Origin of the sequence: Motilimonas cestriensis (genome assembly GCF_021295315.1) — a bacterium.
Taxonomy (GTDB): Bacteria; Pseudomonadota; Gammaproteobacteria; order Enterobacterales; family CBDFNC01; genus Motilimonas; species Motilimonas cestriensis.
The window spans coordinates 230,402-285,273 of the sequence record NZ_JAIMJA010000003.1; the positions used below are offsets into that span (position 1 = coordinate 230,402).

Consider the following 54,872-nt stretch of genomic DNA (forward strand, 5'->3'; position numbering starts at 1 on the left):
CACCGTTGGGTACCGGTGGTGCTCTTGGCTTGCTGCCGGATTGTTTGCCTAAAGATTTACCGCTTATTATGATCAACGGGGATGTGCTTACTAAAGTTGATTTTCAACGTTTACTTGCTTTTCATGAAGAAAATCAGGCTGATGCAACTATGTGTGTGCGCGAGTATGACTATCAAGTGCCATATGGTGTCATAAATGGAGAAGGCAATAAAATCACGAGTATGGTTGAAAAACCGATTCAACGTTTTTTTGTAAATGCTGGCATATATGTGGTCTCGCCGAAAGTCATCAAGTCCGTTCCAGAGAATCACAAAATAGATATGCCGACATTACTTGAGCAGCACATGCAAGAAAGTGACAACATTCTTATGTTCCCAATTCATGAATACTGGTTGGATATAGGGCGAATGGATGACTTCAATAGAGCACAGGCAGATATTCACACATTGGGGTTAGATTGATGGAAAGGGTTGCTGTTGTAGGCCTTGGAAACATCGCTGCGCGCCATCGTAAAAATTTGAAACACCTATTTCCTCAAGCTTCTTTGTATGCTATGTCGGCCAGTGGTCGAATGCCTGATGAAAAAGTAAGTGATGCAAATCATTTGGTATCTTCAATTGAAGCCTTGATCGAGCAAAAGGTTCAATTCGTGATTGTTGCATCTCCTGCACCTTTTCATACTTGTCACGCTATTCCTTTAATCCGAGCAGGGATCCCTGTTCTTATTGAGAAACCCGTGACAGCTTCTAAAGAAGATGCTTTAGCCTTACAAGATGCGGCTGCTCGTTATCAAACCCCGGTTACTGTAGGTTATTGTCTGCGTTACTTGTCTTCTGCCTTAGAGATGAAAAAAATTATGGCCTCGAACCTACTTGGCCATTTGTATCACGCCAATATAGAGATTGGTCAGTACTTGCCAGATTGGCGGCCTAGTAAAAACTATCGTGAATGTGTTTCGGCAAGAGCTGAGTTAGGCGGCGGTGTGTTGCTAGAGTTGAGTCATGAGCTGGATTACACACAGTGGCTGTTGGGTGATTTAACTCTTGAACATGGAGTTTTGCGCAGTACGCAAGAGCTTGGCTTAGAAGTAGAGGACAGTGCTGATCTTCTACTAAGTACTGCTGAAAAAGCTGTGGTACATGTTCACCTTGATTTTTTACAACGTAAGGCTTACCGAAAATGCCGCTTTGTTGGCAGTAAAGGTACATTAGAGTGGGACTTAATTGGTAATGAAATTAGGTTTATCACCGTTGAGAGAGAAGACGTTTTGTATAGTGCTCCCGAATGGGATAAAAACAACATGTATATAGAGATGGTTAAGGATTTTGTCTCTCAAATTCAACAGCAATCCAATCAATGTATTTCCTTAGTGGAAGCTACGAAAAGTATCGAATTAATTGAACAGATTAAACAGAATTGCACTACTTTACCCATTACGGGCGATTTGAAAGGTTAATACTCAATGAAAAATTTTGCATTTGTTTTTGCTCGTGGTGGCTCAAAAGGTCTCCCTGGGAAAAATATAAAACCATTAGCAGGGAAACCATTATTACAGTATTCCATAGACACAGCTTTGGCTGCGCCATCGATTGATAAAGTGTTTGTTTCAACCGACGATGTACAGATCGCGGGTATCGCGCGAGCTTGCGGCGCTATTGTGATTGATCGTCCAGCTGATTTAGCGAGCGATACAAGCCCTGAATGGCTATCATGGCGGCATGGTGTAGAATGGGCTCGGGAACATTACGGTGACTTTGATGGCTTTGTCAGTCTGCCAGCAACAAGCCCACTAAGAAGTGTTCAAGATGTGGAAGGTGCGATTACCCAGTGTAAAAACGTTGCTGCTGATATTTGTATTTCGGTCACTCCTGCTAGCCGCAGCCCTTATTTTAATATGATTAAACTCACATCAGATGGTTTCGTGGAATTAGTTAATAAGCCGGAAGGAGAAGTGATTCGTCGGCAGGATGCGCCTGCTGTATTTGATATAACCACTGTCGTTTACGCCACCACACCTAGCTTCGTTATAAATCATTACGGAATATTTTCAGGAAAAGTAACAAGTATTGAAGTGCCGAAAGAGCGAGCGGTGGATATCGATGATATTTATGATTTCAAATTAGCAGAAACGATACTTCAGGACCTTCAATAATGGAAAAACTTCTAGATAATAAAACCATTCTGATCGCCGGTGCCGGCGGGCTTCTCGGGACTCGATTAGTTCCAGCTTTGCTAAAGCAAGGTGCTAGGGTGATAGCCGCGGATATTAGTCTTAATGTTATGCTTGAGCGTTTATCATCATTAGGCGTTGATGTTAAAAATGAAAGATTGATTAGTTGCCAGTTAGATGTAACTAAAGAAGATAGCGTTAAAGCTTTTTTTGCCGAGCAAGTTAATATAGATGGCGCTGTGAACGCTACTTACCCACGAAATAAAACTTACGGTAAGCACTTTTTTGATGTTAGCCCAGATAGCTTTAACGAAAATTTGTCTCTTCATTTAGGTAGTGCATTTTTGTTCACTCAGCAATTCGCTGCTTATTTTAAGCAACATCAACGGCCATTATCATTAGTCAATATATCTTCTATATATGGAGTAATTGCGCCTAAATTTGAAATTTACGATAACACATCTATGACGATGCCCGTTGAGTACGCGGCGATTAAATCCGCTATTCAACATTTAAATAAATATGTGGTGGCATATGTCAATGATAGCCGTTTTCGTATTAACTGTGTAAGCCCCGGTGGTATTTTTGATCATCAACCAGAGGCTTTCTTGGCGGCTTACAAAGAAAAAACACATGGAGCAGGCATGCTTGATGTTGAAGATATAGTTGGGGCTGTTCTGTTTTTATTGTCCGAACAATCTCGTTTTGTTACAGGGCAAAATATAGTTGTGGATGATGGTTTCTCGTTATGAATTTAAGTGGGATTGTAAAAAAAATATTTTCACCATATGTTTTGTCTAATGAAGAAAAAGAATTTATTAAGTTAAACAGAATAGTATGGAATACTAAATGTAAGGGGAGTGTAGGTGTTTTAGTCGAAGGTTTTTTAGACTCGCCTACAAGTGTCGTTGAAAAATCAAGGTTAGCTAATGCTGCAAGGGAGGTTACGGGATTAGATGTTGAAGTCATAGTGCGGGGGGTCTTTGGTAAAGCAAGCAATGTTATACCAATTTATAAGTCATTTGGATTTGATAGGTTTCGGCTTTGGTGGAGGAATTACTTCAATCCATTTGTTGTTATTCCCGCGTTTTCTTCATTTTTCCACCTTCTTTTTATGATTAGAACTGGTGATGCGTTAGTTGATTATAAAAAAGATGATATTGTTATTGGAGACCTGATTTATGATTCTTTGATAAGGAATATTCCGAATAGTTACACGGTGAAAAATATTTGTATTTTTAAACATGGGCGGATTTTGCTTCGTTCAATGTTTTTCTTTTACGGAAATAAAAGAATATTAAAAAATAAGAACGTAAAGTTTTTTGTAACTAGCCATAACGTCTATGCGGAATATGGAATGTTGTGTCGCCAAGCTCACAACCAAGGTGCTATTGTTTTATTGAAAGATATGGATGTTTATAAAATTTATTCCAAATCGAAAAATGTAAATGAACATTTCTTAAAAGTTGAACAATCTATTGTAGATGAATGTGTTAGAACATCTGACCTAAAGAAAGAAAAAGAATATTACCGCTCTAGAGTTTTAGGCTTATCAGAGCAGGTGGATATAAAAAATGCTTATAAAAATAAAAAGATATATAGTAAGTCTGAAACGTTAGCATTGCATACGAATTTTAGCTTAAGCAAAAAAAATGTATTTGTCATGGCGCATGCTTTTTCTGATGCCCCCCATGTAGGAGAAGGGCTTCTTTTTAGAGATTATTACGATTTTTTAGAAAAAACGCTTATAAAGCTAAATGGTAATAGTAATATTAATTGCTTTGTTAAAGCTCATCCCAGCTCCTACATGTGGGGGGAGAAGGGCGGGGTTGAAGAAATAGTTGAGACTAATTGCTTAACTAATGTTTGTATAGTGCCTAGTGACTACAATACGAGTTCAATAATAGATGTGGCCGATGTTATTGTTACAGCTAAGGGAACCGCAGGGCTCGAATTTAGCTGTGCAGGGATTCCTGCAATAACTGCCGGTATAGGTTATTATCATGGATTTGGTATTTGTTATGAACCAAATACGGTAGCAGATTACTATTCATTCCTCATGAACAGTCACCAATTAAATAAGCTTGATGACAGTGTTATAAATAAGTCTCTGATCGTTCTCTATCAAAGTTTTAATCGATTATTTCATTCGCCAGTTTTACCTGCTGTTCAAATTCGGCCTGGGGATGATTATCAATCATTATACCGTTCTAAGTATTCTGAAATGGTTACTAATTTGAATGCGAATATATTAATGAAAGATGAATTTTATGATTTGGTTAAGTCTGATATAAGTCGAGTTGTTGATGAAGAGTAAGTTCCTCTATGTAGGGTTAAGCTACTCGATTCAATTTTTAAATATTGTATTGAATCTGATTTTTATGCAACGTTTACCACCGATTATACTTGGTGATCTAGCGATCGCTAAGATTTGGCTTCAGGCTTTTGACTATACTCATTTGGGAACGCGTTTTGCTCTGGACCGCTATTTGCCTGTAACAAAACGAGATAGTCATCGTCGACCTTATTTGATCTTCTCGCTTTGTGTTGTGTTGGTAGGTTCGTCGATTGTTTTTATTTCATCAATGATTTTGGAGCGCGCTAATCCAATAGTTTTTTCTTTTTGTATTGTAGGTATCACATTAGCACTTTTTAATGTTATTAAAGCATATTTTCGAGCTGTTGGCGGGATAGAAACGGTCAATAAGTTAATGGCGCTTTTGTATGTATTACCACTTACATTATCTGTAAGTGTAGCGCTTTATTCATTTTCACTATTTATCTGGGTGTACCCTTTAAGTTTTAGTTTTTTCTTGTTGTTTTTTTCAATTAAATACTACTCGTTGTTGCTAGATAATTACAATTTAAAACACTTTTCTGTCATTAAGCGTAAGGTTAGTTCTGTTTCATTTTTATTGTTTTTTAACTCAGTGTGTGTGTATGCCAGTTTTGTTGTTGACCGCTTCTTTGTAGATTGGTATTTGGGGCGAGTGGAATTAGGACTTTACAGTGTTGTAATGTTCGTTTTTGCCTCGTTGTTTACTATACCTTCTATTTTGACTGAGCTTGTATTTCCCAAGGTTGTATATCGTGTTGTCAATGAACGACAGTTGTTTTTTATTCGAGAGATGTTATTTGTCTTTTTGGGGACTGCAATTGCCGTATTAATAGCAAATTGTGCTTTGTATTTTTTAGTACAACGTTTCACTGATTATGGTGAGCTACTTCCTTTGATGCAACTTGCTTCATTAGGAGTTTTACCATATTCCTTTATTGCGATATTCCATCATGTATTTAATGCTTTGGATAAAAGGAGGTTGTTGTTTTTTTCTAATGCAAGTTTATTGCTAATATATGTACTTTCGTTATCTTTTTATTATGATGGTGGGTTGGCCTATTTTGTATATTTAAAGGTGGCTTTTTGTTTTTTCCTATGTTTATTTCTTTTTTTAATGTTGTTTTTTTCTAATGATTAGTCTCCTATATATCTTACTAGGTGGTTGTGGGTATACAGTTATCGCTAAATTAGCTAAAGACTATTATCATCCGAGTGCTATATTGGTTTTGTTGTGGTTCCTATCTTCATCTTTAGCTAGTTTTGAACCTTTTTATAACAAGCAACTTCAGAACTCTTTGTCTTTCGATGCTCATGTTAGTATTGTTGTGGCTGGGGCTTCTTTGTTTTTTCCTGCCTTTTTCTTATCATTTGTTTCAAAGCCAAGAAATAGATATTCATTTTTTAAACCAAATGGTCTATATAGTTACTGCCTTAATGGCTCCATGCTTATTGCAATTTTTGTTTTTTTTGTGCGATTTAAGTCTCAAATTTTCATGCCTACTTTGTTCGTGTCAGGTATAAGTGATGTTAAATCAGCTGTCCCTGATGGCATTCCGTTTTTGCACTATTTTGATTTGTTGACTCCCTTTTTAGCTGTGTCGGCTCTACACAGATTACTTTTTTGCAATAAGACTAACAGTCTTAATTTTGTGTTGCTCTTATCTTTTATATTTTTTTCAATTTTAACTATTGTTTTATATAAGGTATCAAGGGGAGAGTTGTTAGTAATAATTTTGGGTTCGCTATACCTTTTTTATGCAAAATATCAGTTCTCTATATTAAAGGTGTTTACTTTGTTTCTTTTCGTGGTATCCATATTTCTATTTTTTACCTATTTAAGGGTTTCGGAGGCTGGGATGGTTGCCGGTTACCTAGGTGATGGCGCATGGATGATTTTTAGCCCCGTTTACACGTATGTTGCGATAAATTTCGAAAACTTTAATAAGCTAACCTTGGTCGATAATTTTCAGTACACACACTATGTAGCAACGTTGAAGTTTGCTATTAACCCATTTTATCCAGATCTATATGACCCTAATACCGGTGTTGTTAAAGATTTTAGTACCCTTTTTTTTAATGCTCGGCCATTTCTATATTATTTTTACCATGATCTAGGTGTTTTTGGTGTTGGCCTTTTTTCATTTTTTATATCAATTTTTGTTAAGCTCATTTATATTGCAAGCACGCAAGATTCAAAATATTGCTTGATGGTTGCATTTATGCAGAAAGCCATTTTCTTTATTTTCTTCGGAAATTACTTTTTTGGGGATTTGGTTCTTGTTTTTCCATATTTGTTTTGTTTTTTTCTCATTATATTGATGTACAGAAGAGTGAGGTTTTTCCATTGAAACTTATTTTTGCAGGTAATCTACATTATGGTGGTGCGGTACAGGTTGCTGTTTCGTTTATTTCTGAACTTGTTTCCCTTGGGCCTTCTGAATTAAAAGATATTGACGTCATAGTTTCTTCTGCTATACACAATCAGCTAGATATCGATTTATCCATGTTTAATAATTACAGTGTCATAGATTTTTTTGGAGCGAAATTTTTTAGTGGAAAAAATAATTTAGAGTTTTTCTATGATGTTTGTTTTGTTGTGTTTGGTCCGATTTACTATTCATTAAATGCCCGGAATTATGTGGTCGGGTTTGCTCAACCTTGGATCGCATATTCGGATAATGATGTATATCCAAAACTCTCATTGCATGAAAAAATAAAAAATAAGATGAGGTTTTTTATTCAGGATAAGTTGTTTCGCCGTTATCAGCATTTAGTTGTTGAGCATAAGCATGTTAAGGATGCGTTATTGGCGAAAGGTTATCACAATAATATTACTGTTGTTTCAAATTCTTATGCTAGTGTGTTTGATTATCCCGATATGTGGAAAAAGGTTAATTCGCCAATAAATACCAGTCAACGTCTTGCTCTCGGTTTTATTGGGTGTGCTTATCCTCATAAAAATTTAGCTATATTAAATCAAGTTGACAGTATATTGACCGAAAAATATGGTGTGGAGGTAGATTTCTTATTTACTCTGACTAAAGAAGAAATGCAACATTTAAACTTTGATAAAAAAAATAATTTTTATACTGTTGGTAGAGTTTCACTTGCCCAGTGCCCTTCTTTTTATCAGCTTGTTGATGCTTTGATTTTTCCTAGTCAGTTGGAGTGTTTTTCTGCTACACCACTCGAAGCCATGAAAATGCGAAAAACTGTTTTTGCATCTAACTATCCTTTTATTTCTGAAGTTTGTATGGACGCGGGCATTTATTTTGATGCAAACGATGCATTTGATATTGCGAGAGTTATTCATGAGGGGTTAAATGATAGCGATACTTTAAAGCATAAAATAGAACTAGGTAGTGATATTGTTAACAATGCCCCGACTGCACGTCAACGTGCTCTATCATATTTAGAAGTATTGTCTAGTTATAATAAATGAGTAAATACTATGTTTAATAATAAAATATTACTGATCACCGGTGGTACAGGATCCTTTGGTAATGCTGTGCTAAATCGTTTTTTAGAAACAGATGTTAAAGAGATACGTATTTTTTCTCGTGATGAGAAAAAACAAGATGACATGCGGAAAAAATTCAATTCAGACAAATTGAAGTTTTATATTGGCGATGTTCGCGATTATCAAAGTGTTTCGAATGCTATTCGTGGTGTTGACTATATCTATCATGCTGCAGCGCTTAAACAAGTACCCTCTTGTGAGTTCTACCCATTAGAAGCGGTTAAAACCAATGTGTTAGGCACAGAAAATGTGCTTGAAGCGGCTATCAACCATGGTGTTGAAAGGGTTGTTTGTTTGAGCACTGATAAAGCGGTTTATCCAATTAATGCGATGGGTATCTCTAAGGCGATGATGGAGAAAGTGATTGTTGCTAAATCACGTAATGTGCCTAAAGGAATGACGATTTGCACAACCCGTTATGGCAATGTTATGGCTTCACGTGGAAGTGTTATCCCTCTTTTTTGTCGCCAAATCATTGAAGGCAAATCTTTAACGGTTACTGACCCTAATATGACACGGTTCATGATGACGTTAGATGATGCCGTTGATTTAGTGTTACATGCTTTTGAACATGGTAGTAATGGTGATATTTTTGTGCAAAAAGCGCCCGGCGCAACCATTGATGTTTTGACTAAAGCCATTTTCAATATTATGGATAAACCTAATCATGAAGTGAATGTGATCGGCACGCGTCATGGTGAAAAATTGTATGAAGCGCTATGTAGCCGTGAAGAAATGTTTGTAGCCGAAGACCAAGGTGGTTATTACCGTATTCCAGCTGATAATCGTGATTTGAATTACGCTCAGTATGTTGAAGAAGGGGAGCAAGACCTGTCAGTGGTTGAAGATTACAACTCGCATAATACCGAGCGTTTAGATGTCGCTGGTATGGAAGCGCTGCTGCTAAAATTAGATTTTATGCGCGAGATTAAAGCTGGAAACTTGACTGTACCTGAGGGCGTTTAAATGAATATTATTGTTACTGGGGCAAATGGTTTTATTGGCAAAAACCTATGTACAATGCTAGCAGAGCAAGGTTATAACGATCTTATTAAGGTTGATATTGAAACCACCCGAGAGCAGTTAGCTGGCTACTTACAAAATGCTGATTTCGTTTATCATCTTGCAGGAGTTAACCGCCCGCAACATGATTCAGAATTTAAGGAAGGCAATGCTGATTTAACCACCTTTATCGTTGATGAGTTGAAAAAATCGGGTAACCGTACACCCATCATGGTCAGCTCTTCTATTCAAGCTGAACGAGATAATGCGTATGGAGTGAGTAAGGCACAGGCTGAGCAAGCATTAGAGCAATACGGTACAGATACCGGTGCTGGCTACTTTATTTATCGTTTCCCAAATGTTTTCGGTAAATGGTGCCGTCCGAATTATAATTCTTTTGTTGCCACTTTTTGCCACAATATTGCCCACGATATTGATATCCGCGTAGATAATCCTTCAGCGCCTGTCACCTTGGTTTATATAGATGATATTTGTGCTGAGTTAATATCTTTACTTTCAAGTAAGAAAAATTCGGGTTTAAATTCTGTTGCCCCCGAATACTCAACAACGGTGGGTGAGGTCGCGGATTTACTTCGCGCGTTCAAATCTAGTCGTGAAAGTCTAGTGACCGAAAATGTTGGAACTGGATTGACTCGCGCCCTCTACTCAACTTATTTAAGTTATCTTTCCCCTTCTCAATTCAGTTATAGCGTACCAAGTTATGGTGATGAGCGTGGTGTTTTTTGTGAAATGCTTAAAACAAAGGAAGCGGGTCAGTTTTCTTTCTTCACTGCTCATCCAGGGATCACTCGAGGTGGCCACTATCACCATTCCAAAAATGAGAAGTTTCTGGTGATTAAAGGTAAGGCATTATTTAAGTTTGAGCATATCATCACCGGCGAACGTTATGAGTTGCTTGTTAATTCAATAAAACCAGAAATAGTGGAGACGGTTCCTGGTTGGTCTCATGATGTTACTAATGTTGGCAATGATGAATTAGTTGTGATGCTTTGGGCAAATGAGGTTTTTGATCGTGAAGCTCCCGATACCATTGCTAAACCACTTTAAGAGCAGAATATAGAAATGAAAAAATTAAAAGTTATGTCGGTGGTCGGAACTCGGCCTGAAATCATTCGGTTGTCGCGCGTTTTAGCAAAATTGGACGAGCATTGTGAGCATATTATCGTTCACACGGGTCAAAACTATGATTATGAATTAAACGAAGTATTTTTCAGTGATTTAGGTGTACGTAAGCCGGACTACTTTTTAAATGCTGCGGGGAAGAACGCGGCAGAAACTATTGGTCAAGTCATTATTAAGGTTGACCAAGTGCTTGAAGAAGTTGAGCCTGAGGCTATGCTTGTTCTCGGGGACACGAACTCATGTCTTTCAGCGTTGCCAGCAAAACGTCGTAGGGTACCAATATTCCACATGGAGGCGGGTAATCGTTGTTTTGATCAACGAGTCCCTGAAGAAACAAACCGCCGCATAGTTGATCATACCTCGGATATTAACCTTACCTATAGCTCTATCGCTCGCGATTATTTGCTGGCTGAAGGGTTACCTGCTGATCGAGTTATTAAAACCGGTAGTCCGATGTTTGAAGTGCTTAATCACTACATGCCTCAGATTGACGATTCTGATGTGCTATCAAGACTTGGGCTTGAAAGAGGTCAGTTTTTTGTTGTTAGTGCACACCGCGAAGAGAATGTGGACTCACCTAAACAGCTAGCGAAGTTGGCTGAAACACTTAATACTGTTGCTGAGCATTATGGATTACCAGTAATAGTGTCAACTCATCCACGAACGCGTAATAGAATTGAGGCTCAGGGTTTAGCTTTTCACCCTAATATCCAATTACTGAAACCGTTAGGGTTCCACGATTATAATCACCTACAAAAGAATGCAAAGGCGGCGCTTTCAGATAGTGGAACGATTAATGAGGAATCTTCGATAATGAATTTCCCTGCGCTTAATTTGCGTGAAGCTCATGAGCGACCAGAAGGCATGGAGGAAGCGTCTGTTATGATGGTCGGCCTTGGCGTTGAGCGAGTTATGCAAGGTCTTGAAATATTGGAATCTCAACCATCTGGCGAAGAACGTCTGTTACGTCAAGTTTATGATTACAGTATGCCAAACGTTTCCGATAAGGTTGTACGGATTCTTCATTCTTACACTGACTATGTTAAGCGTGTTGTTTGGAAAGAGTATTAATGCATTTAGCTCTTGTTATCGATGATTACTTGCCCCACAGTACGCGTGTTGGGGCAAAAATGTTTCATGAACTAGCCATAGAGTTTATCTCTCAAGGGCACAATGTTACAGTAATCACACCTATCGTTGGACAAAAAGCGGCTTTAACTCAGGATTCTATTGATGGTGTCAACATATGGCGTTTTAACTCTGGCCCCATAAAAGATATAGGTAAAGTAAAAAGAGCTTTAAATGAAACATTATTGTCATTTAAGGCTTGGCAAGCCATTAAAAACCAAGTCAAGCATGATTCTTTTGATGGTGTAATTTACTATTCTCCATCTATTTTTTTTGGCGGTCTAGTCGCCAAGATAAAACAACGCTGCTTATGCCCATCCTATTTGGTGTTACGTGATTTGTTCCCTCAATGGGTTATTGATGCTGGTATGATCAAGCAGGGTTCTTTAATTGAAAGATACTTTCGATTATTTGAACATTATTCATATCGTCAAGCCGATACCATCGGTTTGATGTCTGAGAAAAACGTAGAAGTTTTTCAACAAGCTAATGGCCAAAATTATCCCACTCAAATATTGCGCAATTGGGCTGCATTAAAGCCATATGAGCTTGAGGATAATTCTTTATCTATCCGAGGTGAACTTGGATTAGAAGGTAAGGTTATCTACTTCTATGGAGGAAATATTGGTCATGCCCAAGACATGGCTAATCTTATGCGGCTAGCTAAAAGTATGTGCCATTATGAAAATGCACATTTTCTATTTGTCGGGCAAGGCGATGAGGTAGACCTCATTAATAATTTAGCTGTGGAGTGGCAGCTAGACAATTTTACTTATTTACCTTCTGTTAATCAGGATGAATTCAAAGCTATCTTAGCTAATATTGATGTAGGTCTTTTTTCCTTATCTGCTCAGCATACCGCTCATAACTTCCCTGGCAAGCTGCTTGGCTACATGGTTCAATCACTGCCAATTTTGGGCAGTGTTAATGAAGGCAATGATTTGATGGATCTAATGAATTCACATAATGCTGGTTTTATTACTGTTAATGGCAATGATGATGATTTTCTGCATAATGCGATTAGTTTGTACCATGATCATCAATTAAGAAGTTCACTTGGCGTAAATGCGTATTCTCTATTAAAGAATGAATTTGCAGTGGCAACGATAGCGCATAACGTTTTGGAAGCATTACGGAGGTAAACTTGAGAACATTTGGAAGCGACGAGCTAGAGTATTTGTTTCAGCAAGCCGAATTATCGCAAAGAGCAAGAGCTCATTTAAATTTGCACCAAAGCTACGACGATAAAGTTCAACGTTTATACATTGCAATGCTTAAAGGCAGTTATGTTGAACCTCACTTTCATGAATTGCCCCATCAATGGGAAATGTTTATGGTTGTTCAGGGGGTGATAAATCTAAAATTATATCACCTTGATGGCTCTGAAAAGGCAAGCCTATTTCTTGGCGAGGGACATGATATTAAGTCTATGGAGCTACATCCTAATGAAATTCACAGTGTGGAATGTATATCAGATAAAGCACTATTGTTAGAGATTAAGGAAGGCCCATTTGATGTTGAATATGCAAAAAAGTTTCCGTCATGGTGATTTTTGCTTTTTATTAAACAAAAAAGCCCATGCAGATTAAAATGTATTCCAAACTAGAGAGCGAAAGTTGGCAAAAATTTAATTGAAATTATGCCTGCGCTAGCCCAAGTTGTGATTTTAAATTTTAAGGATTTTTCATGCCTATCATTAGGTCCTCTAGTGTTTGTTTATTTCTATATGGTTTTTCGTTTTGCGCTCTTGGAAATGATGTTGTATCAACATCTATGGCCCAAACCGGCTTCTCTGGCTTACTTCGTACCCCTCATGCAGAGGTATTACCTTTCGGTGATGTAAGCTTAAATTACCAAGTTGAAGACAATATCGTTAAAGATGCTTATTACTATCAAGGTGCCCATAAAACGTTATTACTTGGTTTGGGTATTTTTCCCTACACCGAGTTTACTGTACAAAATACCTTTAAGCGCTTTAATGGTGAAACAGGCTGGAACTCAGAGCACTCTAGCGATCTTTCTTTCTCCGCTAAGTACGATTTCGGGCACTTTATACCGCAAGAATGGTTTAGTCTTGTGCTAGGTTTTCAAGATTACGGCGGTGCTGCGACACATCATAAGAATGCCTATGCTGTTGCATCTAAATCATTATTCGGTTTTCGAGCTTCGGCTGGCTGGGGGCAGGGCTCTGATAAAAACCAAATGGGTATTGATTATTTAGATGGTCCATTTGGTGGTATTGAGTACCAAGCGTTTGATTGGTTGCAACTAGTTTCTGACTATGATGGCACAGGGGTTAATGCCGGTGTTAAGTTATTTACGCCAAATGATCTACTGCCTTATGGTTGGCAGGCTAACTTAACTTGGCAAGCTTATTCTAATTCCGATACCGTAAATCGTGATAATCAGTGGGTTGGTTTAGGCCTACGAATGCCGTTATCAGGCAGTAATAAGGCAGAAAGATACAGTGATAATGCCGTACAAGCTTGGGTTGATGAACGTTCAGTGGCAGAACTACAGGCTGCCCATAAAGTCAGTACTTCAAAAGAGCAATCGCAGCAATGGCAAGGCGATGTGCCTAATCGTGATGTGGTTGCGCTTTTGTCTGCTGAGTTGGCTGAGCAAGGCTTTGAAAATATCAGTGTTGCGCTAGAGGACGGCTCTTTAAAGTTAGCCTTTGAAAATAATGTATTCAACTGGAATGAGTTAGATGGCTTAGGCGTCGCTTTAGGTGTATTGTCTACGTTGCATAATGGCAGTTTTGACGTCTATCTATTAAACAATAAGGTTCCAGTATTGCAGGTGAGCGGTAATGCTGAAACCTACCGTGCATTCCTTAACAGCAAGGGGAATTACCCCAGTAAAGATCATGGCTTAACTTTTTCAACGGTAAATTTATCCAGTGCGATGTCTGCAGTGGCTTGGCAGCAGCCTCACTATAATAACGGCGCATATCGCGCGCGGTTAATTTTGGCTCCCAGTTTTTACTCTACCGTCGGTACCGAAATGGGCGTGATGGATTACTCTTTGGCATTGTCGACCAACCTCCAAATGCAACTTTGGCAAGGAGGAGCGTTAGATGTTCGCCATTTGTTGCCATTAATGCACTCTGATGATTATGCTGACGGTGAATATTTTGCCAACTCTCGTCACAAAAGTGAGATTGACCGCGCCTTAGTGCATCAAGCGTTTGGTTTACCCAATAATATCCTGACGCAGTTTAGTGCAGGTTTGGTTCGTCGCCATTTTGTTGGTGCGATGAATGAAACGCGTTGGCAATCAGCCAAGGGTAACCATCGTTTTTCAGCTGAATTAGGTTACCTAGATCACAATGAAAAAAATCTCACAGCAACACCAATGTTAATCAACTATCGTTATTACGTTGAAAAGTTAGATTGGGCGTTGGAAGCGGGCGGTGGTGAGTATTGGTATGGCGATAAAGGCTTTACTTTAGCCTCAAAACACTGGTTTGGCGACACCTCGGTGACGATTAAATATCAAGACACAGATGAAAAATTTGCAGGCTTGTCGTTTTCAGTCCCCATCACCCTAACTAAGGATATGAATCCTTCTTATGTGCAGGTGCGCGGAATTGATGAGTGGTCGCTGAGTTATCGAACTATGGTAGGTAATGATGCATGTAACTGTTTAAATGGTTCAATGGCCACGACCACAGGTTTGCAACATAATTTGGCTAGAGTGTATGACAACCGGGATAGGCTGTCGGATGCTTATGTAAGAACGAATATAATGAGGTTGAAATCTGCTTACTGGCAGTATGCACAGTAGTGTTTATTTCAATCTGGAACGCATTCATTTAATGATCAAGCCTAAAGTTATGAGCTGGTTATTATTTTGAAAATAAAAATGGTCTAATTTTGTTTTTTTTTGGTCATTTTTTTGTCACTATGGTGGCGTTTAATCTAAGCTGTTGTATAGCAGCTTACAACTCCCTGCTATATCTATTTATTAACTAACAATTTGTTAGAGGAAACTATGAAATTAACAAAAATTGCTCTGTTTGTCGGTGCTGCTACTATCGGTTTAGTAGGCTGTGGCGGCGGTGGCGGTAGTGCTGCAACAACTGCACAAGTTACAGCTATTGATAACTACCTTAAATTGGCAACAGTAACCTTAACTTGTGGTGATGATAAAGTTCAATACACATCTACTACTAATGAACTAGGTCAAGCTAACTTCACTGATCCAGCGATTAAAATGGAAGAGTGTACAACTAAAGTAACTCACACCGACCTAACTCGCGATATCGATGAACCAGATACAGCATGGACTGGTACTCTTTGGGCGCCAAAAGGTAAAAGTGTTGCTAACGCATTTACTACTTTATACGTTCAATACCAACTAGCTGGTGTTGATGAAGCAACGATCATTGATCAAATTATCGCTGACTTAGATCCTACTGGTACGCTAGGTTTAACAGCTGACACTATGTTTGCTGACTTTGGTACGAACTCTGGCGCTAAAAAAGTTGAGCTTCTTAAGCTTTCTAACTCACTTTTCCATGCTTTAGATTCAGTTATCAAGCAAGTTGGTGCTAACCCAGCTGCTCTTAAAGCTGCGCTTAAAAACACATCACAAATTGTTGGTAAGCAAGTTTCTGAACAAGTTAACCTAGCTAAAAACCTAGGTACTAACTTAGACAATGTAAAAATTGTTGTTAATGTTATTGTTAATGCTGACGGCTCTTTAAAGTCTTCAACTACGACTACTGTTGACCTACCAGGTAAAGATGGCGGCACTAAGCCTGAGCCATCTACAGGTACAGGTACAGGTACAGGTACTGACGGCGGCGGCGGTACTGGCGCTTAATTTAAACTAGCTTTCTAGTTTATTGTGAAAATGGCCCCTAGTGGGCCATTTTTTATACTCGCTGGAAATTAGTTCGTTGTTTTGTGTGAGATTCGCGCTGGTTTGACAAAAAAAACTGGACTCGTTTATCGCAAATACGTAGACTTCGCAGCGCTAACATTTGCACCCGTAGCTCAGCTGGATAGAGCGTTGCCCTCCGGAGGCAAAGGTCACAGGTTCGACTCCTGTCGGGTGCGCCACGTTAGTAGGTAGTAACATTGCATAATTAATGCAACAGCGGCGGATGTAGCTCAGTTGGTAGAGCCCCGGATTGTGATTCCGGTTGTCGCGGGTTCAATCCCCGTCATTCGCCCCATTTCTTATTAGCCTCCTTTCTTTGACTCTTACCCCTCGTTCCAAGTAAAGAAATGTAAAACCCTGAACCAATTTTGCTAAAAGCCAGTATTATTAGGTATATGCTTTTTGCTGTGAAGTCAGGATGACCCGAAAAACTGCCTACTTATATACATTAACGCTTTCTTTTGGTTTGCTTGGTTGTAGCTTACAAGCTCCGCAGCAAGTTGAGTTACTGCCACCGATTGCGGCTAACTGGTCTGTTGGGCATCAAAATGCACCTGTTGCGGCTCAATTTATGCCGCAGTTAAAAGCCTTGTCGGGACTTCATAAGTTAGTACTGCAGGGGTTAGAAAAAAATCCTGCGCTGTTACAAAGCCAAGCTAAAGTCGATGCCAGCATGGCGCTGTTAAAGCAGCAGCAAGCGCAGCGTTGGCCGCAAATAAGCGCCTATTTGTCAGGTCGTCGCCAAGATAATGGCCAATCTATTACTGACAATACGCAACTAGGGATAGATGCGAGCTGGGAGCTGGATATATGGGGTAAGCTTGACGACGCCAGTCGTGCGGCATTACTTGATGCCAGCTCGCAACTTAACTTATTAAAGCAGCAACAACTTGAGCTAACGGCAACGATTGCGCAGCAGTGGTTTAATTTACTCGCTGCGCAGCGTCAGTATGAGCTGATTCATCAACGCCGCATTAACCTTGCAAACAATTTACTGATCATTGAAGAGGGTTATCAAGCAGGGCTTAATGGCTCGCTAGATGTGTTCTTAGCGCGCGCAGATGTTGCTGGGGCGCAAAGCTCTGAAGCGGCAAAAGCTGACGAAATAAAACAAGCCAGTCGCGCTTTGCAGTTAAGCTTAGGCGAGTATCCAACGGGCACTTTACGGGCAGACGGTACATTCAGCTTGAATTTAGATCAGCTGCCGGCGGGATTGCCATCGCAAATACTACAACGTCGACCCGATATTCAAGGGGCGCAAGATACCTTAAGCGCCGCCAATGCCCGCATTTCCGTGGCTTATAAAGAAAAATTTCCTAGTCTTAAGCTAACATCGGGTGTGGGTAGCAGCTCGCCTGAGCTTAATGAGCTGTTGCGTGCTGACAGTCTGTTATGGAATTTATTTGCTAATTTGAGCACCCCTTTGTTTAACGCCGGTTTACTTGAAGCGAGGCAACAGCAGCAAGAGGCATTAGCCTTAGCGGCAGCGGCGAATTTACAAGTGACGGTGCTGAATGCTTTTCAGCAGGTAGAAGCGGCTTTATCTAAGGAAGTAACCTTAGTTGAGCAACTAGATAAAGTCAGCGTAGCAGCGCAAAACTCACTGCTCGCGGAAGAGCTGGCTTTTGAGCAATACCAAGGTGGCCTAGTGGACTATGTTACTGTGCTAGAGGCGCAGCGACGCTCCTTTGATAGCCAAAGCGCGCGGATCAACATACGTAATCAAAGGCTGCAAAACCGCATTGAACTACTACTCGCCCTTGGCGGCGATCCTGAAACCCTGCCTCGGACAACTTCACCAACAAACCAAGAGAGCGCCAACTGATGCCTACCGCCCCTTTATCTTCGCGTCCGTTGTGGGCAAAAATAGTGCGATTTATCTTACCCGTGTTAGTGCTGTTGGTTGCGGGCTATGTTGCTTGGTACCTTGCCACCCATCGACCGCAGGCGCAAACGCGTCCGCCGGCTAAGCCTCCGGTTGTCAATGTGCAAGTGTTACCTTTAGTGTCACAAGCCTATCAGGTGAATATTAATAGCTTTGGTACGATTCAGCCGCGCAGCCAAGGGGCCTTGGTGAGCCAAGTGTCGGGAAGTATCACTAAGGTGAGCCCTAATTTTGTGGTGGGCGGTTTTTTTGAACAAGATGAAGTGCTGATTGAGGTCGATAATCGAGACTACTTAGCCGCGTTGCAAATAGCTGAAGCCGCATTAATTCAAGCTAGGTTAGAGCTTACTCAAGAGCAAGCCAAGGTCGAGCAGGCGAAGCGTGATTGGCAGCGTTTAGGTAAAGGTAAGCCGACTGAGCTGGTGTTACGCAAACCTCAATTGGCTGCAGCGCAGGCTAATGTTGCGTCTGCTAAAGCAAGGTTGGCACAAGCGCAGCTTGATTTAGAGCGCACCCAAATTAAAGCGCCTTATGCCGGGCGTTTGTTAACCAAGCAGGTGGATCTTGGTCAGTTTGTTGGCGCTGGCGCTAGCTTGGCCGATATTTACGCGGTGGATTATGTTGAGGTGCGCTTACCCCTTAATGAACAGCAGCAAGCGTTGGTGAGTTTGCCAGAGTTGTTTCGTCAACAAAAAAGCTCACCTGAGAGGCCGCAAATTAGCATCAGTGCGCAGTTTGGTCGTAATAGCTATAGCTGGCAAGGTGAAATAGAGCGTACCGAAGGGGCGTTAGATGCAAACAGTCGCCAGCTTTATGCCATTGCGCGCATTGATGATCCATATGGCCGACAAAATCAAGACAAGCCACCCTTGAAAATAGGTCAATTTGTTGATGCCCAAATCCAAGGTAAATCGTTAGAGCAGGTGATGGTATTACCACGCAATGCGGTTTATCAGGGTAACCAAGTGATCGTGTTTCAAGATGGCGTGTTACAGCGCAAAACCGTTGCCGTGATTTGGGCCGACAGTGACTCGTTTATTGTTGATGGAGGTCTAAGCGAAGGTGATCTATTAGTGACTACGCCGCTGGGCAATATCGTGTCAGGCACCCGCGCTAAATTGGCCGAGGAGCAGCCATAATGCACGGATTGATTCGATGGTTTACCCATAACCACGTTGCCGCCAATTTATTGATGGCACTGATCTTACTGCTGGGTCTACACGCTTTAACCCAGCGGATCCCGCTAGAAGTCTTCCCTGAGTTTGAGCTGGACTTAGTCAGTGTTAATGTCGCGCTACCCGGTGCAACGCCTGCTGAAGCGGAAGAGAGCTTAGCGATCCCAATAGAAGAAGCTATTTTAGACATTGAAGGCATTAAGCAAATCACCTCCATGTCAGCGGAAGGCGCGGCGCGCGTGTCGATTGAAGTTGCGTCTGGCTATGATACCTATCGAATCAAAGATGAGATAAAAAACCGTATTGATGCCTTAAATACTCTGCCAAATAGTGCCGAACGCCCTGTTATTAGCCAAACCTTACACCAACGTGAAGTGATCAGTGTCACCCTGTCAGCTCAGCTTAGTGAGCGTGAACTAAAAGTTTTAGGTGAGCGGGTAAGGGATGATATTCAAAACATTGAGGGCATTTCTCATGTCACCTTAGAGTCGGTGCGCCCTTATGAAATATCCATCGAAGTGTCTGAGCAAACCCTACGCCAATATAATTTAACCATGGCACAAGTGAGCAGTGCGGTGCAGCAAAGCTCGCTCGATTTATCTGGTGGTAGCATTAAAACGCTGGGCGGCGAGATCTTACTGCGCACTAAGGGGCAAGCATATCAAGGCCGTGAGTTTGGCGATATCGTCGTGCGCACAGGCGCGGATGGCAGCCGTTTGCTATTGTCAGATATTGCTGTGATCAAAGATGGTTTCGATGAAACGCCAATCCAGGCAAGGTTTAACGGTGAGCCAGCAGTGATTATTGAGGTTTATCGTGTTGGCCAACAAAGTGCCATTGACGTTGCTAATAAGGTTAAAGATTATATCGAGCAAGTAAGGCCTACCTTACCTGTTGGCGTGAGTATTGATTACTGGCGTGACAGTTCTAAGGTAGTGAAGGCCCGCCTGAAAACCCTGACCGATAGCGCCTTACAGGGCTGTATTTTAGTGATTATTTTGCTGGCCTTATTCTTACGACCTTCCATTGCGTTTTGGGTCACGATGGGCATACCGGTTAGTTTTATGGGCGGTTTGTTAGTGATGCCGATGCTGGGTATTACCTTAAACGTTATTTCATTGTTTGCCTTTATTATGGTGCTGGGGATCTTGGTGGATGACGCCATTGTGACCGGTGAAAACGTGTATGCCCATCAACAACGCGGCGCTACGCCACTGCAGGCGGCAATTGTCGGGACTCAAGAAGTATCAGTGCCGGTGACCTTTGGTATTTTAACCACCATAGCCGCATTTGCGCCGCTGGCGATGATTGAGGGCGTTCGCGGGCAAATATTTGCGCAGATCCCTTTGGTAGTGGTGCCGGTGTTATTATTTTCTCTGGTTGAATCTAAGCTTATTTTACCGGCCCATTTAAAGCATGTGCGTTTATATCAGGCTAAACCAAATCGATTTAGTGTTTGGCAGGGTAATTTTGCTGACGGTTTTGAGCGCTTCATTTTACGCTTTTATCGTCCCGTGTTAGCGGCTGTGGTGCATCGCCGTTATCTGTCAATTGCGACCGCTCTGGCGATTGCGTTGGTGGTTTTCACTATGGTCGCCAGTGGTTGGACCCGCTTCGTGTTCTTTCCTCGGGTGCCTTCTGAAACAGTGCGAGCCACGTTAGTGATGCCGGCTGGAACGGCGTTTGCAACAACTGACTTTTATGTCCAAAAAATGCTTGATGGCGTGGCGCAATTACAAGACAAATATCGCGATCCAGTAACAGGCGATAGTGTGATATTAGATGTCTTTGCCACCTCTGGTTCCGATGGCGGCGGAGGCAGTGGCGATACCGCGAAAGGGCGAGTGATGTTTGAATTAGAGCCGCCAGAAACGCGCACCATGGAAATATCTACAAATGAGTTAGTAAAAGAGTGGCGCGCATTAATTGGCCCGGTTCCTGGTGTTGAAAGTTTATCATTTCGGGCTGAAATTGGCCGCGGCGGCGCGCCGTTAGATGTGCAATTGAGTGCCCGAGATTTTAGTACCTTAAAGCCTGCCAGTGACGATCTTAAGCGCAAGTTAGCTGAGTATCCTGGGGTGTTTGATATTGAGGACAGCTTAGCCAAAGGTAAAACCGAGCTGCAGTTAAGCATTAAACCACAGGCGCAGGCACTGGGTTTAACGCTGAGGGATTTAGCCACGCAAGTTAGGCAGGGATTTTTTGGCGATCAAGTGCAGCGCATTCAGCGCGGTCGTGATGATGTAAAAGTGTATGTGCGTTATCCCAAGGCTGAACGAGAGTCGTTATTTCACCTGCAGAATATGTTGATCCGGACTCAATCGGGCACGGCGGTGCCCTTTACTGAGGTGGCCACTGTGACAGTGCTGCAAAGCCCAGCCAGTATTACCCGTAAAGATCGTAAGCGGGTGATTAATATTACTGCTGATGTGAATAAAGAAACCGCTGATATTGAAGCCATTAAGCGAGACTTGTCGGCGTTTTTGCTGGAGTTAAAGCAACAATACCCAGACTTAAGTTATAGCTTAGAAGGGGAAGCGAAAGAGCAAAGCGAATCCTTTACGAGTTTAGCCATAGGTTTAGTGTTTGTACTATTTGCGATTTATGCGCTGCTGGCGATCCCATTTAAATCTTATACTCAGCCATTTGTGGTGATGTCGGTGATCCCTTTCGGCGCTATTGGTGCCATTATGGGGCATTGGATCATGGGCATGCCCCTCACTATTATGTCAATGATGGGCATGCTTGCCTTAACCGGAGTGGTGGTCAATGATTCCTTGGTGCTGGTGGATTATATTAACCGCCAACGCAGCAAAGGCATGGCGGTTAAGACCGCGGTGCGCCGCGCGGGTGTGGCGCGCTTTAGGGCTGTGATTTTAACCTCAATTACTACTTTTGCCGGATTAATGCCGCTGATATTTGATCAATCAACCCAAGCGCAATTTTTAATCCCAATGGCGGTTTCATTGGGCTTTGGTATTATTTTTGCTACCGCCATTACTTTGCTGTTGGTGCCGGTTAATTATTTATTGCTGGAAGACCTTAAATTGGCCGCTCATCGCTTACATAGGAATGTATTGGCTCGCTCAACAGCGTTTAGTTAACTTAGTGGCAAGGTATAACAATGCGAAAACCACAACCTCCTGTTGGTGGTCGGTAGTGGCTTATTTCACCTTTCAGGCCTTGTGTAATCAAGTTATACACTAAGTTAAGGCCGAGCCCTTTACGGCCTTCGCCTCTCGCGCTGGTGAAAAAAGGATCGTAAATACTAGCCACTATAGCGGGGTCAATTCCGCCGCCATTATCTTCAAACTGAATTTCACAGCTGTTTCCGACTAACACCGCAGAGACTTTAATTATCTCTTGATCTTGGTTGTCAAAACCATGCTCCAGTGAGTTTAACACTAAGTCTTCTAGTATTTGCGCCAGCATCCAAGAGTCGGCTTTTATCTCCGCTTTATCGGGAGTAACCTGAATTACTAAACTAACGTGCTGTGGTTTGTTGTAATGGGAGATAGCGAGTTTTAGAGCTTGCTTTAACCAAGTATTCAGCTGTATTGATTCGATATTACTGGCACTATTACTGACCACTGAAAGGCGTTTAAATTGAGTGACAAGGTCAGCCATTTTAGAAATATTGGTATTAATGATGTCGTAGCCTTCCAAGCCATTTTGAATCACTTGAGTAAGGCGAGATTTAGACACTTTACCAGCGGCGAGATCACTATTTAACTCATTGAGTAATTCAGGTTGCAGGCTAGCCGCTGTTTTAATAATGCCGAGTGGTGTGTTGAGCTCATGTGCCATGCCAATAACAAGGTGATTAAGGGCGCGGTGCTTTTCCGCTTCCATCAGATCTTGCTGTGTTTCGGTGAGATCTTGTAATGCTTTCTCTAAGCGTAAGGTTTTTTCGTTGAGGGACGCAGTGCGGTTGAGCACTTTCTCTTCCAACTCACTGTTGATTTTTTCTAAATCAAGCTGTGCTTGGGTGAGTTCCGCGGTACGAATCAGAATGCGATTTTCGAGCTCTTCATTAAGCTGATATAGTGACTGCTCGGCGTGTTTGAGCTTGATAAACTCACCTAGTAAGGAGCCAAATAAGCGTAGTATATGGCTTTGGTAGGTTTGAAATGGTTTATGCTTAAGCAGGTTGTCACAGGCTATCCAGCCAATAACGTCATCTTTATCCCAAATGGCGATAGCTGCATTCCAGCCTTTGCCAACGGTTGCGACTTCCCCGGGAGTGTCAGTAAATTCATATAAATCTTGATCATGCCAAACGCAAACTTTACCGCGCGTTGACATTTCTCGGATCACTTTTTTGACATCCTCCCGCATGGGTGATGCGTAGTCAGCTTCACTGCGGATATTGCCCAAGTCGTCGGTGCCCCAAGTGCCGAACATCCAATCGCGCTCTTTATCGATCATTAGGATGCCCATGCGATCGATTTCAAGTTGTTCAATACAGGCAGTAACTGCTAAACGGTACAGTTCATCAAGGGTTTGCGCTTGGGATAAATTAATGGATATTTCGTGTAATAAAAATAGCTGGTGGTAAAAGGCCTTAGACTGATCAGTATTGTCTAATAATTCGCTAGATGCATCATCTGAGTAGGTGATCAGTCTTGCCATTAATTTTCCTAATGAAATTGCCTTGGGCTAAGTTTAGGCCAAAAAAAATTGCTTGGTATACTCCTAGCCAGTTGGTTTACTTATTTTTTTATCAATATACGCTCGGTATATGCTAATGCGTGATCCAACGGGACGGGTTTACTGAAATAATAACCTTGGCCAAAATTACACTGATTCGCTACTAAGAAATCGCGCTGCTCCGCGGTTTCTACCCCTTCCGCCACGACTTTTAATTGTAGCTTCTGCGCCATCACTAAAATCGCCTCGGTCAGCTCTTTATCTTCTTTGTTATCGGGTAAGTCCATAATAAATGCGCGGTCTACCTTTAAGGTGCTAATTGGCATAACTTTAAGTTTGCTCAGCGACGAGTGGCCAGTGCCAAAGTCATCAACTGAAATTCCCAAACCAAAGTCACGTAAATTTTTCAATGAACTAACAACTTGCTCAATATTCTCAATTAATAGTGTTTCGGTGATCTCAAGGGTGATGCGGTTAGGGGTAGCATGGTATTGATAAATGATCTGTTTCATCCGCGTGGCCAGTTGCGGGTCCATAAACTGGCGAGCGGATACATTGATTGAAATATGAATGTGCGGCGGGAAGTTAGGCAACGCTTTACAGGCAGCTTCTAACACCCAATAGCCTATTTCGGTAATTAGGTTACTTTGTTCCGCGACTGGAATAAAAGCGTCTGGGAAAATCAGGCCTTTTTCAGGATGCTGCCAACGGATCAAGGCTTCAAACCCGATTGGCTTGCTAGTGGTTAAATCGACAATAGGCTGATAAAACAGCACCAGTTCGCCATTTTTGAGTGCCTTGTTCAGTTCCAGTTCGACCGACAAATTAGACTTAACAAGGGCCTCCATGCTGTTGTTGTAAAACATAAAGCGGCGCTTACCCTTTTGCTTTGCATGGGTCATTGCGAGGTTAGCATGTTGAATTAATACTTCGGCGCTGTTGCCGTCTTGCGGCAGTAAGGCAACGCCTGCAGAAATACTAAATTGCAATTGATGGCCATCAATTGAGATAGGCTGCCCTAGTGTTTTTAATAAGGCTTGTAGCCATATTTCGATGCTTTTTAGACTGGACTGAGGCGGTAAAATAATAGCGAATTCATCTCCACCCGCACGTGTAATGATGTCTTTCTTGCTACATACGTCATGTAAACGGCGAGTGACTTCGAGTAACAGCTCATCTCCGATTTTATTGCCAAAGGCATCATTGAGTCGCTTGAAGTCATCAACCCCCAAATACACCAGCGCCGCGATATGATGTGATTGTTCAATCTCGTTTTGTTGACTTAGTAATTGCAACGTATCGGCTAACTCCAGCTGTAATAAAGTACGATTTTTTAATCCGGTTAGGTTGTCAAAGTAAGCGAGCCGAGAAAGTTTTTTGGTCTGCTTTTCGACTTTTTGTGCTAGTCGTAACGGGTAGCTGGCGAGATTGAAGATAAGAAAGCTAAGTAAAATACTAAGGATAATGGCAATGGCCCAGAGTTTAATCGCGATTAAGTGCTGACTTGGGTATTGCTGCGCGAGTTCTAGTCGCCATTGATTATCGGCGATGAACAGTTCGGTGGTAGCAAAGATATCGCCCTGTAGCTCGGTATTGCCTAGGATTTGTGTGACTGGCTCTCCTAAATGTCGCTGAGTAGTTAGCCTAAATTGAATGTGATGATTTTCCAGTATTTTTAGGTTGTCACTGTTTAACAGCTGCTTAATGGGTATAACAACAGAAGCGAAACCCCAAAATGAGGATCGCCCTTGCGTTTCAATAAAAATCGGCTTGCGACCAATCACGGCGTAATAGCCTTGCACTAAGCGAAAAGGACCTGCCAAGGTGAGTTTTTGCTGTTGAATGGCATGTTGCGCTTCTTCTTTGCGTTGATCTTGCTGCAATATGTTGTGACCGATGGCTTTTTCGTTTCCTTTAAGGGGGTAGATGTGTTCAATGATGCCATTGGGCGCGAGCTGCAAGCTATCAATGCCTTTTATGTGGCGAAATAAATAGGAGGCTTGTTGTGCAAAGTCGATAACTTCGCCCTGATCGTGTTCAATCTGCTTACTTAGCAAATAAGTGGCACTGAGCGAATGATTTATCTGTTGCGAAATAATTTCGGCTTGCTGCTTGGCGATAAGGGTTAATGTAGTGTGTTGTTCTTGGCGCCAGTCATGTTGAATTTGGTTAATGCTGACGGAGCTAAGTGCGATCAATATGGCAAAACTAAACAAGGCAAAAAGTAATGCGGGTCGCTTTAATGAGAATGCTCGCGTGTTAAGTCGCGGAGAAGCCATTGGTAATCCTTTAAATGAACTCTGTAGATTATAGAGCATGAGTTTGAAAGCAGAGTACTTGTTAACATTAAGTTATATCGTTGGTAAAGGCCTCAAATAGTAATTTGTGCTAAAACCAGTAAAAAACTATTTTTAACTGTTTTATTAGTTGTTTATCAAAGTGTGATTGTAATTTCACATTAACAGCGATGCGGAATTCAGGATAATTTTAGTGCTGCTTTAATTTAGTTGTGATGTTCACTCTTGCTAGGTGTTGTTTTTGTGATCGCTCCAGTTATTTAGTGTTGCTTAACAGGCAATTTTTTGACTTTTTGTTAGAGTATGCCTTCTGTGATTCAATCGCCCTGCTGTTAGGAATATAGCTACATGACGGATATTGTAAGTACAAGTACTCAACCTGAGCTAATGGCTCAGCTCCAGCATAAGTACGGTCAGAATATCGTGTTTTACTTGGATCAAAAGGGTGGCGTGGTTTATTTAAATGCAACAGCCAAGCAACAGTTGGGTGAAGCGAGGTCGGTGGTTGAGTTTTTACCGCATTTTAAATCGAGCATTGAGTGGGTGAGTTTTTGGAATCAGGTGCGCTCTAAGGGGTTACTTGATATTTGCCATGAAATGCGGTTACGTGACGGCACTAGTCACTTACAAATTCACTGTCGCTTTGTTGATGAAACTAATGGCTTATTCTGTGAGGCGAACACTGTCCCTATTGCTAGCCAAGAATTAGCCGAGTTGAGCTTATATAAGCGTATTGTGGCTTCTTCTACGGATTTGGTGGCCTATGTTAATCAAGGTTTAATACTTGAGCTAGTTAACCCAAGCTTTGCTCGTTTTTTTGGTTTAGCTGATTACGATCAAAGTCTGCCAGTTGCTGAAGTGTTTGATTTTCAAGTTTTTGACGACCATATTCTGCCGCGCTTACAGCTATGCTTAAAAGGCTCTATTTGCACGCATCAATTTTGGGTGTCGAGTTTAAAAGGTCGACGTTGTTTAGAGATTAACTACACTCCGTTTACTTTATCTTCGGGGCAAATTTGTGGTGTGGTGTTAGATGCGCGAGATATTACCGAGCGTGTGTTGGCTGAGCAAGCGCGAGCGCTGGCGAGTAAAGTGTTCGACAATGCAGCGGAAGCGATTTTAATAGAAGACAGCAAGCAAAGGATTGTATCGGTCAATCAAGCATTTTGCCAAATTACTGGGTATCAACGTAATGAAGTGGTGGGGCGTACTGGGTTACTACTGAGTTCACCGAAAAACGATCCTGTGGTGCTGCGCAAAATGTGGCGTGAGCTGAATCGAGATGGCGTTTGGCGCGGCGAAATATGGGGGCAACGTAAGGATGGTAGTGAATTTCCCGGCTGGTTATCTATTGCGGCGATCCGCGATGGTGAGCGCGATAGGGTGACAAAATATGTGTCACTGTTTTCCGATTTAACTCATAAAAAGCGCAGTGAAGAGCGTATTTGGCGCCAAGCCAACTTTGATTCTTTAACCGGTATTGCGAATCGCCAACGGTTTGAAGTGAGCCTTGAGAAGGCGATGGCCAACCAGCAAACGGGAGTATTACTGTTTTTAGAGTTTGATACGTTTAAGGCAACTAACGACCGTTATGGCCATTCTGTGGGCGACCAGTTGCTGCAAGATATTGCGCTGCGTTTATTAGCCTGTGTACAACCTAATGATACGTGCGCTCGTTTTGGTGGGGCAGAATTTGCGATTTTATTATCGGCGCCGGAAAGTATTTCTCAGCAAACCAAAATTTGTCTTGATCTCCTTGAGCGATTATCAGAAGTGTTTGTAGTCGATAATAAAAATCTGTTTTTAAGCTGTCATATTGGCATTGCTCAAGCTCATGCTGATGCTCTGACTGCCAGCGAGTTGGTCGATAAGGCTTACATGGCCATGAATCAAGCCAAGGTACAGAAGCATTCTCGCTTTCTTCGTTACAGCGCCGAGCTTGAACTTAATACTCAGCTTAAATTGAATTTTGAAAACGAATTACGCCGTGGTTTAAAGCAGCAAGAGTTTGAGCTGGCGTTTCAGCCGATTTTATCAATGCGACCACAAAATATCATTGCTACCGAAGTGTTGCTGCGCTGGCGTCACCCAGAAAAAGGTATCATGAATGCCATTGATTTTCTTGCCGCGGTAGAGGATGCTGATATGTTGCATCCGCTCAATGAATGGATGTGTCAGCAAGCGATGGCGCAATACCAACAATGGCAACAAGAAGGACGCAAGCTTGGTCGTTTAGCTTTGAATATTGCGCATTTACAACTGCAAGACTTAGGCTTTTTCCATTTTTTACAATCGTTAATGACGGAGTATCAAGTCACTCCTGATCAGCTTATTCTTGAGGTAACCGAGCAGTTTATTGTTAATTCTAGTGATGAGGTCATTGCTCAGTTTAAGCGTTTGCAAGAGCAAGGGTTACTGCTGGCCCTTGATGACTTTGGTCGAGGTTATGCGTCTTTGTATTACCTCAAACAATTCCCGTTAAATATTATTAAATTAGAGCGGGTGTTTATTAAAGATATTGAGACTTCTGAGGTTGATTTGTTGCTCGCTGAAAGTAGCATTCAGTTGGCGAGTAAGCTTGGTTTAACTGTGGTTGCAGAAGGCGTTGAAACTCAGTCACATTATGATCTGTTAACGAATTTAGGTTGCGATTGGATGCAAGGTTATTTTGTTAGTGCGCCCCTGCCGTTAGTTGAGTTTGAGTCTTGGTTTACAGATTATCTGAACGCATAAAAAGCGGGGGGTGCGGCCTCCGCTTTACCATCATTGATGCGTGGTGCTACCTATATCAAGTTGCCTCAAAATGCTTGTTCAACGAGAATTTGTAGGCTGTTAGGCGCGACGCTGATTTGAGACATGGTTATTCTACGTTGAAAATCAGTATAGACAAAGGTAGCGTTAGTCGAGTAAATCGATCAGCGCTTTACTCTCTTCTAGCATGGCTTCTTTGGCATTCAAGATATTACTGAGAGAAAGATCTAAGCGGATCGCCAAGGCTTTATTGTACTGTTCGGAAATTTCTTCTTCGCTCCAATCTTGTTGCCAAGCATGGTTAAAAAAACTGGCCATGCAAATGAAACCCGCATCTTCATTGAATGTTTCCGCGCTTAAAGGGGTTAGTTGATCTTCGATTGCATGAACAAAGCTATCGGAAAACTTCCAGCGCTTAGCAAGCTCTGCACCGACTTCTGCATAGTTAAACCCAAGCACTTGTGCTTCAGCTTCTTCTCGGCTCAAACCTTGTTCTATTTTGGCGGCGATGCGTTGTTCATCTTCTTCGGTGTCAGCAATTAAAATAATCAGCTCACCTAAGTTGTGTAACATGGCACAAGTGAACGCGGTATCAGGTGCGTGGCTGGTTTGTTTAGCAAGGGATTTGCTGATACTAGCGACGCGAAAGGTATCAGCCCAAAATGCTTTTTGATCAAAATTATCAAAATGTTTAAACGAGGATGAGATACCAGAGGCCATCACTAAGGTGCGCACGGTATTAAAGCCAAGCCGGATCACCGCATCTTCAATACTGCTGACATCTTTACCGCGACTGAAGTGGGCTGAGTTAACTAAGCGCAGCACCTTTGCACTGATTACGGGGTCTAAGGCAATCTTATTGGCGACGCCAACAATATCGGCATCGTCATTATTAAACGTTTGTATTAACTCTTGCACCACTTTAGGAATGGTAGGTAATTTATCTAGCTTGCTAAATAGTGTTTGAATGTCCATATAAGCCTCTGAAAGACAATGAAGAAAACAGAATATAGTACATATTTAACCCCGTTGGGGAATTTGCACAAAATTGGTGTTTTTATTGATGCTTTCAGTCGCTTTCTCGTTGGCTTTTGTGAGAATGCTCACAACTGGAATCTAATAAATCTAAGACGCTAGCTCGCTTGTTTTTTGGGTTTAATCACAACATAAGATATCTGCTTTTGCTTACCGTATTTCACCATATTAGTAAGTTCTGATTGGCTAATGGGCACATAAGCAGAATTAATGATGTCGCGCTGTTGCTCGACATTGGGATCATGGAAGAAAAAATATTGTTCATTCATGCCGCTGAGCACGATCCAATGAGGGCCTTTTTCGCCATTAAAACGATAAGTGCTGATAAGCATTAATACACAGTAGCCGGATTTAATCCATTGGCGCAGCTGGTTCAGCGTGGGCGACTGAGTTTGCGTTGCAATATTTAGCGTTGTTAAACGTTGGCTAAAGTCTTGATGAACTAACTCGATCACGGCTTTTTTATCACTATCACGCACGCTGTCTATAAAGGGCACCGATGCCGATTGGCTAAATAGCTCAACACCGAAGCCGCGCTCATGGGCTGCCAGTGCTAAGCCTTGCGCGCTGCAACCGCCATGGCCACTGGTCATAAACACGGTGGTGGCTTCGCGCCAAATTTTTACTTCATCTAAGCGGTTTGGCTGATAGTTGTTATCTAAATAAGCAAAGCTCATTAATAAACAGGAGGGGCCGCAGGTAAACGGCAAGGTTTGTACATATAAGGGCATGGCTAGCACGCTGCTGGGGCCAGGCGGATCGAGCCGCTTATGCATGCGTACACCATCGGCCAAATCATCGTAATAGTGAACTAAGGTTTTGAGCACCTTATAGCCCATTTTATAATAAAGATTTTTTGCCGCTATATTGTCATTGCGCACCTCTAGGCGTAATGTGATAAAGCCTCGTGCAATGGCTTCTTGCTCGCATTGCTGCACCATTTTGTAAGCTAAGTTTTGCCCCCTATAAGCGCTGGCGACAGCGACAGAATAAAGTCGGGCTAGCTGGGTGCCGCGGTTAAACAGCACTAAGCTATAGCCGGCGATTTGCTGCCTGACTTCGACGACCAACAGGTAAGCTAATGGCGAGGTAATAAAGCGTTTCATTTGACGAGCACTTATGCGATCGCCAGGAAATACCGCTAACTCTAGTTGGTTAAGTGATGCTAAATCAGTAGGAGTAGCTGCGCGCAGTAGCATGGTGAGTCTCGAGGATGAGCAACAATATGTTTAGCTATTTAATCCTTTACCCTGACAAGAGGCAATCACTTTTTTATGGCGCGTTTTTTAATTGTAACTGATGAAGCAGGCGATTGGCGTCCTTACCTACCCAGTGAAAATATGGTGTTGGTAAACGACTATTTAGATATGGGAGCGTATTCCGATAATGGCGCGACGCAAGTAATCAATTTATGTCGCAGTTATGACTACTTGAGTAGTGGTTATTATTGTTCCTTGATGGCAGAAGCGCGTGGTCACCGAGTCTTACCAAGGGTAATGACGATCAACGATCTTTCTCAGGACCGATTCTTTAGCTTACCGCAAACGGGCTTAGATAAGTTGCCCGCTGATACTGACGTGTTAGCGTTTAAAATCTACTTCGGTCACTGTGATATCCCCGCTCTGGAAAAAATGTGTCGCAAAATTTTTGAGCGCTTTACGGTGCCAGTGTTGGACATGAAATTGCAAAAAGTCGCGGGTAAGTGGCAAATCGAAAAAGTGGAGCCTTTTGCCTATCAAGATCTTAGCGACAGTGAGCAAGATTCTTTTGCTCAATACTTAGAGGTGTTTTCGCAAAAAGTGTGGCGTATGCCGAAGCCTTCTAAGCGCTATCGCTATGAAATGGCGATGTTGGTGGATGAGCAAGAAAAAATGCCGCCATCCGATAAAGGCGCGTTAAAACGTTTTGTTAAAGCGGCTAACCGAATTGGGATGGATCTAAAGTTAATTGGTCCCAATGATATGGCTACCTTGGGTGAATATGATGGCTTGTTTATTCGCTCGACTACCAACATCAGTAATTTTACTTATCGTTTTGCCAAAGCGGCGGAAAAGATGGGCTTGGTAGTAATGGATGATACCGAATCTATTATGAAGTGCACCAATAAGGTGTTTCTCACTGAGCTACTCAACCATAATAAAGTGCCGATGCCAAAAAGCATGATAGTGAAAGCTTCTGACCCTGATTGGGCCGATAACCTGATTGCGACGATTGGACTACCGGTGGTGCTTAAAGTACCGGATGGCGCGTTCTCATTGGGCGTGGTGAAGGTAAAAACTCGCGAGTCGTTACTTGAGCAAGCCGAGATTACTTTTGGTCATAGTGCGCTGATTTTAGCGCAAGAGTTTTTGCCAACCGACTTTGACTGGCGCATTGGTATTTTAAATCGTCAGCCAATTTTTGCTTGTCGTTACTACATGAGTCGCGGCCACTGGCAAATTTATCAACATCATCAAAGCGGCCGCGTTAGCAGTGGCAGTTTTGATACCTTAGATTTAAAAACGGTGCCTAAGTCGGTAGTGGATGCGGCATTGAAAGCAGCTAACCTTATTGGTGATGGCTTTTATGGCGTTGATCTCAAAGAGATAGATGGCAAAGCTTGTATTATTGAAGTGAATGATAATCCAAGTGTTGATCACGGCGTGGAAGATTTATTCTTAGGTGATTTACTCTATGACCGGATCATGACTGAGTTTTTAAGACGTATCCAGTTGCGCGGCTTTTAATTTCATAGCGCCAGTTGTTAACCTTGTTGTTAACTGGCGTTTTCATCCTTGAAAACGTCGCTTTGTAAAAACAAACTGTGTCGTTAATCGGAATATAAATTGAGGGCTCTAGTGACCGAGTGACATCGCCAATTCATTGCCTTGATGCTGCAATTCATCAAGTTGTGACGCGAGCGACTCTGGGTTGATGTTTAAATGCTCTGCTAGGGCTTTCGGGAAACGGCCAATAATCGCGGCAGCGGGCACGCCAGCATTCCAAGCAAAGTTTACAAATACCGATAATCGAATCAAGATGGCTTCGGCGGATACCTCTTCGAATGATAGGGGATCCAGCTGTTGTTCAATTGCATTGATGAAGGTTGCCGAGAAATTCCAACGTCTTGCTAATTCAACACCCACTTGGCTGTAATCAAATCCGAGTACTTCGCGCTCAGCTTCAATGCGGCTGGCACCTTGGTTCATTGACATGGTTACGAGTGCCATTTCCTCTGGCAAACTTGATTGCAGTAGTATCTCTCCAATATTGTGCATCATGGCGCAGGTAAACGCTGTTTCAGGCTCAACAGTGGTGTGTTTGGCTAGTGCTTTAGCGATGGTGGCGACGCGAAAGGTGTCGGACCAAAATTTATTTTTGTCAAAGCCTGGCGTTGCTGGGAAGGCACTACTGATGCCAGATGCGATAACGATGCTACGCATGGTGTTAAAGCCCAAGCGGATCACGGCTTGCTCTATTGATGTCACTTCTTTACCGCGGCGATAGGCTACTGAGTTAGCCATTTTTATTACTTTTGCACTTAAAGATTGGTCCATCGCTATTTTTTTAGCGAGTACATCGATACGCGCATTATCGTCACCAAAGCTCTCCATTAGTTCGGCCAATAGCGCGGGCACGACTGGGAGTTGTTTTAGTTTGGAAAATACTTCATTTAATTGCATTGCGCGAATTCCTGCTTGGAAAATAATAATACCAATTAGAATCATAGCAGCATGCTATTGCCCGCGACTATGTTTGCAAGCTTGATCTGTTTCACTAATTCCGCATAATGTGCGTTTAACAGCATAAATAAATCGCTATTATCGATTTATTTATCACTAAGCTGGAAAGTTACCCATAAATTAGACTATTCTTAACGCGTTTGACGACAGGAGTCTTTACCAAGGCATGGTTGCCGTTCTCTATAGCTGGAGTGACCATGATGCTATTTACTCTTTATTCTCAGTGCTTCCCATCTGGTAAGTTTGCTTCAATACAGTTTGGAGCTGTACATGAAGCCTGATCAAGCTCGCGCCATCATAGCTATTGCAGACAAAATCCGACATCAATCTAGCCCTAATTTTGATCCTCAGTCTGCTCAATTAATACAGCATCTTTTTTCCCATAAATCTGACGTGATATACCAATTAGTGCAATTTTCTTTACAGCAACAGCAAGACTTACTGCATCTAAAGAGTGTGAATAATGAACTACAGCGGCAATTGCAGCAGCTTGAAGACGTAAAGCAAGAGCGGAATTGGTTTCGCTGGTTAGAAAAAAGTAGTCCAAATAGCGCTCAAGTTTCAGTAGTAAAAAAAGACCAAGTAAGATAAAGGAGAAATATAAACATTTACGCTATATTGGCTGAGTAATTGGCTTAGCGACAAGTAATAAAACAAGGAGTTAGGGTGCAAGGATACGATGTCATTGGCGATGTTCACGGCCGCGCTAAGCAGTTAGTCGCATTGCTGCAACAGCTCGGCTATGAAATCCAGGGCGAAGCTTATTGCCACTCTTCACGCCAAGCTATTTTTATTGGTGATATTATCGATTATGGCCCCGAGCAGCGAGCAACCTTAGCGATTGTAAAAAATATGGTTAAGGCGGGTAGTGCCCAAGTTATTTTGGGTAATCACGAATTTAATGCGGTAGCCTTTGCTACCCCTGATCCAGAGGACTCCAAGCGTTTTCTACGCCCCCATACCAGTAAAAACCGGGTGCAACATAAGGCTTTTTTAGCTGAGTATGCTAATGATCCTATCGCTTATAAAGAGGCCATTAGTTGGCTTAAAACCTTGCCTTTATTTCTTGAAATTGATGGTGCCGCCTTTATTCATGCGGCATGGTCTAATGATTTGGTTACGCAGATAAAGCCCGAGTTGAATACTGATAACAGCCTACCAGATAGTTTGTATGTGAACGCAGCGAAACGTGGCAGCTGGCAATACCAAGTAGTGGAACAATTACTAAAAGGGCCTGAAATAACCTTACCACAGGGCCATTATTTTAATGATAAACATGGCCATCAGCGCAATGATATTCGTGCCCGCTGGTGGCTGCAAGCGCCGCTCAGTTACCGCGACCTAGCGATTGTGCCTGAAGGAGAGGAAACAAAGATACCGACATTGCCCATTGCTCAGTCGCTCAATAACTTTGCAGTCTCACGCCTGGTGTTTATCGGTCATTATTGGTTAAGAGGTACGCCCAAGCCACAATCGCAGCTGGTCGTTTGTACTGACTATAGTGGCGATGCCAAGTTAACCGCTTATCGCTGGTCATTTGAATCTGAAGCTGATCCGATGAATTTTGTGCAGGTCAGTGAATGCTAAGTCAGCTCGGCTTCAGCCGGTAGTTATTGCGATGACTTTGAGTTAAGGCTAAATAGCTTAAATTGCAGATAAAAAAACGGGACGACACTCGAAAGTGTCGTCCCTTATAGTCAAAACATCATATTCCGTGATGTAAGGTGCTCCCTGCGCTCCCTGACTTATTACCTGATCCCTAGGCTTATCCGTTTCTCACATCCTGTGAGTTGTCCTTTATTTGGCCATCCTAGCCTAACAAACCATCCTGATTTGTTTTCTGTCTCCGTCCTGGAGGTGTCCCTTATGCTACTTCCTGTAGCGTGTCCATTTATCTTCCTGATTGCCAGATTTCCTATCTGACATTGAGACCAAACATCCTGTCCGTGCCTCACTGCGTCCTTGCGGGATTAAATATAAGTGATTTTGCCGGTGACAATACAAGCTAAAAACAAAAAAAATAAGGGAAAACCTATATGTCTTTTTTGTGTGTATGAGTAAGGTGCTGTTAAATAAGGTTTGTTTTGTTATTGCTTCTGTTTTTTAGGGAGTAGATAGTAGGCTTATCTGATGAATAAAAAGAGAATGGCTTACGCTTTCTATGGCTAATGTCTCACAAATATTTTGACTTTTTGAATTGGGGTTACCGTTTATCGGTACTATTTTCAGTTTGTTCGGTTATTTTGACCATTCATCATGACATTATGATGACTTCATCGTTATTTATTATGTGATTTTAATCACGTTGGATGTCACGCTTAATAAGAAACCCGTGTTAAATATTGCCTTAACTGGGATGAGGGCCATCGCTTTAAAAAATGTGTTGTTATATTACAGGCCTGATACAGTGAAACTTGTTTTCGTTAGCTATAGAGTTAGGCAAAAAAAAGGCCGATAATAATCGGCCAAAGAATGGGTGTAGATATATCTTTTAGTGTAGTTTGAAGCTGTTTAAACGCGCCAACAGGGTGTTTAGGGTTGCTGGTGCGATGGTTTTACAAATGTCATCAACGCTTTTGTTTTTGAAAAGTTCACTTAGTAATGTACAAACATAAGTTAAAGGGGCATTTTCAAAAAGTTTAGGGTTGTGTAGGTAGTCACGACCGCGCTCGCGAACCCACTCAGCTGCGTCAACAGGTACGCTAAAGCCGCTGCTTTTCATGGTATTGTGTAGTTCGATTAATTGTGCGCGATAGTGTGTTAAATCAGAGCTTAGAGTGTTCTGGTAAGCGGCTACAGAGGCTAGGGCTTGAGCACCAGGTAAAATCTCTAACTTATGAATGTCGTTCATTGTATCTCCAAAAATTTCGCTTTAATAAGTTAATAGCTAGACGCATTTATTTGCGGCTAAGTTTAAATATGATTTGAGATTCGACCCATCTAATAACCAGTAGGCTATAGAAGATTTATGTCAATATGACGACATCAGGCTCTTTGTATGCTTATTTTGATAAGCTATTTTTGTTAATTAAATGAGCCTCGTTTCAGTTGACGGTTATAGTTTCAGCCGAGAAAGAGAAAAGCGCAATTTAAGAGTGACAATTCGTTGATAGGTAAGATGAGCAGCATAAAAAACGTGACAGACCGCAAAGAAATATCCGCTTTGCTTAGTGGTAGTGGTAAAACGCTCGGTTTGCTTGTTACTGCTCTTTGGCGTCTGAGTGATGTTTTGCCATTTCCACTTCGGTGATAAGCTGAGCAATAGCTTGTTGCTTTAGTGCTTTACGATCAGGCTTAAGGCCTTGCCATTGTGGCCAAGGTAATAAGTGTTTTGGCCTTTGCCAAGGGGCCAATAGCTGTTTGCTGTCTTGCTGTAGTTGCTGACATTGAGTCGTATTTTTCCAATCAACAAAAGCTGCGGCAACTTGGCCAAACTCAGGGTCAGGGATAGGTACTATAATGACGCCTTTGATATATGGCAGGCTCAGTAAAGCTTGCTCTATTTGCTCGGGTTGCACGTTCTCACCACCTGCGATAAACATATTATCTTTGCGGCCATAAACGCAGAGTTTCCTAGAGGCGATTGCACCAAGGTCTTTGCTAGCAAAGCCTAACCGCTGATCGACAGCAACTAACTGGCCTAGTTGCCGATAGCCCATAAACAAGCAGGCCCCCTTTAAAATGATTTCACCTTTGCTTATTTCGACTTCACGATCGGGTAAAACTTGGTACTGCAGTGGTTGCTGGCTTGAAGGGGTTAATTCAACACTGGCCACTTGTGAACTCATTTCGGTTAAGCCGTAACTGGCAAAGCTTTTAAACGGGCCATTAGCTAGTTGCTTGAGCAATTCATTATCTAATGCTGCACCGCCTACTAAGACATAGCGTAATGACTTATGGGTGAGCATATCTGGTTGTTGCAGTAGGCGATAAACCTGAGTGGGTACAAGTGAGGCGTGGGTAACGGGATAGTGTGTTAAGTCTTGAGCTATTTGCTTAGTGCCCAAGGCAATACTACCGCCAGCAAAAAATGCCCGAAACACTAAGGCGATGCCGCCAATATGAAATAGCGGTAGGCTCAGTAGCCAGCAGTCCTGTTGACAAAAAGGAATTAACTGCTGCGAGCCTAGGGCGCTGTAATAATGGTTGCCTAAACTATGTTGTGCCGCTTTGGCGTCGCCGCTGCTGCCAGAGGTAAACACTAAGGTACATGCTTGCGCTAAGGTTAGCTTGCATTCAGCGCGCTGGGTTGGCTGGTGGATGTCGATGGGGGTTACATCAGTTAGCGCAATAGAGCTTGGCCCATAGTAATATCTGATTCCAGCTTGCGTGCAGCGTTGTTGCAGCTGCTGCTGGCTAAAAATTGGATTGAGCGGACAAAAAATGATGCCTTGACGCAAACAAGCGAACATCATGGTTAGCAATGTCAGCGGATCGTTATGGATCACCGCGAGCACTTCCCCTTTGGGGACTTGGCTTAATGAGATGGCTGAAACTTTGCTATTCAGTTTAGCGTAGCTAAGGCTGGCACCATTATGTGAAAGGTAAATGGCCACTGCATCACCTTGGCTGCTCGCGTGTCGCTGTATCGGGCAGGTAATCACGTTGGCCATACTCGCTCCATTGCTGAGGTATCCAGCGTATAGTTTTGAGTGTGGCAAAAATATTTTGCAGTATCGAGCCCGGGCGCTTCATTGGGCGTCCATTTATTCGCCAGGGTTGCTAGTACGCCAAGTCCATAGTGACTTTCAAACGCGCAGCTTAAAATGGCGCGCTGTTGATGTTGATGTTGATTCGCAAAGGTTAATAACTGCTCAATACGTTTAAAGCTACCCACTAGCATCGGCTTGATCACTAAAGCTTTAATGGCCTGATGACTAAAACTGGGTAATGGCCATTGTGGCTGTTGCAGCTGTTCATCCAGCGCCAGCGGCAATTGAAATTGCTCAGCAAGGTACAAACTGTCTTGGAGGGTCGCGCAAGGCTCTTCGATAAATACGATGTTATGGATTGGCAGCTGGCTAGCAAAGGCCGCGCCTTGCTGGTGATCCCAGCCTTGATTGGCATCTAAGCGCAGTTGCAGTTGCGGGTTGAGTGTTACCAGCGTGTGAATAACCTCTAGCTCGATACATGGTGCTAAGCGCGCGACTTTCAGCTTGATTTGTGTAGGGAGGTTAAGGCTAAGGTATTGCGCCTTGATTTGCTCAGCGCAGCCTTGTAATAAAGGAATGTCGGGTTTGACTTGGCTTGGCGCAATGCCAAAGCGCAGGCAATCCCAAGCAAAAGCGCTACTGGGGCCGATAAACTCATGTTTGTGTGGCTGTGTTTTTGCCGCTTTTATCACCTCTGCAATAGCTTGCGCTAAGCTTTCACGGCTAAAGCCGGGGAGTGGCGCAAGTTCAGCTACCACTTCACGGTTTAACGCTATATTAAACGCCTTAATGAAGGCAAACTCTCGGCGCTTGAGTGTGTGCTGCGCAAATTTCATCGGCTGCTTAAAGGCCAATGAAGTGCGGTAAATTTTAATGTCGCGCAGCATACTCATCTGCGCTTATGGATTACGGCCAAATTTTTCAAAGTTTGGCGGACGTTTTTCGTTAAACGCATTGCGACCTTCTTGCCCCTCTTCGGTCATGTAAAACAACATGGTGGCATTACCGGCTAACTCTTGTAAGCCAGCTTGGCCGTCACAATCTGCGTTTAGGGCTGCTTTCAAGCAACGCAGCGCCATTGGGCTATTTTGCAGCATTTCTTTACACCACTGCACGGTTTCAAGTTCGAGCTGCTCAAGTGGCACCACGGTATTGACTAAGCCCATTTCAAGCGCCTCTTGGGCGTTATACATGCGGCATAAAAACCAGATTTCACGGGCTTTTTTCTGGCCGACAATGCGGGCCATATAGCTTGCGCCCCAACCACCGTCAAATGAGCCCACTTTTGGACCTGTTTGGCCAAATTGGGCATTCTCTGCGGCGATGGTTAAGTCAGCCATCATATGTAAAACGTGTCCACCGCCGACCGCGTAGCCCGCCACCATCGCTACCACAGGCTTCGGGCAAGTGCGAATTTGACGTTGAAAGTCCAGTACGTTTAAGTGGTGAACGCCAGACTCGTCTTGATAACCTGAATCACCGCGTACTTTTTGGTCGCCGCCTGAGCAAAAGGCCAAGTCGCCCTGACCGGTAAGAATAATCACGCCAATTTGGTCGTCATAGCGTGCTTCGTTTAACGCATGGATCATTTCTTTCACGGTAAGAGGGCGAAAGGCATTGCGTACTTGTGGGCGGTTAATGGTGATTTTGGCAATGCCATCGGCTTTATGAAAAAGAATGTCTTGGTAATCTTGAGAAAAATCTTGCCACGCTAATGCGGGTTTTATTTGCGAAGTTGTCATAACAAGCCTTGAGTGGGTCATATATAAAAAAGTATCGCTTACGGGAATTTACCGAGTATATACCCAAGTTACCTCAAGATGCTTGTTCAGCGAGAATTTGTAGGCTGTTAGGCGCGACGCTGATTTGAGACATAGTTATTCTACGTTAAAAATCAGCAACAAAGCATAACAGCCTACAAAACTCGCCCTTTGGGAGTCGCTCATTATGTTCATTTTTTCGTTAAAAAGCATCGAAAGGGCTGACCATTCCTTCAGCTTTTTGCCTCAAACTGAACATAATGAGCGGCTCTGAATCCCGCATCTTGAGGTGTCTTGGGTATAAGGCGACTTATCTGATTAGCGTATTCTATTGGCTTGGCAAAGTGAATATTATGACCCGCCTCAGTAAAAGAGACTTTATTAAGCTGTGATGTGGATTTTTTTAGAGCGTTGGCCAGCTGAGTAAATTTTTGATCTTGCTCGGCAACAAAATAGCTAACCGGGCAGGTTGCATCGGTGATGACATGGCGAAGATTGTCTTGCTGGCCGAGTGAGGTTGCTAGCAACATCTTGCTAAGGGCGTCGCCATCATTTTGGCGACGTAGCTGATACAGCTGTTGTCTTTGTGTCGTAGATAAGTCGGTAAACACTTCTTGTTGATACCAATCGAGCAATACCTGATTGAGTGGCTCCGTTGCAAAGCGCTGCGCCCAGTTTTTATCATGACTGATGCGGATGGTTTTTTCATGTTGCTGAATTAACCCTGTATGGGCCGACTCTAGGATTAACTGGCGCACTTGGCTTGGGTACATCTGCAAGTAGTGCAGCGCAATACGGCCACCAAGTGAATAGCCCACCAGATAACATTGTCTGATCGCTAGCGCTTGTAAACATTGATGGATCAGGTTGCAGCATTGTTGGAAAGCGCGTGGCGCTGATAAGGTGACGTTTTGACTGCCGCCATGGCCGGGGAGATCGATGGTTAGCCAGTTTTGCTCGTGCGCTAACTGCGCAATAACCCCTTGCCAATCTTTACCGCTGCCTAAAAAGCCATGAATGAATACGATTGGCGTGCTCTCGTATTGCAGCTGATATTGGCAAGTCAGCGGTAAGTTGGTATTCACTAGGCGCTAGTATCCGGCTGGGTCAGGTAAGCGAAATCAAGTTGTTTTACTTGCTCGGCGATGGTGTTGATCATCTCGCTACTTTCTTTGGCCGGGACTTTTATTTCAATTAAGGTTGCGCCCGGCTCGATTAAGGCGGAAGCGTAATCCAGTTCAAATTCTTGTTGTTGGGTGGGATGCATATAATTGATACCAAACATGGCTGCAGCCTCGGCAAAATTTAAACCGTGTGGCAGTTGGTAGCAGTCTCGCGCTGTTTGTTGATCATCTGGTAGCGGTAATAGGTTGAAAATACTGCCACCATCATTATTGAGTACGATTAACACAAACGGGTTTTCCAGCTGTTTTAACAGCGCCATTGAGTTGAGATCATGAAGTAATGAGGTATCACCGATTAGCAGGGTAACAGGGCGATGAGTCAATATTTTACTGACTCCAATGGCACTGGCGAGTAAACCATCAATGCCACTGGCACCGCGGTTAGTGAATACTTGCTGCTGTTTGGAATTAGCTTCGGCAAACATATCCATCAGTCTAACTGGTAAGCTATTACCAATAAACAAGGCACTGTTGTCTGGCACTAAGCGTGATAAGCAGTGCGTGACGGATAATTCGGATAATTCATGTGATTGAGCGGCCATAAGTTGACTGATTTCAGCATCCGCTCGATAAAGATGTTCTGCCCAAGGGTTATGCTGCGCAACGGGATGGGCGTTGAGCCAAGTCATGGCATCGATTTGAAAGTAATTCCCCATGGCGTGGTTCGGGTCCATTAGATCGGCTTGGCTTTGCACGCCAATAAATTGAGCCGAACTGGCTTGTAAAAACTGCTGTAAACGTTTCGATACCAGTCGACTGCCAAATTGAATCACCAGTTCAGTTTGGTTGAGGGCGGCTGTAAAGTCAGGGTGGTGCAGCAGCTGGTCGTAGTAATGCAGTGACCAAGGGTGCCCTTTGCCACTGGATTGAATATCCATTAACAATGGCCAACCGAGCGCTTGAGCAAAGCTGGCGACTTCATAAGCTTGCTCGGTATTTGCTAATTGACCGACGACAATCAGCCCTTTTTTAGTTTGTAGTTCAGACCAATTAACAATGGGCTGTGGTCTGCATGGATGAATGGATTTATTAATATAAGGCAATTCACTACGCAGCCAATCATTAATTGACGCTATGTAATGGCGTAAATCTTGGCTTTTTTCCTTTGGGTAAAACGGCTCACGAAAAGGGCAGTTAATATGAATAGGCCCCATGCGCTGCTGTTGCAAATATAAGGCTTGGCCTACTTGTGCCAATAAGTAGCTAGCGCTAATTTCGGTGCTGGCTGTCGCCAAGTTTAGCGATGTCACGACATGAGAGGTAAACATGCCCACTTGATCGATGGCTTGGTTAGCGCTGCATTGCAATAGCTCGGTGGGGCGGTCAGCGGATAAAATGATTAAGGGGACGCCGGTGAGTTTTGCTTCAATGATTGCAGGGTGTAAGTTAGCCACCGCTGTGCCTGACGTGGTAATAATGGCCACTGGCGCTTGCTGCGCTTTTGCTGCGCCGAGTGCGCAATAACCTAAACCGCGCTCATCAAAGTGACTGTGTAGAGTGATGCCATGATGCCCATGGGCCGCTAAAGTTAGTGGTGTAGAGCGTGAACCGGGCGCCATGAAAATCTGATTGATGCCGCCTCGATACAAACTTTCAATAATCAACTGTGCCCATAAAAGACTAATATTGCTGGCGGTCGTTTGTTTCATAGGAGCCTCATATTATTGAACAGCTTAATTTAGTTGGAGTAGTGACAATGGCGTCGCTATTTTATGCTCTAGCTCTTGCCATTCTAACTCGGGATCAGAGCCTTTAACTATCCCTGCTCCGGCAAATAATGCAATCTGATTATGTTGGATCAAGGCGCTGCGAATAGCTACCGCAAATTGGCTTTGTTGCTGACTTAAAATACCGATGGCGCCAGCGTACCAGCCGCGAGGATAAGGTTCATTTTGTTCGATAAATGCGAGTGCTGACTTTCTTGGTGTGCCACCAACTGCGGGGGTTGGGTGCAGCGCGTTAAGTAAATCGTGGTCACTGGCGTCCGGTTTTAAATAGGCGTGGATACGCTGTTTGAGATGTTGTAATTGATTGAGTTTTAATATGCCAATTTTATCCAGTCCGATGTCTAAGCTGACTTTGCTTAATTGCGCCAGAATATCATCGAGCACTAACTGATTTTCACGCTTTATTTTTTGGTCATGGAGTAAAATATAGCTAAGTTTCTCGTCAGCTTCTGTTGTTGCGCCGCGTGGCATAGTGCCCGCGAGAGACTCTGTTGTTAGGCGAGCCCCACTGCGTAAATATAACCGCTCAGGCGTACAGCCGATAAAGTGTGAATCGGGCGAAAACGAAAATAAAAATTGGAAGCAGTTTGGGTTAACCATTTGCCACTGGTGTAATAAGGCGCATTGATCGACTTGGGTTAAGCTGGTTAATTGAGTGCGGCGGGATAGCACTACTTTAGCGGTGAGTTGCTGAAAATCATCGTCGGTTACTTGCTCCACTAATTTGCGCCAATCCTGTTTATTTGGCGTGTCTTGCCGCTGCGAGATAAGAATAGACTGCTTGGCTAATGCTTCTGCTGGGTTAAGTGAATCCAGTAATGCTAGGGTTGTGTTTACTTGGCTAACAAAATCAGATGTGGCCCAATATAGGTTACAAACCAACTTAGTGATCCTGCCTTGGCGACGAATTTCCAGACGTGGTAATACAAATTGGCAGTGAGGGAAGTTTGGCCAGATGGAATGGCTTGAGAATCCCATGCCGCCATACAGCCTTGCTTTATGTATGTCGTTAGGTATTTCTGCTTGATCTGTGTGCCAAGCTTGGCCAATGGCCGCGACTTCGCCTTGATCGTCTTTATCACTGAGGTAAATTTGCGGATAGTGAGTTTGCGCTTTGAGCCAGCCCAGTAATGAAAGGCTAGGTAAGGAAAAGCTCAAACTAAGAAACACTCCCTCGGGCTGTTTTAGTTCAAGTAAGGCGTGTTTTAAGGCATTAAAAGCTGACATCAATATTTCGCAAAGGCTGGTAAAGCAACTTAAGGTGTTAACCCAAACTGCCTGAAGCGGCTGAAATCATCATTTCAAAGGCGTTTGAATATAAAGGCTTGCTAATTTAACTGAAACTTAGAGAAAATGCAGCCTTCTCAGCACGTCGCTGTTTAGAAAGGCCTCTTGTTCCATTAACAAATAAATTTAGGTGTTGGTATTTTGACTCAAAAAAGAACATGGCTCTCGGTTTGGTTGTCTGCCATTCGTCCTCGTACACTTCCCCTAGCCTGCGCTTCGATTGTTTTAGCCGCTGGGCTGGCGTGGCAGCATCAGGTATTTAACTCTTGGATCCTCGCTTTGTGTTTGAGCACCGCTATTTTATTACAAATTATTTCTAATCTTGCCAATGATTACGGTGATGCCGTCACTGGGGCTGATAATGAGCAACGTATTGGCCCGCAACGCGCGATGCAAACCGGTTTTGTGACGCAGCGACAAATGAAAGCTGCGATAGGTTTAACGACGCTGATGACAGTGGCTTCTGGGCTCAGTTTATTAAGCTATGTGTTTGCGGATAATTGGCAACAGTTGTTGGTTTTTGTTGGTTTAGGTTTATTGTCTATTATAGCTGCGGTGACTTACACCATGGGTAAGCACCCATACGGCTACATGGGCTTAGGCGATCTGGCGGTGTTTATATTTTTTGGCTTATTGGGGGTGTTAGGCAGCTTTTATCTATATAGCTTAACCTTACATGCCGCTTTGATTTTACCGGCAATAAGTTGCGGCTTATTAGCTACGGCAGTGCTTAATATTAACAACACTCGCGATATCGACACCGATAAACAAGCGGGTAAGCACACCTTAGCGCTACGTTTAGGGCGCTCTAAGGCCTGCTGCTATCAGTGGATGTTGTTAGCGGGAGCAGTGATCACTACCTTACTTTATCAGTGGCAATTACCTTTTAGCAGTTTTAATTACTTGTTTTTGTTGGCTCTTTGGCCATTGGTGCAGGCCGCTCGTACCCTGCAACTGAGCCGTGATGGTGTGCGCTTAAACGGAGCTTTGAAACAAACGGCATTAGCCAGTTTTAGTTACTGTTGTTTATTGGCTTTAGGTTGGGTATTGGCATCGTCATAGACTTAACCGTATCCGACGCTAATTTGTAAAATAGTCTAATCTTCATTTAGTTAATAGAAAACTAGATGGTTCTTACTATGTCGGGAAATACGTCACTACCGAATCTTTTACTGCAGCATTATCAAAAAAGCACCGATGGTATTTTACTGTGCGACCGTGAAAATAAGGTGATAGAAGCAAACCAAGCTATGTGTAATATGTTTGGTTACAGTGCTAAAGAAATCACTGAGTTAGATTTTTTCGACTTAATCAATGTTGATGTATCGAGTGTTCCTGCTTGTTTTCGCCAAGCTAAAAATCGCGACAATGTGAATTTCCTCGTAGTACTTGAGCGCTATGTCCATCCTGATACTGAAAATGCCTTGTACATTATTCGTGATGAGTCTCACTCGGTTGAGGCGACTAAATCTGTGTTTGGCACTGAGCAATCGACCAATCGTTTTAAAGAGCTGCTGAAGAATTTACATAAAATCTCAGTGGAGCTGAGTAACAGCAATGATATGGATGAACTTTACCGTCGAACTGTTGAGCTGTCTCTGGAAAAACTTGAAATTGAACGTATCGCTTTATTCCTACTTGATGAAAAACGCAATATGGCGGGTACTTTTGGTACTAATGAGTTCGGTCAGGTAGCTGATGAGCGTGATTACAAAAGGCCTTTAAGTCATTTCCCCATTGTACTTGAAGCCATTACTCGACGTGATTATGTCACTGTGTTTCAAGACCAAGATTTAGTCCACTACGATAAAAAAGTGGGTAAGGGCTGGCAAGCCATGGTCACTCTGTGGGACAAGGAAAAGCCAATCGGTTTTTTGGCGGCCGATAATTTGATTCACCACCGTGCGTTAACCCCCCATATTCGAGAAATATTTGGTTTATTGGGCTCGGTATTAAGCCACGTGATTATTAAAAAACGCGCTGAGTTCAAATTGAAAAAAATGAATGAAGAGCTTGAGTTGATGGTCGCCAAGCGCACTTTAGAATTAGAGCAAAAAATAAAGCAGTTAGTCGATACCCAAGAAAAGCTGGTGGAAGCAGAGAAAATTGCGTCTTTAGGCAGCCTAGTCTCGGGTGTTGCCCATGAAATTAATACGCCCCTTGGGGTGTCGATTACGGCCGCATCGTTACTACGAGAAACAACGCAGCAGCTTTGTGACATGATGGCAACGGGCGCGATTAAGAAGTCAGCCTTGCAGTATGTGGCTGATACGTCTAAAGAAAGTATCAGTCTGATTGAGAGCAATTTGGATCGAGCAGCTAATTTAGTTAAGAGCTTTAAGGCGCTGGCAGTGGACCAAACGTCAGACAACTTAGTTATTTTACACCCCCATAATGTAGTAAAAAATATTTTATTGAGTTATCACCATGAGCTTAAAAATAAACCCATTACCGTGAAAAATGAGATCTCTCTTGATCTAGCGGTGCGAAACTATTCGGGCGCTTTAGTGCAAGTAGTGATTAATTTATTACTTAACTCTTTGCAGCATGGTTTTAACGAGGGTCAGGCCGGTGAGATTAACATCTCAGCTGAAGCGGCGGAAAAAGGAGTGGTTATACATTACTTGGACACCGGCAAGGGGGTAACGGAAGGAGATTTGAAATTAATTTTTGAGCCTTTCTATACCACGGCAAGGCAGGCTGGCGCGGGGCTTGGCTTAAATCAGGTATATAACTTGATTTCACAGAAAATGGCGGGAGAAATTAGAGCAAGTTTACCAGAAACGGGCGGTTTAAAATTTGATGTTTTTTTGCCCAATTTGTAACGCACGTTGTTTGGCTTGGTTTAAGATTTTTTCTTTTTCACTGTCATTACTATCATGCCAAGCGATAATTTCATCAAGGCTGCGATGGCAACCTAAGCAAATATCTTGTTCATTAAGGCAGCAATTACGTACGCAAGGCGATTTTACTTCAAAATGGCTCATTGATTTGCCTCTTAACAGATATCCAAGTAGATAAATTTTAGCTTATTTTTCGTACTCACTCATCAATGGCGTTGGCAAGGCGGGATCCCGCACCTGTTTTAATCAACAGGTATCAGCGAATAATAAGCGGGAGCGGTGTGCTATTTAGTCATGATGTGTTATTTCAGGGGGAGGGTGAAGTCAGTAGGATTAAGCAACAATAAGAGGTGCAACGGCTAGCGCAATTTGACCGCTGGTTTTCTATTTAGCTGGCGCTGATGGCTTGATACCCAAATAAACTCTCGCTGAACAAGCATCTTGATGTTGCTTAGGTATAGTTATTTACTTACTTGATGATTATTTATCCATTTCACCCTTTAGTTTCGTTGATGGGTTGATTATACTGCGAGTTCTTGTCGGAGTGCCAAGGGGTATCATTACCTTTAGGCTGAGACTGCAATTGCAGGATCCGTGGAACCTGATTGGGTTAAGACCTACGAAGGGAACAAGGCTAAACCTTTTAAAAAAAACAGATCTAATCATAGGTTTATACTTCCACCTCTCGGCAAGCAATTCATCACACTTAACTGGAATCAAGGTGAAAATTGCTTATGGCTATCAACAGAAGAGAGGCGCGTAAAGCGGCTCAAGAATACATTCAAAACCTCGGTAACGAGTCTTTTCCAAACTCAGAAAAAATCTTCATCGAAGGCACCTTACCTGGCGTGAAAGTGGCGATGCGCCAAATTCATCAAGCCGATACCTTAATTGGTGGTACCGAGGACAACCCGCAATTTGAATCAAATGAGCCGATCCCGGTTTACGATGCGTCAGGTCCTTACACCGATCCAAACGTCGATATTGATGTGCACCAAGGGTTACCTAAGTTGCGTCAACAATGGATTTTAGACCGCAACGATACCGAAGAATTAGAAGGCTTAACCTCGAAATTTAGCCAGCAACGCATGGCTGACGAAGGGTTAGATCATCTCCGTTTTGAGCATTTACCTAAGCCACTGCGCGCAAAAGCGGGTAAAAACGTCACGCAAATGCATTACGCACGCCAAGGTATCATCACCCCTGAAATGGAATACATCGCCATTCGTGAAAACATGGGGCGTGAGCGAGTAAAAAGCGAGTTACTAAAATTCCAACATAAAGGTGAAAACTTCGGCGCGAACCTGCCGGAGAACATTACGCCTGAATTCGTGCGTAAAGAAGTGGCGGAAGGTCGCGCCATCATTCCTTCAAACATCAACCACCCAGAATCTGAACCAATGATCATTGGTCGTAATTTCTTGGTGAAAGTTAATTCAAACATTGGTAACTCATCAGTTTCTTCATCAATTGAAGAAGAAGTTGAAAAGCTAGTGTGGTCAACCCGTTGGGGTGGCGATACGGTAATGGACTTATCCACTGGCCGTTACATTCATGAAACCCGTGAGTGGATTTTACGCAATTCACCGGTGCCAATCGGTACTGTGCCTATCTATCAAGCGCTAGAAAAAGTAAATGGCGTAGCGGAAGACCTTAACTGGGAAATCTTCCGTGATACCTTGATTGAACAAGCTGAGCAAGGGGTGGATTACTTTACGATCCATGCCGGTGTATTACTGCGTTATGTACCGATGACGGCAAAACGTCTGACCGGTATCGTGTCGCGTGGCGGTTCAATCATGGCGAAGTGGTGTTTGACATACCATAAAGAAAACTTTGCTTACGAACACTTCCGTGAAATTTGTGAAATCTGTGCGCAATATGATGTTGCCCTTTCATTAGGCGATGGTTTGCGCCCGGGCTCAGTGGCGGATGCCAACGATGAAGCGCAATTCTCTGAACTGGAAACCTTAGGCGAGCTGACTAAATTAGCGTGGGAATACGATGTTCAAGTGATGATCGAAGGCCCAGGTCACGTGCCAATGCAAATGATCAAAGAGAACATGGACAAGCAGTTAGATGTTTGTCATGAAGCGCCTTTCTATACATTAGGCCCATTAACTACCGATATTGCACCGGGTTATGACCACATCACTTCGGGTATCGGCGCTGCGCAAATTGGTTGGTATGGTTGTGCCATGCTGTGTTACGTGACACCAAAAGAGCATTTAGGCTTACCAAACAAAGATGACGTAAAAACTGGCTTGGTGACATACAAGCTAGCAGCGCATGCGGCAGATTTAGCCAAAGGTCACCCGGGCGCGCAAATTCGCGACAATGCCTTATCAAAAGCACGTTTTGAATTCCGCTGGGAAGATCAGTTCAACCTAGGTTTAGACCCTGATACGGCGCGTGCGTACCATGATGAAACCTTGCCGCAAGAGTCGGGCAAAGTAGCGCATTTCTGCTCTATGTGTGGGCCTAAGTTCTGTTCAATGAAGATCACTCAAGACGTGCGTGATTATGCGGCTAAATTAGAGTCGGGTGATATCCAAATTAAGCTGTTAGATGAAGTCGTCAGCATTTCTCCAGAAGAAGGCATGAAGAAAAAGTCTGAAGAATTTATTGAAAAGGGCGCTGAAATATATCAGCCTCAAGTTTAATTCTTTGAGTTAAATGAGAGTTATCCATTACAGGTAACAGGGTGATGGGTGACTCTAACAATAAATGCTTTTGCTGGTGGAGGAGTGGTAATGGACAAGACCCTAGGTAGGACCTCAGTTAAAACACCGATAGTATGGACCATTGCGGGGAGTGATTCGGGTGGCGGTGCTGGCATCCAAGCTGATTTGCATACTATTAATTCTTTAGGCGGTTATGGCTGCAGTGTCATCAGCGCTGTTACCGCGCAAAACTCTGTCGCTGTGCGTTTGGTTGAAGCGGTTTCAGATGAGATGTTTTCAAGCCAGCTTGATTCATTAGCCGATGATATGCCAGCGGATGTGATAAAGGTTGGGTTGCTTTCAACGGTTAGCCAGGTTGAACTGTTAGCGACATTTTTGGCTGCGCTAGAAACCAAACCCTATGTTATTTATGACCCGATCGCGGTTGCCTCAAGTGGCGCTAATATGGCGCAAGCTGGTTTGCAGCAAGCAGTACTCGAGACTTTATTGCCTCATATCGATTTATTGACCCCTAATGCTGATGAGTTAGAAATTCTAACTAAGGTGATCATTACCTCAAGTCATGACATTCGTCGCAGCGCCAAAGTGTTATTGGATAAAGGTTGTGGCAGCATCTTGATTAAGGGTGGCCATCTCGAGCTAGTCGATGATGTGTGCATGGATTTTTGGACTAATGGCGAGCGTGAAATAGTGCTCGGTACGCCGCGTATTGATAGCCCACATAGCCATGGTACGGGCTGCAGTTTGTCCTCTGCTATCGCCACTGTACTGGCCTTGGATTATCCCATTGAAGATGCATTGGTATTAGCCAAGGCGTACTTGAATCAAGGTTTAAAAGCAGCGTCTGCTAAAGGTAAGGGGCCGGGTCCGATTGCCCATTTAGGCTGGCCTACCGATCCAACAGATTTTCCTGACGTGATCCTACCTGGCTCAGAGTTAGGTCGATTACTTAATTTGCAAGGTGAACTGGCGGCAGGGCAAGGCTTTGCCAGTTGCAATACCGACAAGCTAGGGCTGTATCCAGTGGTGGATTCGGTTGAGTGGTGCCAAAAATTACTCGATATGGGCATTAAAACCCTACAATTGCGGATTAAAGGTAAAACAGACGCGGAAGTAGAAGCCGATGTGATAGCCGCTATTAAACTTGGTAAGCAATACCAAGCGCGGATGTTTATTAATGATTATTGGCAGTTAGCCATTAAGCACGGTGCTTATGGCGTGCATTTAGGCCAAGAAGACTTAAATGATGCGGTGTTGCCACAAATTAGCCGCGCAGGATTACGCTTGGGCTTAAGTACTCACGGCTATTATGAAATGTTGCGGGCGAAAAAGCTCAAGCCCAGTTATATCGCACTTGGCCATATATTCCCGACCCAAACTAAAGACATGCCATCACGGCCGCAAGGTTTGATCCGGTTAGAAAAATACGCGGCCTTAATGAATGATATTCCCACCGTGGCGATTGGCGGGATTAATCTTGAGCGCGCACCGCAAGTTTGGCAAACCGGGGTGGGGAGTATTGCAGTGGTGACTGCGATTACGTTAGCGGATGATCCCCAAGCAGTCGTTGACGCGTTTAATGCGGTGCTGGAGTCATAAATGATGCTCTCAAATGCGGAAACCTTAAGGTACAGTCGTCATTTATTACTCAGTAATGTGGGTGAAACCGGGCAGCTTAAGTTAAAGCAAGCTAAGGTGCTGATTATGGGCATGGGTGGCCTTGGTGCGCCCGCCTCAATGTATCTTGCTGCTGCGGGGGTTGGTCAATTAGTGCTGGCTGACTTTGATGAGTTGGATGTGTCCAATTTGCAACGTCAAATTAGTTATGATGCCAGTCAAGTTGGTCAGCATAAAGTGGATGCGGCCAAGGCACGCTTAACTGGGCTCAATAACGAAATCCGTATTCGTGGCATTAAAAAGAAAATGGATGCCAAGCAATTAGCGATGGAAGTCAGCATGGCGGATCTGGTGCTTGATTGCACTGATAATCTTGCTAGCCGTCATTTGATTAGTCAGGTGTGCTGCCAGGCTAAAACCCCACTAATTGTTGGCGCGGGCATTCGTTTAGAAGGCCAGCTGATGATGTTTGACTTTAGCCAGCCTGATAGCGCGTGTTACCACTGCTTGTTTCCGTCAACGCAAGAGCAAACCTTGAATTGTTCTAACTCTGGTGTGCTTGGCCCGATTGTTGGCACGATAGGCTCGTTACAAGCGTTGGAAGCGATTAAGTATTTAGTTGGCTTGCCGAGCGGTATTAAAAATCAACTTAAGTTGTTTGATGGCCTTACTCTCAATTGGCAAAGCTTTTCAATTTCTCGAGATCCGGCATGCCCGGTATGCAGTGTCCATGAATAAAATTACCATCAATATTAATGGTCAGGCGCAGCAACTGGCGCCGCAGACCAGTGTTACTGATTTATTAACTACTCTAGGCCATGCTGAGCAAGGCATGGCGCTGGCGGTCAATCAATCTATTATCAGCCGCAGTGAGTGGCCTGATCACTATTTACAGCAAGGCGATGAAGTTTCCTTGTTTCAAGCCATCGCAGGAGGCTAATGATGTTAACGATTGCCGATAAAACCTTTAGTTCACGTTTGTTTACTGGCACTGGTAAGTTTTCTCATCAGCAAAGTATGGTTGATGCATTGGCGGCATCAGGCTCGCAGTTAGTGACCATGGCGCTCAAGCGCGTGGATATGCAAAATCGTGACGATGATATTTTGGCTCCTTTAATAGCCAATGGCATGAACTTGTTACCCAATACATCGGGTGCGCGTACTGCTAAAGAAGCCGTATTTGCTGCTCAGTTAGCCCGCGAAGCGTTGCAAACCAATTGGGTTAAATTAGAAATTCATCCTGATCCTAAGTATTTGCTGCCGGATCCGATTGAAACCTTGAAAGCCGCAGAAGCGTTAGCGCGTGAAGGATTTGTGGTATTGCCTTATGTCCATGCTGATCCCGTGTTATGCAAGCGACTTGAAGAGGTTGGCTGCGCGGCAGTGATGCCACTAGGGGCACCGATTGGCTCTAATAAAGGTATCCGCACTCAAGACTTTTTAGAGATCATCATTGAGCAGGCGAATGTACCGGTGATCGTGGATGCTGGTATCGGCAGCCCGAGCCATGCTGCGTTAGCGATGGAGCTTGGCGCTGATGCGGTTCTGGTTAATACCGCGATTGCGGTAGCCGGTAATCCAGTTGCCATGAGCCGCGCATTTGCTTTGGCGGTACAATCTGGCCGCATGGCATATGAAGCGGGATTGGCAGGTCAAGTACAACAAGCTGTGGCATCAAGCCCGTTAACAGCTTTCTTGGAGGAAGCATGAGCTTCGCCGAGCAGTTAAAAGCCCTTAATTGGGATGATGTACGCCTTTCTATATATAGTAAGACTGCTAAAGATGTTGAGCGCGCATTGTCTAAACCACGTTTGAACACGGAAGATTTTAAAGCGCTGATATCGCCTGCCGCCGAACCGTATCTTGAGCAGATGGCGCAAAAGTCGATGGCATTGACGCAGCAGCGCTTTGGTAAGACGGTGCAGTTTTATATTCCTTTATACCTCTCGAATATGTGCAGCAACATTTGTACTTATTGTGGTTTTTCGATGGGCAATAAAATTCGCCGCACTACATTAGACATGGTGCAGTTAGAAGCGGAGCTGAAAGCCATTAAGAAAATGGGCTTTGATCATATCTTGCTGGTGACAGGCGAATCGGAAAAGAAAGTGGGCATGGATTATTTTCGTCAGGTATTCCCGCTGATCAGACAATATTTTTCACATATTACGATTGAAGTGCAGCCACTCGATCAAGATGAATACGAAGAGTTGATCGAGCTAGGATTGGATGCGGTACTGGTCTATCAAGAAACCTATAACCCAGTGACCTATGCCGAACATCATCTCAAAGGTAAAAAGTCTGATTTTTGGTACCGTTTGGACACCGCTGATCGCTTAGGCCGCGCTGGCGTGCATAAAATAGGTGTTGGCAGTTTGATTGGCTTAGAAGAATGGCGCACCGATTGTTTTTATGTCGCGTCTCATTTAGCTTATCTAGAAAAACATTATTGGCAAACGCGTTATACCCTTTCGTTTCCTCGATTACGTCCTTGTGAAGGGGGCTTTCAACCTAAATCGATCATGACAGATAAACAGTTGGTCCAGTTAATCTGCGCTTATCGTTTATTTAGCCCCGAAGTTGAATTGTCGTTGTCGACTCGAGAATCGGAACATTTTCGCAATCATGTCATTCCGCTAGGCATTACGACTATGAGTGCGGGCTCAAGCACACAACCGGGTGGTTATGCTGAAACGGCTGAAAAAGCTTTGGAGCAATTTGAAATATCCGATGATCGCGCACCTGCGGTGGTAGCGGATATGATGAAAGCCAAAGGTTATGAGGTGGTATGGAAAGATTGGGATCCCAGTTTAAGTCGATAGCCGGAATAGTGGCTGCACGTATAAAAGAAAAAGACCTAGTCTACTTAGATTAGGCCTTTTTGCTATTTCTAGCGCATGAGTGGACTTGTTTACTGTACTATTGCCTGTTTATCAACCTATTTTGGCGTATTTATAGGGGTAACCTGTGGGTAACTTGAGTGTAAGTTGTGGGTGTAATTTAATTACAATTTATCGTTAAAAAAGCCTTGCACCGAAATCGAATCTCCCTATAATGCGCAACCACTGAGACGGCACAGCGCAAGGCGCAACGCAATATCAGGTGGTTAAAAAGCTTGGCTTTCTAACCAGAAAGATAAATCGAAAATTTCTTAAAATTAACGATTGACTTTCAAATCGGCTAGCGTAGAATGCGCAGCCCTGACGAGGTAAAGCGAAAGCAACCTAGTCAATGTTCTTTAACAATTTAATCATGCAATCTGTGTGAATACTCATGTTGAAAGCCACGGCTAACAACGCAATGGTAACGAATCGCCAAAACGATTTATTTATCAATGTAATTTCTGAGTGTTCATATAGAACAAATCGAACTTCATTTATTTGAGGTTCAAAAACAGAATTCATTGAGCAGA

The 54,872-nt window shown here is 43.2% G+C and carries 43 protein-coding genes, 2 tRNA genes and 1 riboswitch (1 of these 46 cut by a window edge); of the genes, 32 read left to right on the plus strand and 13 right to left on the minus strand.

Annotation, left to right across the window (positions count from 1 at the left end; genetic code table 11):
- The 20 genes from K6Y31_RS04455 to K6Y31_RS04550 all read left to right on the plus strand — a co-directional run.
- Window positions 1-461: the final stretch of a nucleotidyltransferase family protein gene (locus K6Y31_RS04455; protein ID WP_233051638.1), read on the plus strand. The gene continues 598 nt to the left of window position 1, outside the view; only the last 461 of its 1,059 coding nucleotides appear in the window; its start codon lies off the left edge, out of view; the stop codon is at window positions 459-461.
- Complete coding sequence (locus tag K6Y31_RS04460; RefSeq protein WP_233051639.1) at window positions 461-1,456, plus strand: Gfo/Idh/MocA family protein; 996 nt, start codon at window positions 461-463, stop codon at window positions 1,454-1,456. Before K6Y31_RS04455 ends, K6Y31_RS04460 begins: the two co-directional genes overlap by 1 nt.
- A gap of 6 nt (window positions 1,457-1,462) precedes the next feature.
- The gene (locus K6Y31_RS04465; protein WP_233051640.1) at window positions 1,463-2,152 is read left to right on the plus strand and encodes an acylneuraminate cytidylyltransferase family protein; all 690 of its coding nucleotides are present in this window, start codon (window positions 1,463-1,465) and stop codon (window positions 2,150-2,152) included.
- On the plus strand, window positions 2,152-2,922 hold the full coding sequence (locus tag K6Y31_RS04470) for an oxidoreductase (protein WP_233051641.1): 771 nt from the start codon (window positions 2,152-2,154) through the stop codon (window positions 2,920-2,922). Before K6Y31_RS04465 ends, K6Y31_RS04470 begins: the two co-directional genes overlap by 1 nt.
- Window positions 2,919-4,487: a capsular polysaccharide export protein, LipB/KpsS family gene (locus K6Y31_RS04475; RefSeq protein ID WP_233051642.1), complete on the plus strand. Its 1,569-nt coding sequence runs from the start codon at window positions 2,919-2,921 to the stop codon at window positions 4,485-4,487. Before K6Y31_RS04470 ends, K6Y31_RS04475 begins: the two co-directional genes overlap by 4 nt.
- Window positions 4,477-5,646 carry a polysaccharide biosynthesis protein gene (locus tag K6Y31_RS04480; RefSeq protein ID WP_233051643.1) on the plus strand — a complete coding sequence of 390 codons (1,170 nt, stop codon included), beginning with the start codon at window positions 4,477-4,479 and terminating at the stop codon, window positions 5,644-5,646. The genes K6Y31_RS04475 and K6Y31_RS04480 overlap by 11 nt, the downstream gene beginning before the upstream one ends.
- Complete coding sequence (locus K6Y31_RS04485) at window positions 5,639-6,856, plus strand: O-antigen polymerase (protein ID WP_233051644.1); 1,218 nt, start codon at window positions 5,639-5,641, stop codon at window positions 6,854-6,856. The genes K6Y31_RS04480 and K6Y31_RS04485 overlap by 8 nt, the downstream gene beginning before the upstream one ends.
- Window positions 6,853-7,950 carry a glycosyltransferase gene (locus tag K6Y31_RS04490; protein WP_233051645.1) on the plus strand — a complete coding sequence of 366 codons (1,098 nt, stop codon included), beginning with the start codon at window positions 6,853-6,855 and terminating at the stop codon, window positions 7,948-7,950. The genes K6Y31_RS04485 and K6Y31_RS04490 overlap by 4 nt, the downstream gene beginning before the upstream one ends.
- 9 nt (window positions 7,951-7,959) lie before the next feature.
- Window positions 7,960-8,994, plus strand: a complete 1,035-nt coding sequence (locus K6Y31_RS04495; RefSeq protein ID WP_233051646.1) for a polysaccharide biosynthesis protein — start codon at window positions 7,960-7,962, stop codon at window positions 8,992-8,994.
- A complete protein-coding gene (gene wbjC, locus K6Y31_RS04500) occupies window positions 8,995-10,098 on the plus strand; it encodes a UDP-2-acetamido-2,6-beta-L-arabino-hexul-4-ose reductase (protein ID WP_233051647.1) in 1,104 nt (367 codons plus the stop codon).
- A 15-nt stretch (window positions 10,099-10,113) separates the two neighbouring features.
- Window positions 10,114-11,244: a non-hydrolyzing UDP-N-acetylglucosamine 2-epimerase gene (gene wecB / locus K6Y31_RS04505; protein ID WP_233051648.1), complete on the plus strand. Its 1,131-nt coding sequence runs from the start codon at window positions 10,114-10,116 to the stop codon at window positions 11,242-11,244.
- Window positions 11,244-12,443, plus strand: a complete 1,200-nt coding sequence (locus tag K6Y31_RS04510) for a glycosyltransferase family 4 protein (protein ID WP_233051649.1) — start codon at window positions 11,244-11,246, stop codon at window positions 12,441-12,443. Before wecB ends, K6Y31_RS04510 begins: the two co-directional genes overlap by 1 nt.
- A 2-nt stretch (window positions 12,444-12,445) precedes the next feature.
- Window positions 12,446-12,850, plus strand: coding sequence for a WbuC family cupin fold metalloprotein (locus tag K6Y31_RS04515; protein WP_233051650.1), 405 nt, complete (start codon window positions 12,446-12,448; stop codon window positions 12,848-12,850).
- A 224-nt stretch (window positions 12,851-13,074) separates the two neighbouring features.
- On the plus strand, window positions 13,075-15,090 hold the full coding sequence (locus tag K6Y31_RS04520) for a YjbH domain-containing protein (protein ID WP_233051651.1): 2,016 nt from the start codon (window positions 13,075-13,077) through the stop codon (window positions 15,088-15,090).
- Between the two features lie 207 nt (window positions 15,091-15,297).
- On the plus strand, window positions 15,298-16,131 hold the full coding sequence (locus K6Y31_RS04525) for a hypothetical protein (RefSeq protein ID WP_233051652.1): 834 nt from the start codon (window positions 15,298-15,300) through the stop codon (window positions 16,129-16,131).
- Between the two features lie 162 nt (window positions 16,132-16,293).
- Window positions 16,294-16,370 (plus strand) — tRNA-Arg (locus K6Y31_RS04530).
- Window positions 16,371-16,410: 40 nt separating this feature from the next.
- A tRNA-His gene (locus tag K6Y31_RS04535) sits at window positions 16,411-16,486 on the plus strand.
- 123 nt (window positions 16,487-16,609) lie between these two features.
- Window positions 16,610-18,016 carry an efflux transporter outer membrane subunit gene (locus K6Y31_RS04540; RefSeq protein WP_233051653.1) on the plus strand — a complete coding sequence of 469 codons (1,407 nt, stop codon included), beginning with the start codon at window positions 16,610-16,612 and terminating at the stop codon, window positions 18,014-18,016.
- Window positions 18,016-19,215 (plus strand): efflux RND transporter periplasmic adaptor subunit, encoded by a 1,200-nt coding sequence (locus K6Y31_RS04545; protein ID WP_233051654.1) that lies wholly within the window; start codon window positions 18,016-18,018, stop codon window positions 19,213-19,215. The genes K6Y31_RS04540 and K6Y31_RS04545 overlap by 1 nt, the downstream gene beginning before the upstream one ends.
- Window positions 19,216-19,223: 8 nt before the next feature.
- Window positions 19,224-22,355, plus strand: coding sequence for an efflux RND transporter permease subunit (locus tag K6Y31_RS04550; protein WP_233051684.1), 3,132 nt, complete (start codon window positions 19,224-19,226; stop codon window positions 22,353-22,355).
- Between the two features lies 1 nt (window position 22,356).
- Here the strand turns inward: K6Y31_RS04550 and K6Y31_RS04555 are convergent, their stop codons facing one another.
- Both K6Y31_RS04555 and K6Y31_RS04560 read right to left on the minus strand, forming a co-directional pair.
- On the minus strand, window positions 22,357-23,883 hold the full coding sequence (locus tag K6Y31_RS04555; RefSeq protein ID WP_233051655.1) for a sensor histidine kinase: 1,527 nt from the start codon (window positions 23,881-23,883) through the stop codon (window positions 22,357-22,359).
- Between the two features lie 80 nt (window positions 23,884-23,963).
- Entirely contained in the window at window positions 23,964-26,180 is a 2,217-nt protein-coding gene (locus K6Y31_RS04560) for a bifunctional diguanylate cyclase/phosphodiesterase (RefSeq protein ID WP_233051656.1), read from the minus strand.
- 366 nt (window positions 26,181-26,546) lie between these two features.
- Here K6Y31_RS04560 and K6Y31_RS04565 point away from each other — a divergent pair, with 366 nt between their 5' ends.
- Window positions 26,547-28,931, plus strand: a complete 2,385-nt coding sequence (locus K6Y31_RS04565; protein ID WP_233051657.1) for a sensor domain-containing protein — start codon at window positions 26,547-26,549, stop codon at window positions 28,929-28,931.
- Between the two features lie 165 nt (window positions 28,932-29,096).
- Here K6Y31_RS04565 and K6Y31_RS04570 read toward each other — a convergent pair whose 3' ends face one another.
- Together K6Y31_RS04570 and K6Y31_RS04575 are read right to left on the minus strand one after the other, a co-directional pair.
- On the minus strand, window positions 29,097-29,924 hold the full coding sequence (locus tag K6Y31_RS04570) for an HDOD domain-containing protein (RefSeq protein WP_233051658.1): 828 nt from the start codon (window positions 29,922-29,924) through the stop codon (window positions 29,097-29,099).
- A 158-nt stretch (window positions 29,925-30,082) separates the two neighbouring features.
- Entirely contained in the window at window positions 30,083-31,183 is a 1,101-nt protein-coding gene (locus K6Y31_RS04575) for a GNAT family N-acetyltransferase/peptidase C39 family protein (protein ID WP_233051659.1), read from the minus strand.
- Between the two features lie 75 nt (window positions 31,184-31,258).
- Here K6Y31_RS04575 and K6Y31_RS04580 point away from each other — a divergent pair, with 75 nt between their 5' ends.
- The gene (locus K6Y31_RS04580; RefSeq protein WP_233051660.1) at window positions 31,259-32,710 is read left to right on the plus strand and encodes a RimK family protein; all 1,452 of its coding nucleotides are present in this window, start codon (window positions 31,259-31,261) and stop codon (window positions 32,708-32,710) included.
- A gap of 108 nt (window positions 32,711-32,818) precedes the next feature.
- Here the strand turns inward: K6Y31_RS04580 and K6Y31_RS04585 are convergent, their stop codons facing one another.
- A complete protein-coding gene (locus K6Y31_RS04585) occupies window positions 32,819-33,646 on the minus strand; it encodes an HDOD domain-containing protein (RefSeq protein ID WP_233051661.1) in 828 nt (275 codons plus the stop codon).
- Between the two features lie 330 nt (window positions 33,647-33,976).
- Between K6Y31_RS04585 and K6Y31_RS04590 the strand changes: the two genes are divergently transcribed.
- Both K6Y31_RS04590 and K6Y31_RS04595 read left to right on the plus strand, forming a co-directional pair.
- Window positions 33,977-34,297, plus strand: a complete 321-nt coding sequence (locus K6Y31_RS04590) for a hypothetical protein (RefSeq protein WP_233051662.1) — start codon at window positions 33,977-33,979, stop codon at window positions 34,295-34,297.
- 75 nt (window positions 34,298-34,372) lie between these two features.
- Window positions 34,373-35,293, plus strand: coding sequence for a metallophosphoesterase (locus tag K6Y31_RS04595; RefSeq protein ID WP_233051663.1), 921 nt, complete (start codon window positions 34,373-34,375; stop codon window positions 35,291-35,293).
- Window positions 35,294-36,197: 904 nt separating this feature from the next.
- Here K6Y31_RS04595 and K6Y31_RS04600 read toward each other — a convergent pair.
- The 7 genes from K6Y31_RS04600 to K6Y31_RS04630 form a co-directional block, all read right to left on the minus strand.
- Complete coding sequence (locus K6Y31_RS04600; protein WP_233051664.1) at window positions 36,198-36,557, minus strand: hypothetical protein; 360 nt, start codon at window positions 36,555-36,557, stop codon at window positions 36,198-36,200.
- Between the two features lie 349 nt (window positions 36,558-36,906).
- On the minus strand, window positions 36,907-38,319 hold the full coding sequence (locus K6Y31_RS04605; RefSeq protein WP_233051665.1) for an AMP-binding protein: 1,413 nt from the start codon (window positions 38,317-38,319) through the stop codon (window positions 36,907-36,909).
- Window positions 38,307-39,251, minus strand: coding sequence for an o-succinylbenzoate synthase (menC, locus tag K6Y31_RS04610; RefSeq protein WP_233051666.1), 945 nt, complete (start codon window positions 39,249-39,251; stop codon window positions 38,307-38,309). Before menC ends, K6Y31_RS04605 begins: the two co-directional genes overlap by 13 nt.
- Before the next feature lie 6 nt (window positions 39,252-39,257).
- Window positions 39,258-40,100 (minus strand): 1,4-dihydroxy-2-naphthoyl-CoA synthase, encoded by an 843-nt coding sequence (gene menB, locus K6Y31_RS04615; RefSeq protein WP_233051667.1) that lies wholly within the window; start codon window positions 40,098-40,100, stop codon window positions 39,258-39,260.
- A 251-nt stretch (window positions 40,101-40,351) separates the two neighbouring features.
- Window positions 40,352-41,203 carry a 2-succinyl-6-hydroxy-2,4-cyclohexadiene-1-carboxylate synthase gene (gene menH, locus K6Y31_RS04620; RefSeq protein WP_233051668.1) on the minus strand — a complete coding sequence of 284 codons (852 nt, stop codon included), beginning with the start codon at window positions 41,201-41,203 and terminating at the stop codon, window positions 40,352-40,354.
- Entirely contained in the window at window positions 41,203-42,951 is a 1,749-nt protein-coding gene (menD, locus tag K6Y31_RS04625) for a 2-succinyl-5-enolpyruvyl-6-hydroxy-3-cyclohexene-1-carboxylic-acid synthase (RefSeq protein WP_233051669.1), read from the minus strand. The genes menH and menD overlap by 1 nt, the downstream gene beginning before the upstream one ends.
- Window positions 42,952-42,975: 24 nt before the next feature.
- Entirely contained in the window at window positions 42,976-44,256 is a 1,281-nt protein-coding gene (locus tag K6Y31_RS04630; protein WP_233051670.1) for an isochorismate synthase, read from the minus strand.
- Between the two features lie 201 nt (window positions 44,257-44,457).
- On the opposite strand from K6Y31_RS04630, the gene K6Y31_RS04635 reads away from it, so the two are divergent.
- Window positions 44,458-45,378, plus strand: coding sequence for a 1,4-dihydroxy-2-naphthoate polyprenyltransferase (locus K6Y31_RS04635; protein WP_233051671.1), 921 nt, complete (start codon window positions 44,458-44,460; stop codon window positions 45,376-45,378).
- A gap of 77 nt (window positions 45,379-45,455) precedes the next feature.
- The gene (locus K6Y31_RS04640) at window positions 45,456-47,141 is read left to right on the plus strand and encodes a PAS domain-containing sensor histidine kinase (protein ID WP_233051672.1); all 1,686 of its coding nucleotides are present in this window, start codon (window positions 45,456-45,458) and stop codon (window positions 47,139-47,141) included.
- Here the strand turns inward: K6Y31_RS04640 and K6Y31_RS04645 are convergent.
- Window positions 47,109-47,303 (minus strand): DUF1289 domain-containing protein, encoded by a 195-nt coding sequence (locus tag K6Y31_RS04645; RefSeq protein WP_233051673.1) that lies wholly within the window; start codon window positions 47,301-47,303, stop codon window positions 47,109-47,111. The two genes, K6Y31_RS04640 and K6Y31_RS04645, sit on opposite strands and share 33 nt — an antisense overlap.
- A gap of 386 nt (window positions 47,304-47,689) precedes the next feature.
- A riboswitch (TPP riboswitch) is annotated at window positions 47,690-47,804 on the plus strand.
- Between the two features lie 89 nt (window positions 47,805-47,893).
- On the opposite strand from K6Y31_RS04645, the gene thiC reads away from it, so the two are divergent.
- From thiC to thiH, 6 genes are all read left to right on the plus strand, one after another.
- On the plus strand, window positions 47,894-49,822 hold the full coding sequence (gene thiC / locus K6Y31_RS04650) for a phosphomethylpyrimidine synthase ThiC (protein ID WP_233051674.1): 1,929 nt from the start codon (window positions 47,894-47,896) through the stop codon (window positions 49,820-49,822).
- Window positions 49,823-49,912: 90 nt separating this feature from the next.
- Window positions 49,913-51,442 carry a thiamine phosphate synthase gene (gene thiE / locus K6Y31_RS04655; protein ID WP_233051675.1) on the plus strand — a complete coding sequence of 510 codons (1,530 nt, stop codon included), beginning with the start codon at window positions 49,913-49,915 and terminating at the stop codon, window positions 51,440-51,442.
- Window positions 51,443-52,198, plus strand: coding sequence for a HesA/MoeB/ThiF family protein (locus K6Y31_RS04660; RefSeq protein ID WP_345790235.1), 756 nt, complete (start codon window positions 51,443-51,445; stop codon window positions 52,196-52,198).
- Window positions 52,191-52,400 carry a sulfur carrier protein ThiS gene (thiS, locus tag K6Y31_RS04665; RefSeq protein WP_233051676.1) on the plus strand — a complete coding sequence of 70 codons (210 nt, stop codon included), beginning with the start codon at window positions 52,191-52,193 and terminating at the stop codon, window positions 52,398-52,400. The genes K6Y31_RS04660 and thiS overlap by 8 nt, the downstream gene beginning before the upstream one ends.
- A complete protein-coding gene (locus K6Y31_RS04670; RefSeq protein WP_282560149.1) occupies window positions 52,400-53,170 on the plus strand; it encodes a thiazole synthase in 771 nt (256 codons plus the stop codon). The genes thiS and K6Y31_RS04670 overlap by 1 nt, the downstream gene beginning before the upstream one ends.
- Window positions 53,167-54,282: a 2-iminoacetate synthase ThiH gene (thiH, locus tag K6Y31_RS04675; protein ID WP_233051677.1), complete on the plus strand. Its 1,116-nt coding sequence runs from the start codon at window positions 53,167-53,169 to the stop codon at window positions 54,280-54,282. The genes K6Y31_RS04670 and thiH overlap by 4 nt, the downstream gene beginning before the upstream one ends.
- Window positions 54,283-54,872 lie beyond the last annotated feature (590 nt).

Coding starts and splice junctions, on each gene's coding strand:
- K6Y31_RS04560 (WP_233051656.1), bottom strand. CDS start 26,180: ATGGCTTCTCCGCGACTTAACACGCGAGCATTCTCATTAAAGCGACCC.
- menD (WP_233051669.1), bottom strand. CDS start 42,951: ATGAAACAAACGACCGCCAGCAATATTAGTCTTTTATGGGCACAGTTG.
- K6Y31_RS04470 (WP_233051641.1), top strand. CDS start 2,152: ATGGAAAAACTTCTAGATAATAAAACCATTCTGATCGCCGGTGCCGGC.
- K6Y31_RS04510 (WP_233051649.1), top strand. CDS start 11,244: ATGCATTTAGCTCTTGTTATCGATGATTACTTGCCCCACAGTACGCGT.
- K6Y31_RS04465 (WP_233051640.1), top strand. CDS start 1,463: ATGAAAAATTTTGCATTTGTTTTTGCTCGTGGTGGCTCAAAAGGTCTC.
- thiS (WP_233051676.1), top strand. CDS start 52,191: ATGAATAAAATTACCATCAATATTAATGGTCAGGCGCAGCAACTGGCG.
- K6Y31_RS04475 (WP_233051642.1), top strand. CDS start 2,919: ATGAATTTAAGTGGGATTGTAAAAAAAATATTTTCACCATATGTTTTG.
- K6Y31_RS04600 (WP_233051664.1), bottom strand. CDS start 36,557: ATGAACGACATTCATAAGTTAGAGATTTTACCTGGTGCTCAAGCCCTA.
- K6Y31_RS04480 (WP_233051643.1), top strand. CDS start 4,477: ATGAAGAGTAAGTTCCTCTATGTAGGGTTAAGCTACTCGATTCAATTT.
- K6Y31_RS04565 (WP_233051657.1), top strand. CDS start 26,547: ATGACGGATATTGTAAGTACAAGTACTCAACCTGAGCTAATGGCTCAG.
- K6Y31_RS04605 (WP_233051665.1), bottom strand. CDS start 38,319: ATGGCCAACGTGATTACCTGCCCGATACAGCGACACGCGAGCAGCCAA.
- wecB (WP_233051648.1), top strand. CDS start 10,114: ATGAAAAAATTAAAAGTTATGTCGGTGGTCGGAACTCGGCCTGAAATC.
- K6Y31_RS04525 (WP_233051652.1), top strand. CDS start 15,298: ATGAAATTAACAAAAATTGCTCTGTTTGTCGGTGCTGCTACTATCGGT.
- K6Y31_RS04580 (WP_233051660.1), top strand. CDS start 31,259: ATGGCGCGTTTTTTAATTGTAACTGATGAAGCAGGCGATTGGCGTCCT.
- K6Y31_RS04585 (WP_233051661.1), bottom strand. CDS start 33,646: ATGCAATTAAATGAAGTATTTTCCAAACTAAAACAACTCCCAGTCGTG.
- thiH (WP_233051677.1), top strand. CDS start 53,167: ATGAGCTTCGCCGAGCAGTTAAAAGCCCTTAATTGGGATGATGTACGC.
- K6Y31_RS04575 (WP_233051659.1), bottom strand. CDS start 31,183: ATGCTACTGCGCGCAGCTACTCCTACTGATTTAGCATCACTTAACCAA.
- K6Y31_RS04460 (WP_233051639.1), top strand. CDS start 461: ATGGAAAGGGTTGCTGTTGTAGGCCTTGGAAACATCGCTGCGCGCCAT.
- K6Y31_RS04570 (WP_233051658.1), bottom strand. CDS start 29,924: ATGGACATTCAAACACTATTTAGCAAGCTAGATAAATTACCTACCATT.
- K6Y31_RS04660 (WP_345790235.1), top strand. CDS start 51,443: ATGATGCTCTCAAATGCGGAAACCTTAAGGTACAGTCGTCATTTATTA.
- K6Y31_RS04485 (WP_233051644.1), top strand. CDS start 5,639: ATGATTAGTCTCCTATATATCTTACTAGGTGGTTGTGGGTATACAGTT.
- K6Y31_RS04540 (WP_233051653.1), top strand. CDS start 16,610: ATGACCCGAAAAACTGCCTACTTATATACATTAACGCTTTCTTTTGGT.
- thiC (WP_233051674.1), top strand. CDS start 47,894: ATGGCTATCAACAGAAGAGAGGCGCGTAAAGCGGCTCAAGAATACATT.
- menB (WP_233051667.1), bottom strand. CDS start 40,100: ATGACAACTTCGCAAATAAAACCCGCATTAGCGTGGCAAGATTTTTCT.
- K6Y31_RS04645 (WP_233051673.1), bottom strand. CDS start 47,303: ATGAGCCATTTTGAAGTAAAATCGCCTTGCGTACGTAATTGCTGCCTT.
- wbjC (WP_233051647.1), top strand. CDS start 8,995: ATGAATATTATTGTTACTGGGGCAAATGGTTTTATTGGCAAAAACCTA.
- menC (WP_233051666.1), bottom strand. CDS start 39,251: ATGAGTATGCTGCGCGACATTAAAATTTACCGCACTTCATTGGCCTTT.
- K6Y31_RS04495 (WP_233051646.1), top strand. CDS start 7,960: ATGTTTAATAATAAAATATTACTGATCACCGGTGGTACAGGATCCTTT.
- K6Y31_RS04630 (WP_233051670.1), bottom strand. CDS start 44,256: ATGTCAGCTTTTAATGCCTTAAAACACGCCTTACTTGAACTAAAACAG.
- K6Y31_RS04640 (WP_233051672.1), top strand. CDS start 45,456: ATGTCGGGAAATACGTCACTACCGAATCTTTTACTGCAGCATTATCAA.
- K6Y31_RS04555 (WP_233051655.1), bottom strand. CDS start 23,883: ATGGCAAGACTGATCACCTACTCAGATGATGCATCTAGCGAATTATTA.
- K6Y31_RS04520 (WP_233051651.1), top strand. CDS start 13,075: ATGGCCCAAACCGGCTTCTCTGGCTTACTTCGTACCCCTCATGCAGAG.
- thiE (WP_233051675.1), top strand. CDS start 49,913: ATGGACAAGACCCTAGGTAGGACCTCAGTTAAAACACCGATAGTATGG.
- K6Y31_RS04670 (WP_282560149.1), top strand. CDS start 52,400: ATGATGTTAACGATTGCCGATAAAACCTTTAGTTCACGTTTGTTTACT.
- K6Y31_RS04590 (WP_233051662.1), top strand. CDS start 33,977: ATGAAGCCTGATCAAGCTCGCGCCATCATAGCTATTGCAGACAAAATC.
- K6Y31_RS04545 (WP_233051654.1), top strand. CDS start 18,016: ATGCCTACCGCCCCTTTATCTTCGCGTCCGTTGTGGGCAAAAATAGTG.